Origin of the sequence: Derxia lacustris (assembly GCF_002105195.1) — a bacterium.
Classification (GTDB): domain Bacteria; phylum Pseudomonadota; class Gammaproteobacteria; order Burkholderiales; family Burkholderiaceae_E; genus Derxia; species Derxia lacustris.
The window spans coordinates 1-56,064 of the sequence record NZ_MUHU01000001.1 but is presented as its reverse complement, the minus strand read 5'-3'; the positions used below and the strand labels follow the sequence as shown (position 1 = coordinate 56,064).

Here is a 56,064-nt window from a genome sequence, read left to right as displayed (position 1 = left end):
CAGCACCGACAACCGCAACTGGGAGCTGCTGCCGCAGCGCACGCCCGAGCGCCGCTTCAGCCAGAGCCGCGCGGTCGCGCTCGACATGGAAAGCGCCACGATTGCCGCCAACGGCTTCCGCTTTCGCGTGCCCTACGGAACGCTGCTCTGCGTGAGCGACAAGCCGCTGCACGGCGAGCTCAAGCTGCCCGGCATGGCCAACCACTTCTACCGCGAGCGGGTCGAGCAGCATCTGCGCATCGGCATCCGCGCCATCGAGCGGCTGCGCCAGCAGGATCTCGATCATCTGCACAGCCGCAAGCTGCGCAGCTTTGCCGAGGTGGCGTTCCAGTAATCGGTCAGTCCACTTGACCGTCATCAAGGCGGGTGAGGGCGCGGCGGGCGGAGTCTGGCTCCTGGTTGCACAGCCATCAGGAGGCAAGCCATGAGCAAGTTCATGAAGGCCGCGGTCGTCCGCGCATTCGGTCAGCCGCTGGTCATCGACGAAGTGCCGGTGCCCGAGGTCGGCCCGGGCCAGATCCTCGTGAAGATCGCCGCCAGCGGTGTCTGCCATACCGATCTGCATGCCGCCGACGGCGACTGGCCGGTCAAGCCCAATCCGCCGTTCATCCCGGGCCATGAAGGCGTGGGCTGGGTCGCGGCGGTGGGCGCGGGCGTGACGCATGTGAAGGAGGGCGACCGCGTCGGCGTGCCCTGGCTCTACAGCGCCTGCGGCCATTGCGAGCATTGCCTGGCCGGCTGGGAAACCCTGTGCGGTGAGCAGAAGAACACCGGCTACTCGGTCAACGGCGGCTATGCCGACTTCGTGCTGGCCGATCCGGATTTCGTCGGCAAGCTGCCCGACAGGCTCGGCTTCGTCGAGGTGGCGCCGGTGCTCTGCGCTGGCGTCACGGTCTACAAGGGCCTCAAGGTGACCGAGGCCAAGCCCGGGCAGTGGGTCGCCATCTCGGGCATTGGCGGGCTCGGGCACATGGCGGTGCAGTACGCGCGCGCGATGGGCCTGCGCGTCGCGGCCATCGACATCGACGACAGCAAGCTGGCGCTGGCGCGCGAGCACGGCGCCGAGCTGACGGTGAACGCGCTGCGCGAAGACCCGGGCGCGACCATCCGCGCGGCGATCGGCGGCGCGCATGGCGTGCTCGTCACGGCGGTATCGCGCACGGCCTTTGCGCAGGCCATCGGCGCGGTGCGACGCGGCGGCACCGTGTCGCTGGTGGGGCTGCCGCCGGGCGATTTTCCGCTGTCGATCTTCGACATGGTGCTCAACGGCATCACGGTGCGCGGCTCGATCGTCGGCACCCGGCTCGACCTGCAGGAGGCGCTCGACTTCGCGGCCCAGGGCAAGGTGCATTGCACCTCGACCACCGACCGGCTCGACAACATCAACACCATCTTCGACCACATGCGCGCCGGCACGATCAACGGCCGCGTGGTGCTCGACATGACTGCCTGAGCGCGGACGCCGGCCCGGCGGAACCGTCGGGCCGCGCGCAGATGTGACGAGTCGTCGGCGCGGCGGCGGCGCGCTAGCATCGGCGCCTTCTTCCTCCAACAAGCTCCGCCCATGCTGACGGCCCTCCGGTCTGCCGCCGCAAGCAAGCTGGCGTTCTTCGGCGGACTGGTGCTTGCCATCGGTCCGCTGCTGCGCGGCCGGCCGATCTTTCGCGGCAAGGACTTCGCCCGCGTACTGGCCGATTGCAGCGCGCGCGCGCTCGGCATCGTCAGCCTGGTCAATGTGCTGGTCGGCGCCATCCTCGCCTTCGTCGGCGCGGTGCAACTGGTCAAGTTCGGCGCCGGCATCTTCGTGGCCGATCTGGTCGCCATCGCCAGCTCGCGCGAGATGGCCGCCGTCATCACCGCCGTGGTGCTCAGCGGCCGCACCGGCGCCGCCTTTGCCGCCGAGCTGGCCACGATGCAGGCCAACGAGGAGATCGACGCGCTCGAAGTGCTCGGCCTGCCGGCGCTGGATTACCTGGTGCTGCCGCGCGTGCTGGCGCTGGTGGTCATGACGCCGCTGCTCTACCTCTACGGTTGCGTGACGAGCCTGTTCGGCGGCTTTGTCGTCGGCGCGGGCATGTTGCGGCTCACGCCGTCGGCCTACTTCGACCGCACTTTCGAGGCGCTCGACTTCAGCTTCTTCGGGCTCGGGCTGGCCAAGTCGCTGACCTTCGGCGGGCTGATCGCGCTGACCGCCTGCTACAGCGGCCTCAATTCGGCGCGCAACGCGGCCGGCGTGGGCGATGCGACGACCGGCGCGGTGGTGTCGGGCATCGTCGGCGTCATCGCGCTCGACGCGGCGTTTGCCGTGGCCGCCAACGCGATGGGCATCTGACGATGGCGCTCGTCTCGGTCCGCAATCTCGAGATGCGCTTCGGCGAGCGGCTGATCCAGCGCGACATCAGCTTCGACGTGGAACCCGGCCGCATCTTCGTGGTGATGGGCGGCAGCGGCTGCGGCAAGAGCACGCTGCTCAAGCACATGATCGGGCTCATCGAGCCGGCCGCAGGCAGCGTGAGCTATGACGGCCGCGACTACTGGCAGGCCGACGGCGCCGGCCGCATGCAGCTGCGCGAGAACTTCGGCGTGCTGTTCCAGGGCGCGGCGCTGTGGTCGTCGATGACGCTGCTCGAGAACGTCTGCGTGCCGCTCGAACGCAAGGGCCGGCTCGACCGCGCGGCGCGCGAGGAAAAGGCGCGCGAGCTGCTCGATCTCGTCGGGCTCGGGCGCTTCGCCGACTTCTTTCCGGCCGACATCAGCGGCGGCATGAAGAAGCGCGCCGGTCTGGCGCGCGCCATTGCCGGCGAGCCGCGCCTGCTGTTCCTCGACGAGCCCTCGGCAGGCCTCGATCCGATCAGCTCGAAGCGGCTCGACGATCTCATCCTCGAGCTGCGCGACCGCACCGGCGCGGCCGTCGTCATGGTCACGCATGAGCTGCCGAGCATCTTCGCCATCGCAGACGACGGCATTTTTCTGGATGCCGACAGCAAGCATCCGATCGCCCACGGCAATCCGCGCACGCTGCGCGACCGCTGCCAGCATCCGACGGTGCGCGCGTTTCTGCGCCGCGAGGCGCTGGCCGATGCCGAGGCGTCCGAGGCGCGGATCGCGCCGCCCAACCGCAAGGATTCCGCATGAAACGCAATGCCCTGATGGTCGGCGTGTTCGTGGTCGTCGCCTTCGTGCTCGCCGGGCTCGGCGCGGTGCTGCTCGGCGGCACCGCGCTGTTCGAGAAATCGGCGCGCGCCGTCACCTATGTGGACGGCACCGTGAGCGGCCTGTATGTCGGCGCGCCGGTCACCTTTCGCGGCGTGAAGATCGGCCAGGTCGAGGACATCGGCATCGAGGTGAATGCCGCCACGCTCGATGCGCGCATTCCGGTCGTGCTGCGCATCTCGCCGCGCGCCATCCGCATCGGCAACGAGATGCGCAAGCCCCGGCTCGACATTCCCGAACTGGTGCAGCGCGGCCTGCGCGCCAAGCTGATGCTGCAAAGCTTCGTCACCGGCCAGGCCGCGATCGATCTCGACTTCCGCACCGACACCCAGCCCACGCTGCTCGGCAGCGCCGACGACGATCCGCCCGAGATTCCGATGATCAAGGACCGCTTCAGCGCCCTGATCGACCAGCTCGCCGACGTGCCGGTGCGCGACACCATCCAGCAGCTGCGCAGCACCATGCAGGCGCTGGAACTGACGATGAACGGCGCGCGCGATCTCATGGCCGTCAGTGCCGGCGAGGTCGGCAAGACCGGCGCCGAGCTGCGCCGCACGCTGGCCCAGGCCAACGGCGCGCTCAAGTCGGTGCAGGACAGCGCCAATGTCACGATGGGCAGCATCCGACAGCTGGCCGACAGCACGCGCGGCACGCTGGGCCAGGCCCAGCCCGAGCTGCAACGCACGCTGGTGGCCACGCGCGAGGCCTCGCAGGCGGCGCAGGCCGCGATGCTGCGGCTGTCCGATCTGGTGGCGCCGGGCGCCCAGGGCCGCGACGACCTCGAAAGCGCGCTGCGCGATCTGGCACAGTCGGCGCGCAGCCTGCGCGCGCTTTCCGAAACCCTCGATCAGCAGCCGAACGCCATCCTGTTCGGCAGGGAGGCGCAATGACGCGCGTGAATCTGAAGTGCTTGCCGACGCTGCTCGCGCTCGGTCTGCTGCTGGCCGGCTGCGCGGCCAAGGCGCCGGCGCTGCATCTGGTGACGCTGCCCGCCGCGCCGACGAGCACCAGCGCGCAGGCGCCCGACGGCCTCGCGCTGACGGTGCGGCGCGTGGCGCTGCCCGAGTACCTGCAATCGCGCGAGCTGAGGTTTCGCGATGGCGCGGCCGGCATCGTGAGCTGGCCGGGCGGCGTCTGGGCCGAGCGCGTGGAAGTGGGCGCGACGCGCGAGCTGGCGGTGGCGCTGCGGCGCACGCTGCCGTCGGCGCTGATCTGCGAGAGCGGTTGCGCCGAGGCGGCCGCGCTGCGCCGCGTGCTGGCGGTGGATGTGGTCAAGCTCGACATCGACCGCGCCGCGCGCCGGCTGGATGGCGAGGTGCGCTGGACGCTGATCGATCCGCGCTCGGTGCAGGCGCTGCCGCCGCACGGCGTGGTGACGCGCGGCGTGACGCTCGACGACGACAGCCCCGAGGGCGCGGCGCGGGCGCTGAGCGCGCTGCTCGGCGCCACGGCCGATGAAGCGGCGACCGCGATTGCAGCGACAGGCTTGCAGCGCTAGTGCCTCAGCGCGTGCGCACCGCCGTCTTGGGCCGGAAGGCCTTGCTCACCGCCGGATCGGTCTCGATCCAGGGCCCGCCGATCAGGTCGATGCAGTAGGGCACGGCGGCGAACACGCCGTCCACCGTCACCGAGCCGTCGGCGGCGCGCAGCCCGGCCAGCGTCTCGCGGATCGACTTGGGCTGGCCCGGCAGATTGATGACCAGCGCCGCGTGATCCGGCGTCTCGCGGATCACCGCCACCTGGCGCGACAGGATGGCGGTCGGCACGAATTTCAGGCTCACCTGGCGCATCTGCTCGCCGAAGCCGGGCAGCTGCTTGGTGCCGATGGCCAGCGTCGCCTCGGGCGTCACATCGCGCCGCGACGGGCCGGTGCCGCCGGTGGTCAGCACCAGATCGCAGCGCTCGGCGTCGACCAGCTCGATCAGCGTCGCCTCGATGCCGGCGCGCTCATCCGGGATCAGCCGCTCGACCCACTCGACCGGATTCTTCAGCGCCAGGCCGAGCCATTCGCGCAGCGCCGGCAGGCCGGCGTCGGCATAGGTGCCGGCGCTCGCGCGGTCGGAGATCGACACGAGGCCGATGCGCAGCGCTTGCAAGGGCAGGTCGGCGGCGCTCATGAGCGGTCCTCGTCGTCGGCGTTTTCGTCGGAGGCGGGCGGCTGAGCTGCGGCGTCGATGCGTTCGGCCTCGCCGAGCGCCGCCGCCTTCAGGCGCTGGAACAGCTCGCGGAAGGCCTTCGGCGGCCGGTTGTCGGCCTTCTCGCGGCGCGCCTGCCGGATCAGATTGCGCAGATCCTGCAAGCCGTCGATGCCGTACTCGGCGGTCCACACATCGAGCGTCCTGTCGTCCTCGATGAGCTTTTCGCGCCAGCGCTCCAGGCTGTGCATCAGCTTCACCTCGTCGCGCGATTGCTGCGTGACCGCGAGGTAGCCGCGCTTCATGCGCTCGACCGTCGGCTCGTCGAGCGCGCGCATCAGCTTGCCCAGGTACTGGCGCTGGCGCCGCAGCCCGCCGTGGGCGGTGATGCGCTGGGTGTCGCGGATGGCGACCGCCAGCGGCTCGGGCAGATCGATGCGCGCGAGCTGGTCGCGGCCCAGTTCCACCAGCTGCTCGGCGAACGCTTGCAGCGCTTCGCTGTCGCGCTTGAGCTGGCTGCGCGAAGGACCGTCGTACTCGTCGTCGGCGCCGGTTTCTTCCACATGCGATTTCATGCGAGACCTCGCCCAAAACCCGTGGGTAAATATGAATATTGATGGTTCATGACGTGCCTGTATGCGTTGCGCGGCGGAAATTTCCCTGTCACGCGCTTGCTATGATAGCCGCCGCTAAAAGCGACTCCCTCCCGCGCGCGTGCGCTCCTCCTGCCGACCGCCATGTCCAACCACTTCAGCTATCCGATCGACCATCTGCGTGAACTCGCCGAGAACGTGCTCCACATCGCCCGGGCGCGCGGCGCCACAGAATGCGCGGTGGAGGTCAGCGAGGGCAGCGGCCTGTCGGTGAATGTGCGCCGCGGCAAGGTCGAGACCATCGAGCAGAACCAGGACAAGGGCGTGGGCCTGACCTGCTATCTGGGCAAGAAGAAGGGCCACGCCAGCACGTCGGACTTCTCGCTCAAGGCGCTCGAAGACACGGTGCAGGCGGCGCTCGACATCGCGCGCTTCACCTCGCCCGACGAATTCTCCGGCCTGCCCGAGGACGAGTTCTTCGAGCGCCAGCCGCTCGATCTCAAGCTCTACAAGCCCTGGGACATCTCGGCCGACGATGCCATCGCCTTCGCCAAGCGCGCCGAGGACGCGGCCTTCGCGGTCGATCCGGCGATCCGCAACAGCGACGGCGCCAGCGTGTCGGTGCAGCACGCGCAGTTCATCTCGGCCAATTCGCGCGGCTTCATGGGCGGCTATCCGCATTCGCGCCACTACCTCACGGTCGCGCCGATCGCACGCGTGGGCCGCGAGATGGAGCGCGACGACTGGTACACCGCCAGCCGCGATCCCAAGAAGCTGGCGCTGCCCGAAGTGGTCGGCGAGTACGCCGCGCGGCGCGCGCTGTCGCGCATCGGCGCCCGCAAGATCAGCACGCGCAAATGCCCGGTGCTGTTCGAGGCGCCGCTGGCCGGCGGGCTGCTCGGCAGCTTCGTGCAGGCGATCTCGGGCGGCGCGCTCTACCGCCGCACCACCTTCCTGGCCGATTCGCTCGGCGCCCAGGTGTTCCCGTCGCACATCAACCTGTCGGAAGACCCGCACATCAAGGGCGCGATGGGCAGCGCCCCGTTCGACGAGGAAGGCGTGCGCACCCAGCGCCGCGACGTGGTCCGCGACGGCATCGTGCAGGGCTATTTCCTGTCGACCTACTCGGCGCGCAAGCTCGGCATGCGCACCACCGGCAATGCGGGCGGCTCGCACAACCTGGTGCTCAGCTCCACCCACACCAAACGCGGGGACGACTTCGAGCAGATGCTGCGCAAGCTCGGCACCGGCCTGCTCGTCACCGACCTGATGGGCCAGGGCGTCAACTACGTGACCGGCGACTACTCGCGCGGCGCGGCCGGCCACTGGGTCGAAAACGGCAAGATCGTGCATCCGGTCGGCGAGATCACCATCGCCGGCAATCTGCGCCAGATGTTCGAGAACATCGTGGCCATCGGTGCCGACCGCATCTCGCGCGGCACCAAGACCACCGGCTCGATCCTGATCGGCGAAATGGTCATCGCCGGCAGCTGACGCCGGTTCAACCCGGGGTGGTGAGCCGCTGGTTCGCCACCTGCAAGCGTTCGGCCAGCAGGCTGAGGAAGGCGCGGTTGAAGCGCAGCTGGCAGCCTTCGCTCGCGGCGGCCAGCGCAGTCGGCGACACGCGGATCAGCGTGCAGGGCATCACCGTGACCACGTCGGCGCTGCGTTGCGCGGCCGGATGGCTCGCATCCTCGGCATGGTCGAGGCCGGCCAGATAGCCCATCTCGCCAATGCATTCGCCGGGGCCCAGCGCGGTCAGCAGCTTGCCGTGCTTGGTCACGCGCACCTGACCTTCGGCCAGGATGAAGAAGTCGGTACCCATGTCGCCCTCGGCATACAGGCGCTGGGCATGGCCGCGCCGCTGCCAGTCGGCAAAGCGCACCACTTCCCACAGCTGGGCCTCGTCGAAGCGGTCGAAGAAACGCAGGCTCTTGAGCAGGCTGAAGCGCTCGGTGTCGGCCACTTCGCGCGCGCGAATGGAACGCGGCTCGGCGCGCGCGGCGCGCGCCAGATCGGCGGCGAAGGCGTCCCAGCTCGGGTAGCGCTGGCTGCGGTCCTTGGCCATCGCCTTCACCGCGATGGCCTCGATGTGCTCGGCCACGCCGGGCCGCAGCTCCGACGGCGCGGGCGGCGTGGAATGCAGCACCTGATAAATCATGGCCGCGTTGTTCTGCGCCTCGAACGGCAGGCGGCCGGTGAGCAGCTGGTACATCACCACGCCGAGCGAATAGATGTCGGTCTGGTGCGACAGCGCGCCTTCGGAAATCTGCTCGGGCGACATGTAGGCCGGCGAGCCGATGCCTTCGACCAGCGTCGAGTCCTCGGCCAGATTCATGGCGGTGCCGAAGTCGGTGAGCTTCACGTCGCGCACCTCGTCGTTGTCGGAATTGACGAGGATGTTGGCCGGCTTGACGTCGCGGTGGGTGATGCCGATGCGGTGGGCGAACTCAAGCGCGCGCGCGCACTTGAACATGATTTCCACCACCTTCTCCTGCGGCAGCAGGCGCTCGGGCCGGCAGAACTGCTCCAGCGTGCCGCCCGGCACGTACTCGCTCACGATGTAGCGCAGGTCGCCCTCGTCCACCGCGTCGAGGATCATGGCGATGTGCGGGTGATGCAGCTTGCCCGCCAGATGCGCCTCGACCGCGAACAGCTTGCGATACACATGCGAATAGCGCTCGTCGCGCAGGGTCTCGGACTTGGCCACCTTCACGGCGACCAGCCGCTCGGTGAACGGATCGCGGCACAGCCAGACGTTGCTCGAACTCCCCTCGCCGATGCGACGGATGAGTTCGTACTTGCCGATGCGTTGATCCATTGAAGAAGACATGACGATGAGGCGCGCGACCTGGTTTGCAGTGGGGCTCAGCCGCCCAGACGGGCGCGCGCGGCGGCAATCTGCGCGCGAACCTGGTTGGGGGCAGTGCCGCCCACGTGATCGCGCGCGGCGACCGAGCCTTCGAGCGTGAGCACGGCCTTGGCGTCGTCGCCCACGAGCGCGCTGAAGGCACGCAGCTCTTCCACGCTCAGATCCGACAGGTCGCAGCCGCGATCCACGCATGCCTTGACGGCCCTCGCCACGGCTTCATGAGCGTCGCGGAAGGGAAGGCCGCGTTTCACCAGGTAATCCGCCAGATCGGTCGCGGTGGCAAAGCCCTGCAGCGCGGCGGCGCGCATTGCGTCGGGCTTGACGCGAATGCCGGCGGCCATGTCGGCAAAGATCGTGAGCGTGTCGACCAGCGTGTCGGCGGTGTCGAACAGCGGCTCCTTGTCTTCCTGGTTGTCCTTGTTGTAGGCGAGCGGCTGGCCCTTCATGAGCACGACCAGACCCATCAGATGGCCGACCACGCGGCCGGTCTTGCCGCGCGCCAGCTCGGGCACGTCGGGGTTCTTCTTCTGCGGCATGATCGACGAGCCGGTGCAGAAGCGGTCGGCCAGATCGATGAAGCCCACGCGCGGGCTCATCCAGATGACGAGTTCTTCCGACAGCCGCGAGATGTGCACCATCACCAGCGCGGCGGCGGCGCTGAATTCGATCGCGAAGTCGCGGTCGCTGACGGCGTCGAGCGAATTGCGCGCCACGGCGTCGAAGCCGAGCGTCGCGGCAACGCGCTCGCGGTCGATCGGGAAGCTGGTGCCGGCCAGCGCGGCGGCGCCGAGCGGCAGCCGGTTGACGCGCTTGCGCACGTCGAGCAGGCGTTCCGCATCGCGCGCAAACATTTCCACATAGGCCAGCAGGTGATGACCGAACACCACCGGCTGCGCCACTTGCAGATGGGTGAAGCCCGGCAGGATGGTGTCGGCGTTTTGCTCGGCCACTTCGACGAGGGCCAGTTGCAGCTTGCCGAGCAGGCCGACGATGCGGTCGATCTCGTCGCGCAGCCACAGGCGGATGTCGGTCGCGACCTGATCGTTGCGCGAGCGGCCGGTGTGCAGGCGCTTGCCCGCATCGCCTGCCAGCGCAGTCAGCCGCGCTTCGATATTGAGATGAACGTCCTCGAGAGCCAGTTGCCACTCGAATTGGCCCGACTCGATCTCGGCAACAATCGTATCCATTCCACTGCGGATGGCAGCCAGATCGGCGGCGCTGAGGATGCCGACGTGATTCAGCATCTCGGCATGCGCAAGCGAGCCCTGAATGTCGTGGCGCCAGAGGCGGCGGTCAAAATTCACGGAAGCGGTGTAACGCTGCACGAGTTCGGACACCGGTTCGTCGAAGCGGCCTGACCATGCTTCGTGCTTCTTGTAAAGCTGCTCTGTCATAATCTTTGAATACAAAAAAGGCTGTTGCGGCCATGCCAGATGAGTTCGACGGGGTTGTCCCCGTAGAGCCGGCGCTGCAGATGTCTGACGATCGGCGCGGCCAATCCGGTTGTCGGCGCCGAACAAGCGTGGCGAAGGCGCCGCGTGGCTGCCGCCGATCGGCAGCCGGCCCGGGCCGCATGCATGCTTTGGCGCGTTGACGCGGGCGTGCTGCATGTCGGGCCGCGATTATAGGTCGCAGCCTCAGGCGGGTTTGTCCCGATCCCATCGTGCATTTCCACCACGCGAGTTCATGCGCGCAGGACCCACAAAACCAGAAGCCGACGCCCTCGAGGTCTGCGCCCAGGCGCCCACGCCCGCTCCCGACTATTGCAACTTCGGGACCGTGCTGCGGGTGCTCGGGCTGGCCAATCTCGGATTGCTCGTCGCCGCACTGATGCGGGCCCAGAACGCCGGCGGCTTCGCGCTGGCGGTGCTGGAGCAGGGCGCGATGGTCGAGCCGCTCACGCTGGTCTGCATCACCACCATGTGCTCGCTGCGGCTGCGGCTGAACGGTTTTCGCTCGCGCGTGCGCTCGCTGATCGCGGGTGCCATCGGCGCTGGCTGGGCGCTGCTGCTCACCCTTGCGATGGGCGCCTTCATGCCGCCCGAGGCCTTGCCCGGAGTGTCGACGCTGCTGATGCGCATCTCCGGCTTTGGCCTGGCGGCGGTGATGATTGCCTGGACCATCGAGCTGCGCGCACGCGCGGTCTCGCCGGCGCTGGCCGATGCGCGCTTGCAGGCTCTGCAGGCGCGCATCCGGCCGCACTTCCTGTTCAACAGCCTCAATGCCGCGATGTCGCTGGTGCGCATCGATCCGCCGCTGGCAGAGCGCGTGCTTGGCGATCTGGCCGAGCTGTTTCGCGCCAGCATGGGCGATGCCCGCGCGCTGCTGCCGCTCGCCGACGAGGTGCGGCTGGCCCAGCAGTACGTCGACATCGAGCAGGTCCGCATCGGCGACCGGCTCACCGTCGAATGGGATTTGGCAAGAATGCCGGGTGATTACCCGGTTCCGGCTTTGCTGCTTCAACCTTTGCTTGAAAACGCCGTACACCACGGCATCGAGCCCGCCGAGCAACCCGGCCAGGTGCGCGTGCGCATCACCGGGGTCGGACGCGAACTGATCATCGTCGTCGAGAACACCTACGATCCCGTGATCCGTCGCCGACCCGGCAACCGGCTGGCGCTCGCCAACATCCGCGAACGGCTTTCGCTGCTGTACGACCTTGAGGCGCGCCTGCGCATCGGGGGCGACGGCAAGCTGTGGCGGGTGTCGATCACCTTGCCATTCAACCCGGAGGACGGGGACCAGGACCGAACATGAGACCACTGCGCTTATTGCTTGTAGACGACGAACCGCTGGCGCGGTCGCGGCTGCGCATCCTGCTCGAAGACCTGCGATCGCAAATCGAGACCCGCATCGTCGGCGAGGCCGCCAACGGCCGCGAAGCCATCACGCAAATCGAGGAGCTGCTGCCCGACGTGGTGCTGCTCGACGTGCAGATGCCCGGCATGAACGGGGTCGAGGTGGCGCGGCATGCGATGCACATCCGGCCGATGCCGGGCCGTCATGCGCCGCAGATCGTCTTCGTGACGGCCTTCGACGATTACGCCGTGCAGGCCTTCGACGTGCAGGCCATCGACTATCTGCTCAAACCGGTGCGCTCGACGCGCCTGTTCGATGCGCTCGACCGCGCCCGCAAGCGCTGCGAGGAACGCGAGGCGGCGCTGCGCGTGTCCGATCCGGCGTTCAGCGAGGAGGCGCTCGAACGCGCCGCCGCCGTGGCCGGGCTGTCGCGCCGCCACATCGCCGTGACCGAGCGCGGCAAGCTCACGCTGGTGCCGGTGCTCGACATCCTCTATTTCCGCGCCGAAATGAAGTACACGACGATCCGCACCCGCGACGCCGAGTACCTCACCGAGGAATCGCTGACCGCGCTCGAAGAGGAGTTCGGCGAGTACTTCGTGCGCGTGCATCGCTCGGCGCTGGTGGCGCGCAATGCCATCGCCGGCTGCCAGCGCGCCAGCCGCGAGGGCGCTGAATCCGAGGCGGGCGATCAGGGCTGGCAGATCCAGCTGCGCGGCCTCGACGAGACGCTGCCGGTCAGCCGCCGGCAATGGCCCAACGTCAAGACGCTGCTGCGCGCCTGACGCCGTTTCGGCGCGCATGAAAAAGCCGCCCGCCGCGCAATGCGCGAGCGGGCGGCTTTTTTGCTGGTGCGGCGTTCAGTCGAGCAGGGCAGCGATCACGGCTTCGAGCTTGATGGCGTCGGCGCCGAAAGTGCGGATGCCTTCGGCGAGCTTCTCGGTCGCCATCGCGTCCTCGTTCATGAGCCAGCGGAAGCGCTTCTCGTCGAGATCGATGCGCGGGATTGCGGCCGGCGTGCCCACGCCAAGCTTGCGCTCGACCGGCTGATCGGTCTGGCGCAGCGCTTCGAGCAGGTCGGGGCTGATCGTGAGCAGGTCGCAGCCGGCCAGCGCCAGCACTTCGCCCACCGAGCGGAAGCTCGCGCCCATCACTTCGGTGGCGATGCCGTGTGCCTTGTAGTACGCATGGATGCCGCGCACCGACAGCACGCCCGGATCGGCTTCGGGCTCGAAGGTCTTGCCGTCGCGCTTCACATACCAGTCGTAGATGCGGCCGACGAAGGGCGAGATGAGCTGGGCGCCGGCATCGGCGCAGGCCACGGCCTGGGCCAGCGAGAACAGCAGCGTCATGTTGCAGCGCGTGCCCTCGGCCTGAAGCACGCGCGCCGCCTGGATGCCTTCCCAGGTCGACGCGATCTTGATGAGCACGCGCTCGCGAGGAATGCCGGCGGCGTCGTAGCGCGCGACGATCTCGCGCGCCTTGGCGACGGTGGCATCGGCATCGAAGGACAGCCGCGCATCGACTTCGGTCGACACGCGCCCCGGGATGACGGCGAGGATTTCGCGCCCGAAGGCCACGAGCACGTCGTCGATCAGCTCGCTCGCCGACTTGCCGGCGCCGTCGCGCACGACCTGTTCGAGCACATGCCGGTATTCGGGCTTCTGCGCCGCCTTGAGCACCAGCGACGGATTGGTCGTCGCATCCTGCGGCGCGTACTGCGCCAGAAGCTGGAAGTCGCCGGTGTCGGCAACCACGGTGGTGAACTGCTTGAGTTGGTCGAGGCTGTTCATGGCGACAAGGGATTGCGGTGCGCCGACGGCACACATCGCAATCGATGGTAGCGGAAGGCAATGACGCTTCCGCCGCCCGCCGCGCGAGCTAGATCACGCGCAGCGAATCGACCGTCATGCTCTTGAACGCCTTGCTGAATTCGCCATTCTCGTAGGCCTCGTTGCGGCCCAGATGGCCCTGGTCGCGCAGCCGCTGGAGCGTGCGCGACAGGCCACGCGCCTTGTGCTCGAACTCTTCGGCGACATCGTTCTGGCCGGCCAGCCGCGCCTCGGCGGCGCGGCCAAGCGCGATGCGATGCAGATAGCGGGTCTCGACATACTCGCGGGTGCACCAGGTTTCGCCCCGCCCGTCGTCCCAGACAAACTTCGTATCGTGGATCATCGGGTTGAAGGTATTCATATTCCATTCCTGTGCGGACCGCCGGTGAATGGCCTAGGTGGGCATCACCGAATGTCCTAGTGTGCTGCATCACATGCATGGCCTTGCGTTGAAAAGCGGGGCAAGGTTGATACATTCCACAGTGATATACTCATGCGGTTTACCCATCCCCGCCTCCTGTAGCGCCAATCCCCCCAAATCCTCCGCACAGCCTCGGCTCGCGCCGTCGCAGCGCCCCAAGCACGGGCGCACGACACGCCTGCAAGAAGCCGGGCGGTGATCGCACGGCGCTCGGTGGCAGACACTCTTTCGGAGCCGCCCTCTTGCTGCCGTTGTCTTCTTTCGGTCCCTTTGCGGGAGCCGGCAAGCATGCGCCGTCCGCAGCCATTCTCGCGCTAGCGGACGGCACCGTGTTCAAAGGCATTTCCATCGGCGCCGCCGGCCATACGGTCGGCGAAGTCGTTTTCAATACCGCCATCACGGGCTACCAGGAAATCCTGACCGACCCGTCGTACTGCCGACAGATCGTCACGCTCACCTATCCGCATATCGGCAATGTCGGGTGCAATCTTCAGGACGAAGAGGCGCCCGGCGTGCAGGCCGCGGGTCTGGTGGTGCGCGATCTCGCCGCAGTCGCCTCCAACTTCCGCAGCACCGAGTCGCTGAGCGCCTATCTCGAGCGCAACGGCACGGTCGCCATCGCGGGCATCGACACGCGCAAGCTCACCCGCATCCTGCGCGACAAGGGCGCCCAGCCCGGCGCCATCCTGGTCGGTGACGACGCTGAACAGGCCGTCGCGCTGGCGCGCTCGTTCGCGGGCATGGCCGGGCTCGATCTGGCCAAGGTGGTCAGCACGCGCGAAGCCTACGAGTGGACCGAAGGCGAATGGCTGCTCAACGATGGCAGCGGCAAGCCCGGCTTTGGCCGCAGCGACAGCCGCTTTCACGTGGTGGCCTACGACTTCGGCGTGAAGCGCAACATCCTGCGCATGCTGGCCGCGCGTGGCGCCCGCGTCACCGTGGTGCCGGCGCAGACGCCCGCGAGCGAGGTCGTCAGGCTCAAGCCCGACGGCGTGTTCCTGAGCAACGGCCCGGGCGATCCCGAGCCCTGCGACTACGCCATCGCCGCCGCGCGCGAACTCATCGAGCTCGGCTATCCCACCTTCGGCATCTGCCTCGGCCACCAGATCATGGGTCTGGCGTCGGGCGCGACCACGCTGAAGATGAAGTTCGGCCATCACGGCGCGAACCATCCGGTGCAGGACCTCGAAACCGGCATGGTGCTCATCACCTCGCAGAACCACGGCTTCGCGGTCGATCCAGCCACGCTGCCCGACAACTGCAAGGTCACGCACACGAGCCTGTTCGACGGCTCGCTGCAAGGCTTTCGCCGCACCGACAAGCCGGCGTTCTGCTTCCAGGGTCACCCCGAGGCGAGCCCCGGTCCGCACGACATCGCCTACCTGTTCGACCGTTTCACCACGCTGATGGCGGAGAAGAAACATGCCTAAGCGCAGCGACATCAAGAGCGTTCTCATCATCGGCGCCGGCCCGATCATCATCGGCCAGGCCTGCGAATTCGATTACTCGGGCGCCCAGGCCTGCAAGGCGCTGAAGGCTGAGGGCTACAAGGTCATCCTCGTCAACAGCAATCCGGCGACGATCATGACCGACCCGGAAACGGCCGACGTCACCTACATCGAGCCGATCACCTGGCAGGTGGTGGAAAAGATCATCGAGAAGGAGCGCCCCGACGCGATCCTGCCGACGATGGGCGGCCAGACCGCGCTCAACTGCGCGCTCGACCTGTGGCACAACGGCGTGCTCGACAAGTACAAGGTCGAGCTGATCGGCGCCAAGCCCGAAGCCATCGACAAGGCCGAGGACCGCAGCAAGTTCAAGGCGGCGATGACCAAGATCGGCCTCGAATCGGCGCGCTCGGGCATTGCGCACTCGATGGAGGAAGCCTGGGAAGTGCAGCGCCGCATCGGCCTCGAAGTGGGCACCAGCGGCTTCCCGGCGATCATCCGGCCGAGCTTCACGCTGGGTGGCACGGGCGGCGGCATCGCCTACAACGCCGAGGAATTCGAGACCATCTGCAAGCGCGGTCTCGAAGCCTCGCCGACGAAGGAACTGCTGATCGAGGAATCGCTGATCGGCTGGAAGGAATACGAGATGGAAGTCGTCCGCGACCGCGCGGACAACTGCATCATCGTGTGCTCGATCGAGAACCTCGATCCGATGGGCGTGCATACCGGTGACTCGATCACCGTGGCGCCAGCCCAGACGCTGACCGACCGCGAATATCAGCTGATGCGCAACGCGAGCATCGCGATCCTGCGCGAGATCGGCGTCGATACCGGCGGCTCGAACGTGCAGTTCTCGGTCAATCCCGCCAACGGCCGGATCATCGTCATCGAGATGAATCCGCGCGTGTCACGGTCGTCGGCGCTGGCGTCCAAGGCCACGGGTTTCCCGATCGCCAAGATCGCGGCCAAGCTGGCCATCGGCTACACGCTCGACGAGCTGCGCAACGAGATCACCGGTGGCGCGACGCCGGCAAGCTTCGAGCCGACCATCGATTACGTGGTCACCAAGATTCCGCGCTTCGCGTTCGAGAAGTTCCCGACCGCCGACGCGCATCTGACCACGCAGATGAAGTCGGTCGGTGAAGTGATGGCCATCGGCCGCACCTTCCAGGAGTCGTTCCAGAAGGCGCTGCGCGGGCTTGAAGTCGGCGTCGACGGGCTGAACCAGAAGACGACCGACCGCGAAGTGATCGAGGAAGAGCTCGGCGAGCCGGGCCCGGAACGCATCTGGTACGTGGGCGATGCCTTTGCCCAGGGCTTCACGCTCGACGAGGTGCACAACCTCACCCACATCGATCCGTGGTTCCTGGTCCAGATCAAGGAGATCGTGGACATCGAGCTGGAGATCGAGAAGCGCACGCTGGCCGACATCGACCGCGACGTGCTCTGGCAGCTCAAGCGCAAGGGCTTCTCCGACCGGCGCCTGGCCTATCTGCTCGATGTGAGCGAGGCCGAGATCCGCAAGCTGCGCCATGGCTTCGGCATTCGCCCGGTGTTCAAGCGCGTCGATACCTGCGCGGCCGAGTTTTCGACGACGACGGCCTATCTGTACTCGACCTACGAGGAAGAGTGCGAAGCCGAGCCGACTGGCGCCAAGAAGATCATGGTGCTGGGCGGCGGTCCCAACCGCATCGGCCAGGGCATCGAGTTCGACTACTGCTGCGTGCATGCGGCGCTGGCACTGCACGAGGACGGGTACGAGACCATCATGGTCAACTGCAACCCGGAAACCGTCTCGACCGACTACGACACGAGCGACCGGCTCTACTTCGAGCCGCTGACGCTCGAAGACGTGCTCGAAATCGTCGAGAAGGAAAAGCCGGCCGGCGTGATCGTGCAGTACGGTGGCCAGACGCCGCTCAAGCTGGCCAAGGCGCTCGAAGCCAACGGCGTGCCGATCATCGGCACCTCGCCCGAGAGCATCGACATCGCCGAAGACCGCGAGCGCTTCCAGAAGCTGCTGGTCAAGCTGCAACTGCGCCAGCCGCCCAATCGCACCGCGCGCACCGAAGCCGATGCGCTCGCGCTGGCCAACGAGATCGGCTATCCGCTGGTCGTTCGCCCGAGCTATGTGCTCGGCGGCCGCGCGATGGAAATCGTCCACGAGCAGCGCGATCTCGAGCGCTACATGCGCGAGGCAGTGAAGGTGAGCAACGACTCGCCGGTGCTGCTCGACCGTTTCCTCAACGACGCGATCGAAGTCGATGTGGATTGCATCGCCGACGGTCAGCGCGTGTTCATCGGCGGCGTGATGGAGCACATCGAGCAGGCCGGCGTGCATTCGGGCGATTCGGCCTGCTGCCTGCCGCCCTACTCGCTGAGCGAGGCGACCATCGCCGAGCTCAAGCGCCAGACCGTGCAGATGGCCAAGGCGCTCAACGTCATCGGCCTGATGAACGTGCAGTTCGCGATCCAGCAGGTGCCGGACGAAGCCGGCGTGGTGCAGGACGTGGTCTATGTGCTCGAAGTGAATCCGCGCGCCTCGCGTACCGTGCCCTACGTGAGCAAGGCCACCGGCCTGCCGCTTGCCAAGATCGCGGCGCGCGCGATGGCCGGCCAGACGCTCGATGCCCAGGGCCCGGCCTATCTGCACAACCTTCAGGTCGAGATCACGCCGCCCTACTTCTCGGTCAAGGAAGCGGTGTTCCCGTTCGTCAAGTTCCCGGGCGTGGACACGATCCTCGGCCCCGAGATGAAGTCGACCGGCGAGGTGATGGGCGTGGGCCGCAGCTTCGGTGAAGCCTTCGTCAAGTCGCAGATCGCGGCCAGCACCAAGCTGCCCGATGTCGCCAAGGGCGGCACGGTGTTCCTGAGCGTCAAGCATCAGGACCGCGCCAAGTGCTATGCGGTCGCCAAGGGTCTGGCCGATCTCGGCTTCAAGCTGGCGGCGACCAAGGGCACGGCGGGCTATCTGAATGAGCGCGGCCTGAGCGTCGCGCCGGTCAACAAGGTTGCCGAGGGCCGCCCGCATGTGGTGGACATGATCAAGAACAACGAGATGGTGCTGATCGTGAACACGGTCGAGGAAAAGCGCTCGGCGATCGCCGATTCGCGCTCGATCCGCACCACCGCGCTGCAAGCCCGCGTGACCGTCTTCACGACGATCGCCGGCGCGGCGGCCGCGGTGGAAGGCATGCGCTTCATGAACCAGCTCGAGGTCTATCCGCTGCAGGATCTGCACGCCGGTCTGGCCGCCTGAGACGGCGCGACCGGCGGGTCTTTCCGCTATCATCGGTCGCGCTGAAAACACATTGCCCCGGGCTCCACCCGGGGCGATTTTTTTGTGCCGACGAATTTCGCAAACCCGATTTCATAAGAGTCCGCCATGGCAACTGTCCCGATGACCCGGCAAGGCGCGGAGCAGCTCAAGGCCGAGCTGCATCGCCTCAAGACCATCGAACGTCCGTCCGTGATCCAGGCCATCAAGGAAGCCCGCGAGAAGGGCGACCTGTCGGAAAACGCCGAGTACGACGCCGCCAAGGAGCGCCAGGGCTTCATCGAGGGCCGCATCATGGAAGTCGAGGGCAAGCTGTCCTCGGCCCAGGTGATCGATCCCTCGGCGGTCGACGCCGATGGCCGCGTGGTGTTCGCCTCCACGGTCGAGATCGAAGATCTGCAATCCGGCGACAAGAAGGTCTATCAGATCGTCGGCGACGACGAGGCCGACCTGAAGCTCGGCAAGATTTCGGTGTCGAGCCCGATCGCGCGCGCGCTGATCGGCAAGTACGCCGGCGACACCGCGCATGTGCTGGCCCCGGGCGGCGAGCGCGAGGTCGAGATCATCGACGTGCGCTACGTGTAACGCGCGATGGAACCGACCGGCATGGGCGCCAATCTGCGTGCAGTCCGGCTGCTGCTGATTGCCGCCTGGTGCGGGCTGACCTGGACTGCCGGCTATGTGGTGGCGCCGCTGCTGTTCCGCATGCTCGACGACCGGCTGCTGGCCGGCAGCATCGCCGGCGAACTGTTCCGCATCCAGGCCTGGGTGAGCGTGGTGGTGGCGCTGCTGCTGCTGTGGTCAGCGCTGGCCGTCAGGCGCGGCGCGCTGTGGCGCGATGCCGAGGTGCGCATCGTGTTCGGGATGCTGCTCTGCACGCTGGTGGGTTACTTCGCCTTGCAACCGCTGATGCACGGACTGCGTGAACTGATGGCAGCGCATGGCAGCGAGGTGCCGGACAGCATCCGCAGCCGCTTTGCGGTCGTGCATGGCGTCTCGGCGGTGTTCTATCTGGCGCACAGCCTGCTGGGCGTGTGGCTGGTGCTGCGGCAGGCGAGGAGCCTCGCGCCACGTTGACCGTGGGCGGGAGCGCTCCCGCCCGGTGGATGCTCAGCCGCGCTGCTTCTTCAGCGACTTCTGACGTTCCTTCACCCGCTTGACCAGACCGCCGGCCGTGACGCGTTCATTGCCCAGCACGGTGATGCGGGTGCGCGACGGGGCACGGGTGGCGCTGCGCGACGGCTTGACCACCAGCACTTCCTGCGGTGCCTTGCCGCGCAGCCCGGCGCCGCGCGCGATGCCATGCGGAAATGCCGATGCAGTTTCGACTTCGACCACCTCGGGGCGCGGCCGATAGAGCACCAGCAGCTTGCCGATGTGCTGGACCGGCGCGGCGCCGAGTTCCTCGCAGATGCTGTCGTAGATGGCGACCCGCGCCATGCGGTCGTCGCCCAGCACGCGCACCTTGATGAGCTCATGCGAATTGAGCGCGAGGTCGATTTCCTTGAGGACGGCGGGAGTGAGTCCGTCGCCACCGATCATCACGACCGGATTGAGCGCATGGGCCTGGGAACGCAGGCCGGCGCGTTCAGCTGGGGTAAGAGCAAGTTTCATTCAAGTATTGTCGCATCGATGGCCAAAAAGAAACTCAACCGCAACTGGCTCCACGATCACCTCAACGATCCCTACGTAAAGCTGGCCCAGCGCGAGGGTTATCGCGCGCGCGCCGCCTACAAGCTCAAGGAGATCGACGAGGCCGAACGACTGGTACGCCCGGGCATGACCGTGGTCGACCTGGGCGCCGCACCTGGCAGCTGGAGCCAGTATCTGCGCGCCCGCATGGCTGGCAAGGAGAACCCGCTGGCGGGCGGTGGTGCATCGGCCGGCACGCTCAAGGGCCGCATCTTCGCGCTCGATCTGCTGCCTTTCGAGCCGATTGCCGACGTGACCTGTTTCCAGGGCGATTTCCGCGAAGAAGCGGTGTTGCGCGAACTCGAATCTTTGCTCGGCGGTGAGAAAGTCGATCTGGTGGTCTCGGACATGGCGCCCAATCTTTCCGGAATCGAGGCCGCCGACATGGCGCGAATTCAGCATGTGTGCGAACTCGCGCTCGAATTTTCGGCCGAATGGCTAAAGCCGGAAGGCGCATTGCTGGTGAAGGCCTTCCACGGAAGCGGGTATTCCCAGATCGTCAAGGCGTTCAAGAACCAATTTGCCGTCGTGAAACCGCTCAAGCCGAAGGCGTCGCGCGATAAATCGTCCGAAACTTTCATTCTTGGCCGTGGCCTGAAATAGGGTTTTTGCGGGCCCAGATACGATTTGAAGCAAGCCGGCCAAAACTTCTTTATCCGGCGGATTGAAATTGCCGAATTCCGACCAAGATCGGATCGGTAGAATGAGGTCAGGAAACGCGCGACCCTGCGTGCGGGACTGAGTCAGTCAGGAGCTCGAGTTGGACAAGAACATGCTCTCGAAGGCGGCGATCTGGATGGTCATCGCCCTCGTGTTGTTCACGGTTTTCAAGCAGTTCGACAATCGGCAGCGGCCGGCCGTCGATTCGGTGTCGTACACCCAGTTCATGGACGATGCCAAAGCGGGCCGTGTGCGGCGCGTCGATGTCCAGGGGCGCCAGCTCATGGTCACCAGCGCCGACGACAAGCGTTATCAGATCACCTCGCCCGGCGACAGCTGGATGGTCGGCGACCTGATGAAGTTCGGTGTGCAGGTCTACGGCAAGGCCGAGGAAGAGCCGAGCCTGCTGATGAGCATCTTCGTCAGCTGGTTCCCGATGCTGCTGCTGATCGGCGTGTGGATCTTCTTCATGCGGCAGATGCAGGGCGGCGGGCGTGGCGGCGCGTTCAGCTTCGGCAAGAGCCGCGCGAAGATGCTCGACGAGAGCAACAACAGCATCACCTTCGCCGATGTCGCCGGTTGCGACGAGGCCAAGGAAGACGTGCATGAGCTGGTCGAATTCCTGCGCGATCCGAGCAAGTTCCAGAAGCTCGGTGGTCGCATCCCGCGCGGCGTGCTGATGGTCGGCCCTCCTGGCACCGGCAAGACGCTGCTGGCCAAGGCCATCGCCGGCGAAGCCAAGGTGCCGTTCTTCTCGATCTCGGGTTCCGACTTCGTCGAGATGTTCGTCGGCGTGGGCGCGGCCCGCGTGCGCGACATGTTCGAGACGGCCAAGAAGAACGCGCCCTGCATCATCTTCATCGATGAAATCGACGCGGTCGGCCGCCAGCGCGGTGCCGGCCTGGGCGGTGGCAACGACGAGCGCGAACAGACGCTGAACCAGATGCTGGTCGAGATGGACGGCTTCGAAACCGGTCAGGGCATCATCGTGATCGCGGCCACCAACCGCCCCGATGTGCTCGATCCCGCGCTGCTGCGTCCGGGCCGTTTCGACCGTCAGGTGGTGGTGAACCTGCCCGACATCCGTGGCCGCGAGCAGATTCTCAAGGTGCACATGCGCAAGGTGCCGCTGGCGCCGGACGTGGAGCCGAGCGTGCTGTCGCGCGGCACGCCGGGCTTCTCGGGCGCCGACCTCGCCAATCTCGTGAACGAAGCCGCGCTGTTCGCGGCGCGCCGCAACGGCCGCGTCGTCGACATGAACGACTTCGAGAAGGCGAAGGACAAGATCATCATGGGCGCCGAACGCAAGAGCGTCGTGATGCCCGAGGACGAGCGCCGCGCCACGGCCTATCACGAGTCCGGCCATGCGGTGATCGGCAAGCTGCTGCCCAAGTGCGATCCGGTGCACAAGGTGACGATCATCCCGCGCGGTCGGGCGCTGGGCGTGACGATGTCGCTGCCGGAGCGGGACCGCTACGGCTACGACAAGGAATTCATGCTGGAGCAGATCAGCATGCTGTTCGGCGGTCGTGCGGCGGAGGAAGTCTTCCTCAACCAGATGACGACCGGCGCCAGCAACGACTTCGAGCGTGCCACGCATCTGGCCCGCGACATGGTCACGCGCTACGGCATGACCGAAGCGCTCGGGCCGATGGTCTATGCGGAGAACGAGGGCGAGGTCTTCCTCGGCCGCTCGATCACCAAGACGACCAACACGTCCGAAGCGACGATGCAGAAGATCGACGCCGAGATTCGCCGCATCCTCGACACGCAATACGCGCTCACCACGCGACTGCTGAACGAGAACCGCGAAAAGATCGAGGCGATGGTGGCGGCGTTGATGGAGTTCGAGACCATCGATGCCGACCAGATCGAGGACATCATGGCCGGCCGTCCGGTGCGGCCGCCCAAGTCGAGCGGTGGCACGCCGCCGACCCAGGGCAAGGCGGGTGGCACGCCGCCGGCCGAGCCCAAGGCCAGTCCCGATCCTTCGGCCGCCAATCCGGCCTGACCGGATCGATCGGCAGCCCGAAAGGCCGGCGCGAGCCGGCCTTTTTCGTTGCCGGCCGCCTGCAATCCCTTGCATCCGCCTGCACTCATGACTTCATCCCATCCGCTGCCGGCGCATTGGCGCTGCGGCAGTTTTCTGTTGCCGCTCGACCGCCCGCTGGTGATGGGCATCGTCAACATCACGCCCGATTCCTTCTCAGACGGCGGCCGCCATTTCGCGCCGAATGCCGCGCTCGAATGCGCGCAGCGGCTGGTGGAAGAGGGCGCCGACATCCTCGACATCGGCGCCGAAAGCACCCGCCCCGGCTCGGACAGCGTGCCCGAGGCCGAGGAGCTGGCGCGGCTCGAACCGGTGCTGGCCGACATCGTCGCGCTGGGCAAGCCGGTATCGGTCGACACGATGAAGCCCGCCGTCATGACGCTGGCCGCCGCCGCCGGCGCGGCGATCATCAACGACGTGGCGGCGCTGCGCTGGCCCGGCGCGCTCGAAGCGGCGGCCACGACCGACCTTGGCATCTGCGTGATGCACATGATCGGCATGCCCAAGACCATGCAGGACGATCCGCATTACGACGATGTGGTGGCCGAGGTGGAAGCCTTTCTCGCCGAGCGGGTGGCGGCCTGCGAGCAGGCCGGCATCGCCGCCGATCGCATTGCGATCGATCCGGGCTTCGGCTTCGGCAAGCGTTTCGAACACAATCTCGCGCTGCTGCGCGCCACGCCGCGCTTCGTGGCAAGCGGCTGGCCGGTGCTGATCGGCGTGTCGCGCAAGGGCATGGTGGCGCGGCTGGCTGGCCGGCCCGAGGCGCCGGCGCATCAGCGCGTGGGCGGCAGCGTCGCCGTCGCGCTCAATGCCGCCGCGCACGGCGCCCAGATCGTGCGCGTGCACGATGTGCGCGAGACCGTCGACGCGCTGCGGGCCTGGCAGCAGATCGAAGGCTGACGCGCAGGCCCGGCGTGTGCCGGCCGCCAGCCCGACCCGATTCATCCCGACCACAGGAAGACCCGATGGGACGCAAATATTTCGGCACCGACGGCGTGCGCGGCACGGTCGGCACGGCGCCGATCACGCCCGATTTCGTGCTGCATCTCGGCGCTGCCGCCGGTCGCGTGCTGGTGCACGCCATCGGCCGCTCGAACACCCGGCGCGACAAGCGGCCGCAGGTGCTCATCGGCAAGGACACGCGCGTGTCGGGCTACATGCTGGAGTCGGCGCTTGAAGCCGGTTTCGCGGCCGCCGGTGTCGACGTGATTTTGTGCGGCCCGCTGCCCACGCCCGGCGTCGCCTATCTCACGCGCGCGCTGCGGCTGTCGGCCGGCGTGGTGATCTCGGCCTCGCACAACGCCTATCCCGACAACGGCATCAAGTTCTTCGCGCGCGACGGCTTCAAGCTGCCCGACGACGCCGAATTCGCGATCGAGGAAGCCATCGAGACCCAGCTGCGCGAGGGCATGATCTGCGCGGGCGCCGAGGACATCGGCCGCGCGCGCCGGCTCGATGACGCCGCCGGCCGCTACATCGAATTCTGCAAGTCGACCTTCCCCAACGATCTCGACCTGCGCGGCCTGCGCATCGTCGTGGACTGCGCCAACGGCGCCGCGTATCACACCGCGCCGGCCGTCTTTCATGAGCTGGGCGCCAAGGTGATCGCCGTGGCCAACCAGCCCGACGGCTTCAACATCAACGACGGCTGCGGCGCCACCCATCCGGCCTATCTGCAAGCCATGGTGCGCGAGCACAAGGCCGACATCGGCATCGCGCTCGACGGCGATGCCGACCGCGTGTTGATGGCCGACGACGCCGGCCGGCTCTACGACGGCGACGAGCTGCTCTATGTGCTGGCGATGGAGCGCCGCGCGCTGCATGCCGCTTCCTGCGGCAACGACGCGCTCACCGGCGTGGTCGGCACGCTGATGACCAATCTGGGCGTGGAAAACGCGCTGCGCAGCGCCGGCTTCGAATTTGCGCGCGCCAAGGTCGGCGACCGCTATGTGCTCGAGGAATTGCAGCAGCGCGAATGGTTGGTCGGCGGCGAAGGCTCGGGTCATCTCATCTGCCTCGACAAGCACACGACCGGCGACGGCACGATCTCGGCGCTGCAAGTGTTGGCCGCGATGCGGCGCAGCCAGCGCACGCTGGCCGAGCTGACCGCCGAGCTGAGCCTGTATCCGCAGGTGCTGCTCAATGTGCGCGTGCAGCCGGGTTTCGACTGGAAGGCGCAGCCGCGCGTCACGCGGGTGGCGGCCGAGGTCGAGGCCCAGCTTGGCCGGCGCGGCCGGGTGCTGATCCGCCCGTCGGGCACCGAGCCGGTGGTGCGCGTGATGGTCGAGGCCGACGATGCCGAGCTGGCGCAATCGAGCGCCGAGACCATCGCGGCGGCGATGCGCGAGGCGGCCAGCGCCTGAGCCGCTGCGCGTCGGCGCCGGCCGACAGCCATGCCCAGGCCGCGCCGACAGCTGGCGCACGCGGTCTGGCGCACTCTTGAAGCGTCCCGGGCGGCAGTTCTTGCCGTCCACCGTTTTGGGAGCCCGCCATGCCATTCCATCCCCGCCGTCGCAAGCGCCTTGCCGCGCTGCTGATCTCCCTGCTGGCCAGCCTCGGACTGAGCGCCTGCGATCGTGGCGACTCGAAGACCGCCGGCCAGCATCTCGATGCCGCCGTGGCCGACTCGCGCGAGGCGCTGGACAAGGCCGGCAAATCGATCGACCACGCGGCCGAACGCGGCGGCGAAGCTGCCAGCGAGGCCTACGACAAGACCCGGGCCGCCGCGACCGATCTGCGCATTACCGCCGAGGTGAAGACCGCGCTGGCCCGCGCGCCCGAGGTGGCGGCGCACGAGATCAAGGTCGATACCGACAACGGCCGCGTGAAGCTGGAAGGCGAGGTCGACAGCATCGCCATCCGCACCAAGGCTGAACAGCTCGCCGCCGCGACACCGGGCGTGCGCTCGGTCGACAGCCAGCTGGTCGTGCGCCAGGGCAAGCCGAGCTGACCGGCTCAGCGCGACAGCTGCCGCACTGCGCGATCCAGCCCGTCGAGCGTCATCGGAAACATCCGGCCGCCCATGATGTGCTTCACGATGTCGATGCTCTGGCGGTACTGCCAGAGCTGCTCGGGCTCGGGATTGAGCCAGGCAAACTTGGGAAAGGCGTCGATCAGCCGGCGCAACCAGACCGCACCCGGCTCGACATTGCTGTACTCGACGCTGCCGTTGGGCTGAAGAATCTCGTAAGGCCCCATCGTCGCGTCGCCGACGAAGATCAGCTTGTAGTCGGGCGTGTAGCGGTGCAGCAGGTCGGCGGTGAGCGTGCGCTCGGCATAGCGGCGCCGGTTGTCCTTCCACACCCAGTCGTAGACGCAGTTGTGGAAGTAGAAGAACTCCATGTGCTTGAACTCGGCGCGCGCGGCCGAGAACAGCTCCTCGGTCTTGCGGACGTGGTCGTCCATCGTGCCGCCAACGTCGAGCAGCATCAGCACCTTGACCGCGTTGTGCCGCTCGGGCCGCATCTGCAAATCGAGCCAGCCGGCGTTGCGCGCGGTGCTGGCGATGGTGTGGTCGAGGTCAAGCTCATCGGCCGCGCCTTCGCGTGCAAAGCGCCGCAGCCGGCGCAGCGCCACCTTGATGTTGCGGGTGCCGATTTCCAGGCTCTCGTCGTAGTCGCGAAAGGCGCGTTCTTCCCACACCTTTACCGCGCTGCGCTGCTCGCTCTCGCCGCCGATGCGGATGCCCTCGGGGTTGTAGCCGCCGTGGCCGAAGGGGCTGGTGCCGCCGGTGCCGATCCACTTGTTGCCGCCGGCGTGCTTTTCCTTCTGCTCGTCGAGCAGCTCCTTGAAGCGCTTCATCAGCTCGTCGAGTCCGCCCATGCGCTGGGCGTTGGCCTTCTGCTCCTCGGACAGCTGGCGTTCCAGCTCCTTGACCAGCCAGTCGAGCGGCACTTCCTTCAGCGCCTCGGCAATGCTCTCGACGCCGGCGAAATAGCTACCGAAGGCGCGGTCGAACTTGTCGTACTGCGCCTCGTCCTTGATGAGCACGGTGCGCGCGAGCAGATAAAAGTCGTCGATCGACGGCCCGATGACCTCGGCCTTCAGCGCCTCGATCAGCGTGAGCAATTCCTTGATCGACACCTTCAGGCCGGCATCGCGCAGATGGAAGAAGAAGCGGATCAGCATCGCAGGCTCCCTGGGGAAGAGGGCGCGGCGGCCGCGCCCGGTCGGTGCCGCCTCAGCGGCCGCGGCTCGCCATCGCCACCAGCTTCTCGAACAGGCCCAGGTCCTGCTCGTTCTTGAGCAGCGCGCCCACCAGCGGCGGCAGTACCGCGCGGTTGTTGTCGCCGCGCAGCGCGTCGGCCGGGATGTCCTCGGCGATCAGCAGCCGCAGCCAGTCGACCAGCTCCGACGTGGACGGCTTCTTCTTCAGTCCCGGCATCTCACGCAGCTCATAGAAGGCTGTCAGCGCGCGCGTGAGCAGCTCGCGCTTCACGTCGGGGTGATGCACCTCGACGATCTTCTCCATCGTCTCGCGGTCCGGGAAGCGGATGTAGTGGAAGAAGCAGCGCCGCAGAAAGGCGTCGGGCAGCTCCTTCTCGTTGTTGCTGGTGATGATGACCACCGGCCGATGCACCGCGCGGATCAGTTCGCGCGTCTCGTACACATGGAATTCCATGCGGTCGAGCTCGCGCAGCAGATCGTTGGGGAACTCAATGTCGGCCTTGTCGATCTCGTCGATCAGCAGCACCACCGGCGCGTCGGCCGTGAAGGCCTGCCACAGCACGCCTGGCACGATGTAGTTGGCGATGTCCTTCACCCGCGCGTCGCCCAGCTGCGAATCGCGCAGCCGCGAAACCGCGTCGTACTCGTACAGCCCCTGCTGGGCCTTGGTGGTGCTCTTGATGTGCCATTGCAGCAGCGGCATGCCGAGCGCGGCGGCCACTTCCTCGGCCAGCAGCGTCTTGCCGGTACCGGGCTCGCCCTTGATGAGCAGCGGACGTTGCAGCCGGATGGCGGCATTGATGGCCAGCTTGAGATCGGGCGTGGCGACGTAGTTCTGCGAGCCTTCGAAGCGCGGCGTGGCGGGCGTGGTCATGGCGGCGTGATGAGGAAAGGGAAAGCGGTTCGCGCGGAAACGGTGACTGCCGCCAGGCCCGACACGCAGGCGTATGGCAGCCCGCGCATTGTGCATTGCGACGCGGCGGTGACTCCGTGTTTCACCGGGTTGGGTTTTGCGCCCCGCGCCCGGACAGTGCGCCTGACGCCCTGTTCGCCCGGATCTCCGGCCCCGCCACCGTTTCGACAGGATGACGATGCGCCCGCTCTCCTTCACCGCGCGGCCGGTAGCCGCTCTCGCTCTCATGCTTGCCTGCGCGCTGCCCGGCCCGGCGCGCGCGGCCGACACCCCTCAAGGCAGCGCCGACGCCGGCCGCCAGAAGAACGCTGCCTGCATCGGCTGCCACGGCATCGTCGATTACAAGGCGTCCTTCCCAGAGGTCTACCGGGTGCCGCGCATCGGTGGCCAGTCGGCCGGCTACATCGCTGCGGCGCTGCATGCCTACAAGAAGGGCGATCGGCGTCATCCCACCATGCGCGGCGTGGCCCAGTCGCTCAGCGATCAGGACATCCTCGATCTCGCCGCGCTCTACTCGGAGCAGAAATGAACCCGCGCTTCGGCTTCACGCTCATTGCCCTGCCCGCCAGTGGCTGCGGACGCCGGCATCCGGCGCGATTGGCGGCACCGCTGCTGGCGCTGGCCGCCTTGATGGCGACCGGGCCGGCGCAGGCCGGCGGCAGCGTCGAGCGCGGCAAGGAGGCGGTGCAGAAATACGCCTGCGCCAGCTGCCACGGCGCCGATTTCAACTCGCCGATCGACGCCAGCTATCCGCGTCTCGCCGGCCAGCATCCCGACTATCTGGCCCAGGCGCTGCGTGCCTACCGGCGGCCCGGCGGCCGGCTCGAAGGGCGCAGCAATCCGGTGATGCAGGGCATGGCGGCCCAGCTTTCGCCGCGCGAGGTCGACGATGTGGCGGCCTATCTTGGCGCGCTGCCGGGCACGCTGGTCACGCGGCGCTGACTGCCGCCGGCGCCCTCAGCCGGCCTTGCGCCGCACGCAATCCACATAGGCCTCGCCATCGGGCGGCTGGCCGTTGCGCTGCGCCGTCCACAGCATCTCGCCGAGGCAGTCCATCGCTTCGTGATGCGCCGCATGCAGCGAGCCATGGCGCAGCGCCAGCGCCTGCACCGCCGCCTTGATGCCGCGCGGCTGGTCGATCGACACCTGTTCGGCCAGGCTCAGATGCATCGACAGATGCAGGAAGGGATTGGTCCGGCCGCCGTCGATCGAGTAGTCGGCACTGGCGCTGGCCGCCAGTTCGTCGTGGTACTCGGGATGCTCGGCGATCCATTCGGCCGCAGCCAGTTCCAGCGGCTCCATCGGCAGCCGCTCCACCTGCTTGCGCCAGGCGCCACGGAAAAACTCGCGGACCTGGTCGCGCGTCGGATTGAACATTCGGGGCCTCCGGAGGCAGGCTCGCGCCACAGTTGGCGCGTAACACTTGGACAAATTTTGATGCGATTGGGTATAAACACAGTCCTCTCGGCGGACTTTTTTATCCATGACCTCTCAGATCGCCTTCCCGGATGTTGCATCAGGCCCGCGTCGGCCCTGCTGACCCGTCGATGCCGGGCGTCAGCGATCCGCTTGCCGCCCTGCGTGCGGCCGTTGCGCTGGCGCCCTGCCCAGGTCTGGTGCTCGACGAGGAGGGGCATGTCGTCACGGTAAATGCCGCCGCGACTGCTGCATGGCACAACGACGGCGCGCGCCTTCAGGCCGCGTTTCTGCGGCTCGATCCGGCCTGTCCGCCGACCGCAAGGACCGCGCTGAGCGTCGGCGAGCCGCTGGCCTTCCAGGTATGCGGGCCGCTGCCGGCGGTGGTCTGGCTGCATCTGGCGCCGACCGCCTGCGAGCCCTGCGCCGCCTTTGCCGGCGTGGTCCTGCCCGAACCCGCCAGCGTGCTGGCGCGCGACGTGGCGCGTCGGCTGGCGCTGGCCGCCGAAGGGCTCGGCTTCGGGCTCTGGGAGCGCGATCTGACCGACGGCAGCAGCCGCTGGGATGCCGGCGTCTATCGCCTGCTGGGCACCGACAGCACCGATCCGCGGCCGCTGGCCGACATCCGCGCCGCCGCCCTCGGTGCCGCCGAGCAGGCCCGGCTCGACGCGCTGTACGAGCGCGCCGTGCACACCGGCCGCAGCGTCAGCCATGAAATGCGCATCCGCCTGCCCGACGGCGGCGAACGCTGGCTGGCACTGCGCGCCACCGCCCAGGCCGACGTCGTCGGCCGGCCGCAGCGCGTGCTGGGCGTGTGCTGGGACATCACCGAGCGCCAAGCCGCCAACCGCGCGCTCGCCGGGCTGGCGGCGCGGCTGCAACTGGCTACCGAAGCGGCCGGCGTCGGCGTGTGGGAATGGGACATCGCCGGCGCGCGCTACTGCTGGGATCAGGAGTGGTGCCGCATCCACGGGCTGGACCAGGCGGCGCGCAGCGGCGCGATGGACGAATGGCTGGCGCTGCTGCATCCCGACGACCGGGCGCGTGCCGCCAACCGCATGCAGGCGGTCGTCGCGCGCGACGAGGACTACGACGACAGTTTCCGCATCGTGCGGCGCAGCGACGGCGTGGTGCGGCGCATCCATGCGCGTGGCCGCATCTTTCGCGACGCCGACGGCCGGCCGCTGCGCATGGTGGGTGCCGACTGGGACGTGACCGAACGCGCCGAGGCCGAGAGCGCGGCGCGCACCGCCGGCCTGCGGCTGAGCTTTGCCGCCGAGGTGGTCGGCCTGGGCGTGTGGGAATACCACCCGGCCACGCGGCGCGCGATCTGGGACGAGCGCATGTACGAGCTGGTGACCGGCCGGCGCAGCGGCGTCGAGCCGCGTCAGGCCTGGGAAGCCGCCGTCGATCCGGCCGATCTGGCCCGGCTGCGCCGCGAGATGCGGCGCGCCCTGCTCACCGGCGCCGCCTACGACGTGGATGTGCGGGTGCGCCATGCCGACGGCCAGCAGCGCTGGCTGGCCGGGCGCGGCTACAGCGTGGCCAGCGAGGACGGGCTGCGCATGATCGGCCTGCAATGGGACATCACCGACCGCAAGCTGGCCGAGAACGCACTGCGCGCCAAGGACACCGCCGAGCGCGCCAGCCGCGCCAAGAGCGAATTCCTGTCGCGCATGAGCCATGAGCTGCGCACGCCGCTCAATGCGGTGCTCGGCTTTGCCCAGCTCATCGAGCAGGACCGGCTCGATCCGCCGACGCCGGGCCAGCGCGCGCGGCTGGAGCACATCGTCAACGCCGGGCGCCATCTGCTCACGGTGATCGGCGATGTGCTGGAGATGGCGCGCGCCGAGGCGGCGGCCGAGCGGCTGGTGCTCGAAGCCGTGCCGCTGCGCGCACTGGTCGACGAGGCGCTCGACCTGCTGCGCCCGCCCGCCGACGCGGCCGGCGTGCGGCTGCTGGCCGAAGTGCCGGGCGGCTGCGTGGTGCAGGCCGACCGGCTGCGGCTCAAGCAGGTGCTCATCAATCTGCTGTCCAACGCGGTCAAGTACAACCGCGCCGGCGGCCAGGTGCGGGTCTGGATCGACCGGCCGACCGATTGCGCCGACTGCCTGGTGATCTGCGTGCGCGACACCGGCACCGGCCTGACCGCGCTCCAGCTCGATCAGCTGTTCCAGCCGTTCAACCGGCTCGGCCGCGAGGGTGCCGCGATCGAGGGCAGCGGCCTCGGGCTGGTGATCGTGCAGCGCATGGTCGGCGAGATGGGCGGCGCGCTCGACGTCGCCAGCGAGCCCGGCGTGGGCAGCGAATTCCGGGTCCGGCTCAACCGCGCCGGCAGCTGAGGCGGCTTCAGTCGTCGGCCTGGCGCCGGCGCAGGCGTTGCAGCCGGTCGCGCGCGGCCGTCACCTGTACCGCCATGTCCACCCGCTCGCTCCAGTGCAGCAGCGAGCGCTCGATGGCCTTGACCAGCGCCTCGTTGTGCTCGCGCTCCAGCTTGAGCAGGGCGTCGTCGATCTGCTCGAAGGTGAGCTGGAGCGGCGCCTCGGCCACCGGCTCGGGTGCCGGCAGCGTGTCGAACAGCGCCCGCGCGCGCTGGCGCGTGCTCGGGTCGGCATCGCTGCGGTCGAGCAGCGCGGCGAGTGCGCCGCGCGCCTGCGTCCGCAGCTCGCGGTCGAGGCAGATCTGCGCATGTTCCAGCACCAGTCCGGGGCTGAGCCGCGCGCCCTTTTCGCGGTGCAGCTGGTCGAGGATCTCGAAGGCGTCGTCGCTGGCCGGCCGGTCGTCGGCGGCGAAGGCGCGCCGATAGCCGAGCAGCGCGGCCATGAAGGCGGCGTCGGCCTGTTCGCCGATGCCGGCCGGCCGCCGCGCCACCACGCGCTCGGCCTCGTCGAACTTGCCCTGGGCCAGCAGCACGCGGGTGAAGGCGTTGTAGTCCTCGGCCTTTTCCAGCGCCGAATGCTCGACCCGCTCGACCAGCTGCGAATAGAGCTGCTCGGCGCGCTCGGGATTGCCGGTGGCCTCGCAGAGCCGGGCCGACTGGCGCAGCCGGCCGGCATTGCGCGCGCTGAGCGCGGTCGCGCTGTCGAGCACCGCCAGCGCCGCCTCGTGCTTGCCGAGGTCTTCCTTCACCGCCGCCAGCACGTCGTAGGCGGCGAGCAGCTGGGGATGCTCGATCACCAGCGGCTCCAGCAGCGATTCGGCCTCGACCGGGCGGTTTTCGCGCGCATGCACGCGCGCCAGCGCCAGCAGTGCCCAGGGCGCCGGCCGCGCGGCGATCAGCTGTTCGAGCAGGCGGCGCGCATCGGCCAGCCGCTGGCTGTCGATGAGCAGCCGCACGCCGAGCCGGTAGGCGGAGCTGGCAAAGCGCGGCGTCTCGGCCGCCAGCCGCAGGCATTCGTCGGCCGCGTCGGCGGTCTTGCCCAGGCCGAGCGCCTTGTACACCGGCAGAAAGCTGCGCTGCTTGTCGAGCACGCGGCGCAGCCGGGCCGCGAGCTGGGCGCCGGTGAAGGGCTTGACGATGAGATCGTCGGGCTCGAAGTCGGCGCAGGCGATCACGTCGCCGCTGATGCCGCTGTCGAAGGCCAGCACGAACATCGTCGACAGCGGCAGCACGCCGCTCGAGCGCAACTCCTCCAGCAGGCGCTGGCCGTCGCGGCGCGGCTCCAGCCGGTAGGCGCAGACGATCAGGTCGTGACGCCGCAGCTTGAGCCGCGCGATCACGTCGGCACCGTCGCTGGCGTCCGAGATGTGGGTGATGCCGAATTCGCCGAGCGTGTTGCGGATGGCCATGCGCGCGCCCGGATCGGGCTCGGCGATGATGGCGCGGCGCGATTCGCCGTGCGTGCGTTGCAGCGCGGCGGCAGTGCGGCTGAAGGTGGCGGCAGGACGGGCGAGGTCGGCGGCGTCGGGCATGAAGGCTCGCTGGCGGGTTCGGGCAGGCGGGCGTCGCGGGTGCGACGGGCGTGCCGGAGCGGGCGGGCAGCAGCCCGCAAGCGTCATGACGGCGAACCGAGGAGGAACTTGAGTCGGCCGGGCCGGCGGCCGACAGCCGGGCAGGGCGCCCGGCCGGTCTACTTCACCAGACCGTGCTTGAGCGCGTAGTGGGTGATCTCGGCATTCGAGCCGAGCTTCATCTTTTCGAGGATGCGCGCGCGATAGACCGACACGGTCTTGGGACTCAGCGACAACGCCTCGGCCACCTCGGACAACCGCTTGCCCGAGGCGATGAGCTTGAGCGTCTGGAACTCGCGGTCGGACAGCTTCTCGTGCGCCGGCGTGTTGTCGTCGTCATGGCCCAGGCTTTCGGCCAGCGCCTGCGCGATCTCGGGGCTGATGTACTTCTTGCCGCCGATCACGGTGCGCGCCGCCGCGACCATCACGTCGGGCGGACTGCCCTTGTTGAGGTAGCCGGCCGCGCCGGCCTTGAGCACGCGCACCGCGTACTGGTCCTCGGGATACATCGACAGCATCAGCACCGGCAGCTTCGGGTAATCCTTCTTCACCAGCTTGAGGATGTCGATGCCGTTGCGGCCCGGCAGGTCGATGTCGAGCAGCAGCAGGTCGCAGCCCTCGGCTTCCATCTGCCGCACCACGTCGTTGTAGCAATCGCCCTCGGCGATCATGCGCAGGTCGGAGGTGTCGTCGAACACATGCGCGATGCCCATGCGGATCAGGGCGTGGTCGTCGACGATCATGAGGCGGTACTGCATCACGCGGCTCCGGTGGCGGCGCCGGCATCGGCGGGCGTGGCGAGCGGCAGCGACAACATCACGCAGGTGCCGGTCGGGCTGGTCGACAGCTCGAACCAGCCGCCCAGATGGCGTGCCCGCTCGCGCATGCCGACGATGCCGAAATGCGCGCGGTGCGTGGCCGGCTGGTCGGGCTGGAAGCCGCAGCCGTTGTCGCCGATCTCCAGCGTGAGGTTGTCCGCGTCGATGAACAGCTCGACATGCGCGGTGCTGGCGCGGGAATGCTTCATCACGTTGGTCAATGCCTCCTGGCAGACGTGGTAGGCCGCGTTGGCCACTGCCGGTGGTAGCGCGATGTCCTCGTGGTTGCTGCGAAAGCTGGTGGCGATGCGGGTGCGGCGGGTGAATTCGCGCGCCTGCCATTCGAGCGCCGGCACCAGGCCATCGTCGAGGATGGTGGGATGCAGCTGCGACATCATGCGCTGCAACGAACCGATGGCACCGTCGATCTGGCTGACCATGTGCTCGACGATGATCGCGCTTTCAGGGTCGGCGCCGACCCGCGGCCGCAGCGCCGCGAGCTGGAAGTTGACCGCCGCCAGCGAGCCGCCGACCTCGTCGTGCAGGTCGCGCGCCATTGCCGCGCGCTCGCGCTCGGCCAGATGCGCCATGTGCGCCGTCATCGCCGACAGCTTGCGTTCCGACTCGGCCAGCGCGCGCGACGATTCGCTCGCCTCGCGCCGCGCCGCCGCCCGCGCCATCGCCGCCTCGATCGCCGGCACCAGCCGCGCGAGCCGGTCCTTCAGCAGATAGTCGTCGGCGCCGGCACGCATCGCCTCGACCGCGATGTCCTCGCCGATCTGGCCCGAGACGATCACGAACGGCAGCTCCAGCCCGCTCTCGCGCAACGTGTCGAGCGCGCCGAACGACGAGAACTGCGGCAGGTTGTGATCGGACACCACGATGTCCCAGGGCTCGGCGGCGAGCGCCGCCTGCATCTGCTCGCGGGTTTCCACCCGGCACGAAGTGTCGAGCAGTCCATGCCGGCGCAGGGTGGCGACGAGGAAGGTGTAGTCGATCTCCGAGTCCTCGACGACGAGGACGCGCAGTGCGCGATGAGACGTGTCTGTAGCCGAATCCATGGCCCCGATTGTGTCCGATGGAGGGGCGCGCAAGCGCGCGAGGAAGTGGCGAATTGGGTTTGGCGAACACCGCTTATCAGGACATCCGCAGCAAGGGTCGCTGCCGACAATTCCCTGACCAGAACCAAGGCCCCGCAAGGGCGCGGCACCCGGCCGCGCTGACGGGAATTTTATCAAGAGGACTCCGACCGTCCGCCCGTGCGGCGCGGTTGGCGAAGACCAGGACTCGTGCATGGAACCCACCACGCCAGCCAGCTTCGATGCTTCGTCGGTACATGACCTGGCAGCCCTGCAGGCGGTTTCAGACGATCTCGGGCGGCTCGACACCATTCTCGGCGACGCGATCGACCGACTGATGCAGAGCTTCGCGAACATCCAGACGCTGGCGGGCGCGCGCGGTGCGCCCGAAATCGGCGAGGCCGCGATGCAGGCCTGCATCGCGCTGCAATTCCAGGACATGGCCACCCAGCTCATCGCGCATTGCCGGCGCCGGCTGTCCGACGTGCATCACGCATCGACGGTGCCGTTCTCGGCCACGCATTTCACTTCCACCCAGATTCGCGGCGCGCATGCAGGCGGGCCGGTCGCGCAAAGCTCGGTCGGCGCCGGAAGCATCGACCTGTTCTAAGCCCACCTTACAAACGCCAGGAGCCACCATGCATTCGATTCTCGCCGTCGACGATTCCGCGTCGATTCGCCAGATGGTCGCCTTCACGCTCAAGAGCGCGGGCTACCAGGTCACGGAAGCCGTCGACGGGCAGGACGCCCTCGAAAAGGCTCAGACCAAGACGTTCGACCTGGTCCTCACCGACCAGAACATGCCGAAGATGGACGGCATCACGCTGGTCAAGAACCTGCGCGCCAGCAGCCAGTACCAGGGCAAGCCGATCCTCATCCTCACGACCGAGTCGTCGGACGCGATGAAGAGCGCGGGCAAGGCCGCAGGCGCGACCGGCTGGCTGGTCAAGCCCTTCGATCCGATGCGCCTCGCCGAGGTCGTCAAGCGCGTGCTCGGCTGAGCGACCCCGCCGCCGCGCCGCCACCAACGAATCAGAAGAGGAAGCCTCCATGGGAGACATGTCGCAATCATCGGGACTCGGCGGCGGATTCGACCTGTCGCAGTTCTACAGCGTGTTCTTCGAGGAAGCGGGCGAGAACCTCGCCAACTTCGAAGGGCTGCTGCTCAACGTCGACTGCGCCGAACCCGACGACGAAGACCTGAACGCCATCTTCCGCGCCGCGCACTCGATCAAGGGCGGCAGCGCGACCTTCGGCTTTTCGGATGTCACCGAGCTCACGCATGAGCTGGAAACCCTGCTCGACCGCGTGCGCAAGCATGAGCTGATGCTCGACTCGGTCATGGTCGACACGCTGCTCGAGGCCGGCGACGTGCTCAAGAGCCAGCTGGCGCGCCATCAGGCCGGCGCCGCCGGCGCGCCGATCGACGATGCCGATCTGAAGCGCCGGCTGCGCGTGCTGGCGGCCGGCGAGAAGCTCGATGCCAGCGATCTGCCGGCACCCGCGCCGGCCGGCCCGTCGGTGCGCGTGGTCGAGCTGATCGCCGGGCCGCTGGCCGACGTGAGCATCGCCGACAACCTGCTCGAACCCTTCGCCGAGATTCCCCAGCTCGGCACGATCAAGAAGGCCGACTTCGCCGCCGGCAGCGCGCCGGGCGAGGGCTATGTGCGCTTTCGCATCGAGACGCTGTCGCCCGACGACGAGCTGCTCGACCTGTGCAACTTCTACCTGAGCCGCGACCAGCTCAAGTTCGGCCCCTGGCCCGAGGCGGCGGCTGCCGCGCCGGCGCCGGCCGCGCTGGCCGACATTCCGGGCTTCGGCCTGTTCGACGACGAGCCGGCACCGGCCGCCGCCAGCCAGCCCGCCGTGACCGTGGCGCCGCCGGTGGTGTCGGGGCCGGCCATCGAGCCGGTGGCCGCGCCGCGCGCGCCGGCCGTGACCGATACCCAGCTGATCGCCAAGCCGCGCGAGAAGGTCGCGGCGCCGGCGGCCGGCCTCGATTCGCAGACGCTGCGGGTGTCGGTGGAAAAGGTCGACCAGCTCATCAACCTGGTCGGCGAACTGGTGATTACCCAGGCCATGCTGTCGCAGAAGGTGCGCGAGCTGGACCCGGTGCAGCACCAGAACGTGCTTGGCGGCGTCACCGACCTGGAGCGCAACACGCGCCATCTGCAGGACGCGGTGATGTCGATCCGCATGATCCCGATGGCCTTCGTGTTCAACCGCTTCCCGCGCATGATCCGCGACCTCGCGGCCAAGCTCGGCAAGAAGGTCGAGCTGGTGACGAGCGGTGAAGCCACCGAGCTGGACAAGGGCCTGATCGAGAAGATCATCGATCCGCTGACCCACCTGGTGCGCAACTCGGTCGACCACGGTCTGGAAATGCCCGAGGGCCGCAAGCTCGCCGGCAAGCCCGAGACCGGCGTGGTCACGCTGTCGGCCTTCCATCAGGGCGGCTCGATCGTGATCGAGGTGCGCGACGACGGCCAGGGCCTGCGGCGCGACAAGATCCTGAGCAAGGCGGCCGAACGCGGCCTGCCGGTGCATGACGGCATGACCGACCAGGAGGTGTGGCAGCTCATCTTCGCGCCGGGTTTCTCCACCGCCGACCAGATCACCGATGTGTCGGGTCGCGGCGTGGGCATGGACGTGGTCAAGAAGAACATCGCCGCGCTCAACGGCTCGGTCGAGCTCGACTCGACGCCGGGCAAGGGCTCGAAGGTGATCGTGCGGTTGCCGCTGACGCTGGCCATCATGGACGGCATGAGCGTGGCGGCCGGCGGCGAGATCTACATCTTCCCGCTCGCCAGCGTGGTCGAGTCGCTGCAACTCAGCCACGACCAGATCAAGAGCATCGCCAGCTCCGGCCGGGTGGTGGACGTGCGCAACGAATACCTGCCGGTGGTGTCGCTGCGCGAGCTGTTCGAGATCCCCGACGACGGCGCGCCGCCCGAATCGATCATGGTCGTCATCGAGAGCGACGGTGTGCGCACCGCCGTGCTCGTGGACGAACTCGTGGGCCAGCACCAGGTGGTCGTGAAGAACCTCGAAGCCAACTACCGCAAGGTGCGCGGCGTCTCGGGCGCCACCATCCTCGGCGACGGTCGCGTCGCTCTCATCCTCGATGTGACAGCGCTTGCAAAGCAGGCTCGCCACTAAGTCTTTCCACCGCAGCACCGACCTGAAGGAGCCGACCATGGGCGCCATCGAAAAGTTTTCCGCCGACAGCCAAGTCAACGACATCCACGAGTTCCTCACCTTCCGTCTGGGCCAGGAGGAATACGGCATCGACATCCTGAAGGTGCAGGAAATCCGCGGCTACGAGCAGCCGACGCGCATCGCCAATGCACCCGACTTCATCAAGGGCGTGATCAACCTGCGCGGCACCATCGTCCCGATCGTGGACATGCGCCTCAAGTTCAACGTGGGCGAAGCCAACTACGACGCCTTCACGGTGGTGATCATCCTCAACATCGCCAACCGCGTGGTCGGCATCGTGGTCGACAGCGTGAGCGACGTGCTGACGCTGGAGCAGAACCAGATCCGCCCGACGCCCGAGTTCTCGGGCGCGCTCGACGTGAGCTACGTGATGGGCCTCGGCTCGATCGGCGAACGCATGCTCATCCTCGTCGACATCGAACGCCTCATGACCTCGGCCGAGATGGCCCTCATCGACGGCTGAACGCCGCCCGCACGCGGGGCGGCAGTGCCGCTCCGCCGTTTCGATCAACGCAACACAGGAGACCCGGATGGAATTTCTCAGCCGTTTCAGCGTGCGCACCCGGCTGGTTGCCGGCTTTGCCTTCGCGCTGCTGGCCATCGGGCTGGGCGTCCTTGCGGGCGCACGAGGTTTGCACCGGATTGCCGACATCGTCGACACCACCACCACCACCGATTCCGAAAAGATCGTGCTGGCGCAGGAGTGGAAGGATGTGGTGCGGATCAATCTGGTGCGCACCGAAGCGCTGCTGGCACTGCGCGACACCGACCAGATCGCCCGGCTCCAGACCGACATGAAGGCCGAGTCGGCCCGCGCCACCGAATTGCAGGAACGCATGGCCCAGCTGGTGAGCACGGCCCGCGGCAAGGAGCTGCTCGACAGCATCGGCCGTGCCCGCGCCGACTACCGCGCGCTGCGCGAAGAAGTGATCCGCGCGCATCTGGCCGGCACGCCGACCGAGGCCGCGACCCGCGAGCGCCTGGTGCAGTCGGCGCGGCGCTACATGGGCGAGTTCGATGTGCTGGTGGCCTGGCAGCATCAGGTGTTCGAGCAGGCCCGGGCCGAGGTGCGCGATACCGCCGGCAGCGTGGGCTGGTTCATGGCGGCCTGCGTCGCGGTCGGCGCGGCGCTGAGCCTGTTCTTCACCTTCGCCATCGCCAACTCGATCGTGCTGCCGCTCAAGCGGGTGCGCGAGGGCGCCAACCGCATCGCCGCCGGCGATCTGTCGGTCGACCTGCATGTGACCGGCCATGACGAGGCGGCCGAGATGACCCGCGCCATCGCCGGCATGCAGAGCTCGCTGCGCAAGCTGGTGGGCGATGTGCGCAGTGGCCTGCAGGAGGTGACCACCGCCTCGGCCGAGATCGCCAACGGCAGCGCCGACCTGAGCCGGCGTACCGAGCAGCAGGCCGGCAGTCTCGAAGAGACGGCGGCCTCGATGGAGCAGTTCAACTCGGCGGTGCAGAGCAATGCCGAGGCGGCGCGCGAGGCCAGCACCCTGGTCGAGGCGGCCAACGAATCGGCCCGGCGCGGCGGCGAGGTGGCGGCCAAGGTGGTGTCGACCATGGCCGAGATCAGCGAGGCCAGCCGCAAGATCGCCGACATCATCGGCGTGATCGACGGCATCGCCTTCCAGACCAACATCCTGGCGCTGAATGCGGCGGTCGAAGCCGCCCGCGCCGGCGAACAGGGCCGCGGCTTCGCCGTGGTGGCCAGCGAGGTGCGCACGCTGGCCCAGCGCAGCGCCCAGGCGGCGCGCGAGATCAAGACGCTGATCGAGGATTCGGCCAGCAAGGTCGAGGTCGGTGGCCGGCTGGTCAACGACTCCGGCAGCGCCATGACCGAGATCGTGCGCGGCGTGAATTCGGTGTCGGCGATCATGGAACGCATCCTCGGCTCGACGATGGAGCAGGCCGCCGGCATCAAGCAGGTGAGCGCGGCCATCACCCAGCTCGACGACATGACGCAGCAGAACGCGGCGCTGGTCGAGCAGAGCACGGCGGCCGCCGACAGCCTGCGCGGCCAGGCGGTGGCGCTCGGCCGCGCGGTCGATGCCTTCCAGGGCGCCGGTGCCGGTGCGCGCATCGAGCCCCGGGTGGCGTCGATCCAGCCGGCCGAGAGCAAGCCGGCAGCGCATCACGCGCCGCACAAGGCGCACAAGCCCGCCCATGCGCCGGTGGCGCACAAGCCGGCCGAACACAAGCCCGCCGAACACAAGCCCGCCGAACACAAGCCGATCGAGCCCAAGGCCGCCGCGCCCAAGCCGGCCGAGCCGAAGGTCGAGTCCAAGCCGGTCGCCGCCCGGTCCGCCGAGCCGAAGGTCGAGGCGCCCGTCGTCGCGGCCAAGCCGGCCGAGCGCAAGCCCGCGCCCAAGGCCGCCGCGCCGAGCCGTCCGGCACCCGCCGCTGCGCCGGCAGCGGCCACGCCGGCACGCGGCGACTCGCGGATCACCACTTCCTCGGCCGCCGATTCGGACGACTGGGAAGAGTTCTGATCCGCCCTCCACCGTTCAACGCCGAATGCGCCGCCTCCATGTCCAATCGTGATTCAGCAGTCCTCGCCGATCCGCCCCGCGACATCGCCTTCGGCAACGACGATTTCGAACGCATCCGCCGGCTGATCCGCGAGCGCGCCGGCATCTCGCTCAACGACTCCAAGCGCCAGATGGCCTACAGCCGGCTGAGCCGGCGCGTGCGGGCCACCGGCACCGGCAGCTTCGCGGCCTATCTCGACCGGCTGGAGCGCGACGGCGGCGACGAGTGGCAGGAGTTCATCAATGCGCTCACCACCAACCTCACCTCGTTCTTCCGCGAGCAGCACCACTTTCCGGTGCTGCTCGAATTTGCCCGCAATCACCTCAAGACCACCGGCAAGCCGCCGCGTCTGTGGTGCTCGGCGGCATCGACCGGCGAGGAGCCGTATTCCATCGCCATGACGCTCGACGAGGCCGGCTGCGGCAATGCGCGCATGGTCGCGAGCGACATCGACACCAATGTGCTGGCCCAGGCCGCGCGCGGCGTCTACAAGGCCGAGTCGGCGCAGTCGCTCGATCCGGCGCGGCTCAAGCGCTACTTCATGCGCGGCACCTCGACCAACTCCGGGCTGGTGCGCGTGCGGCCCGAGATGCGCCGGATGATCGAGTTCCGGCAGGTGAATCTGCTCGACGCCACCTGGAACCTGGGCGACGCCTTCGACGTGATCTTCTGCCGCAACGTGATGATCTATTTCGACAAGCCGACCCAGCATTCCATCCTCGAGAAGTTCGCGCGCGTGCTGCGCCCGGGCGGCCTGCTGTTTGCCGGCCATTCCGAGAACTTCAGCGATTTCCACGGCCCGTTCGTGCTGCGCGGCAAGACCGTGTACGAGCGGCGCTGAACGGCGCCCGCGCCACCTCAAATCGAAAGGCTGCCCATGAACGCCGGCCATCACCACCACCCTGCGCCGTCTGGCGCGCACGGTGGCCACGTCGCCACGCGACCGCGCGGCTCCGGAACCGCCACCCATTTCTATTTCGAGCGCCAGTGGAATGCGCCGGCGGTCAAGATCCTGCCGGGCGAGTACTTCGTGTCGGAAGAGGAAGTGGTCATCACCACGGTGCTCGGCTCCTGCGTGTCGGCCTGCATCTGGGACCGCACCACCGGCATCGGCGGCATGAACCATTTCATGCTGCCCGAGACCGGCGAGGCCGATTTCACCGGCGCCGCCGGGCGCTTCGGCACCTATGCGATGGAACTGCTCATCAACGACCTCATGAAGAAGGGCGCGCGGCGCGAGAACCTCGACGCCAAGCTCTTCGGCGGCGGCAACGTGATGAAGAACTTCACCACCATCAACGTCGGCGAGCGCAACGCGGCCTTTGCCGAGAAGTTCCTGACCACCGAGCGCATCCGGTGCAGCGCGAAGGACCTGCTCGACATCTATCCGCGCAAGGTCGTGTTCTTCAGCCACAGCGGCAAGTGCATGGTGAAGAAGCTGAAGGAAGATCGCGGCGAGACCGTGGTCAAGCTGGAATCGCAATACAAGACCAAGCTCCAGGTCGCCAAGCCGGCGGTCTCGGGTGGCGACATCGAGCTGTTCTGAGCGGAAGCGACCATGGCCAAGACAACTGTCGTCGTCGTCGACGATTCGGCGCTGATTCGCGCGCTGCTCACCGAAATCATCAACGCCCAGCCCGATCTGCATGTGGTGGGTGCTGCAGCCGATCCGTTCCAGGCGCGCGAGATCATCCGCACGACCAATCCCAACGTGGTCACGCTCGACGTGGAAATGCCACGCATGGACGGGCTCGACTTTCTTGAAAAGATCATGCGGCTGCGGCCGATGCCGGTGGTGATGGTCAGCACGCTGACCGAGCGCGGCGCCGACGTGACGATGCGTGCGCTGGAGCTGGGCGCGGTCGACTTCGTGGCCAAGCCCAAGCTCGGCGTGGCCAACGGCATGCGCGAGATGGGCAGCGAGATCTGCGACAAGATCCGCATCGCGGCCAAGTCGCGGGTGTTTCGCAAGACCGCGCCGGCGCATGCGGCCAGCGCGCCGGCGCCGGTCAAGGGCACCGCCACCTTCTCGCGCCACAGCACCGAAAAGATGATCGTGATCGGCGCGTCCACCGGCGGCACCGAGGCGATCCGCGAAGTGCTGGAAACCTTTCCGGCCGATTGCCCGGCGGTGGTCATCACCCAGCACATGCCGCCCGGCTTTACCGCCAGCTTCGCCAAGCGGCTCGACGGCAGCTGCCGCATCCGCGTGGCCGAGGCGCGCCACGGCGAACGCATCCTGCCGGGCCATGCCTACATCGCGCCCGGCGGCCAGCACTTTGCCGTCGGCCGCAGCGGCGCCAACTATGTGGTCGAGCTGCACGACACCGAGCCGGTGAACCGCCACAAGCCGTCGGTGGAAGTGCTGTTCAAGTCGGTGGCGCGCAACGTGGGGCCCAATGCCATCGGCGTGATGCTGACCGGCATGGGCAAGGACGGCGCGCTGGCCATGATGGAAATGAAGCGCGCCGGCAGCCACAACATCGCCCAGGACGAGGCGACCTGCGTCGTCTACGGCATGCCGCGCGAGGCGGTGGCGGTCGGCGCGGTCGACCAGATCCTGCCGATCGGCCAGATCGGGCCGCAGGTGCTGGAGCGGCTGATGGCGGGCGGCAAGCTGCTGTCGCGGGTCTAGCCGGCAGTCAATACCGGCAGGTTTTTCGCTCCTAGGTCTTCCCCGACCTGTCATCGCCGGGCCGCCGGCATCGGCCTACTCTCTCGCCCGAACGGGTCAGGGAGAGACGCATGGCGGACGAGAACACGTCGACAGGTGAGCTGGCAGTCGTCACGGTCGCGGCCGGGCCGCCGGTCTGGTGGCAGGCGCTGGCCGGGCCGGCGCGGCTGCTGGCCTACGGGCTGGTCGTGCTGCTGCTGCTGGGGCTGCTCAACCATTTCGTGCTGGGCGGCATGGGCGGCGCGGGCGGCATCGGCGCGGCGCTCGGCGGCTCGGGCGGGCTGCGCACCTTTGCGGTGGCGGCGCTCATCTTTGGCGTGGGGCTCGCGTTTGCCGCGTATCTGTGGTGGCTGAGCGCGCGCTATTTCTCGGCCATCCGCGACATGCCGGCCGACAAGCTCGCGGCGCTCAAGGATTTGCCGATGGCCCTGCCCGAGGGCACGGTGCGCGCGGTGATCGCGCTCATCGTCGGCGTGGTCGGGCTGCCCATCCTGGTGTTCAGCCGCGCGCTCGATCTCAACGAGAGCATTGCCGGCTACATCAACGGCATCGTCACCGGCGTGTTCGCCTATTACTTCGGCACCCGCAGCGCCACTGCCGATGCCCAGACCGCGCGCGCCAGCGTCAAGCTGGCCGATGCCGCGCGCAGCGAGGCCGACCAGTTGCGCGCCCAGGCCGGCGCGCTGGGTCAGGTGGTGGCCCAGGCCACCAGCGCCGCCGATCAGGCCACCGCCGACAAGGAGGCACTGGCGCGCGGCGGCCGGTTCGCGCTCGAGCTGGACCGGCTGCAACGCCATGCCAAGGCCGCGAGCAGCCTGATCGGCCTGCTCGACGGCACGCTGCCCGGCCTGCTGCCGGCCGGCGCCAGGGACGCGCTCGACAAGGCCAACAGCGTGCTCGGCGCGGCCCAGGCCATTTCCGGCGGCGTGGACGAAAACACGCTGCACGAGGTGGCCGCCGCCGCGCGCGAGCTGCTCGGCAAGTCGCCGCTGCCCGGCCTGATCGAGAAGGCCGCCGGCGCGTTGCCGCTGGTCGGCACGCTCGGGCCGGCGGCGGGCGTGCTGATGGTGCTCGGGCTCGGCTGGCAGCTCGGTTCCGAGCAGTACCAGCGCTGGGTCGCGCGGGTGCTCGACGCGCCCTACAACCCGCAGCTGATCGATCCGGGCTATCTCACCGCCGCCAGCGCCGGGCTGTGCCTGGAGCGCGCGCCGATCTTTGCGCGCGCCTTCGCCGAGGAAATCCGCAGCCAGCCGCAGTTCGCCGGCGAGCTGCTCGATCTGGCGCTGCGCGAGGACGCGAGCGACCGGCTGTGGCAGCGCTGGGGCGGCGACGGCCGCTTTGCCAGTCGCGGCGAGGCCACCGACGGACTGATGGAATTTCGCGGCCTGCTGCTCGGCGAGCGCGGCCGCGCCGACATCGACACGAGCCAGATCGGCAGCGTCGCGGCGCGTCTGCCGGCCAGTCTGGCTGGCGCGGCCCAGCCCACGCCCGACGAAGTCAATGCCGTGTTCGACGCCCGGCTGGGCAATGCGCCGGGCAGTGCCGAGCAGCGCGGCGCCTTCGAGGCGCTGGTGCTGCTCACGGGCGAGCTGCGCGCCGCCCGCATCGATCCCCTTCCGCTGATTGGCGAGGTGCTGCCTTGATGAATGCCCGAAGTGTTTTCACGGCTGCGGCCGTGCTGCTGGCGCTGGCCGGCTGCAAGCCCGCCCTCAATCCGGTGGTGGCCCAGCTCGAGCAATGGGAGCGGCTGGCTAGTAGCGGTCGGCAGGACGCGATCGCCGGCGACGCCGTGACCGGTGCCTGCACCAGCGAGCCGGCCCGGCCCGGCTGCGGCCGGCTGCATGCGCTGCACGGCGAGGCGCTGCTGCACATGGCACTCGCGACGCGCGCGCCCGGCGCGGCCTGTCCGGCTGGCGGCGAGCAGGCCGCCGCGCTCGACGGCCGACTGGCCGCCGCCGCCGCCGATCTGGCCCAGGCCCGCGGCGGTGGCGACAGCGGCATCGACGCCGCCGGCCGCACCAAGCTGGCCGCGCTCGGCGCCCAGGCCCAGTACTGCCGCGCCGAGATCGCCACCAGCTTTCCGGCTGCTGCCAGCGCCGCCCGCGCCGCCCAGGCCGAGGCCGCGCAGGCCGGCCCGGCCGAGCGCGCGCTGTGGCAGGGCCGCGCCGCGCTGCTGCTGGCGCGCCCGGGCCAGGGTGACGACGTAGCGCGCTGCGCCGCCGCGCGCCAGGCCGAGCAGGCCGCGCTCGCCGGCCAGTCCGCCGGCAGCTACGGTGAACAGTTCGCGCGCCTGCTCGCCGATGCGCGTGCCCGCCGCGCCACCCTCGCCAACTGCGGAGGCTGAGATGAATCTCGACTCCGACCTGCGCTTCAGCCTGCCGCTCATGCGCGGCGAACAGGTGCGCGCGGCCCAGCAGGCGCTGATCCGGCGCGGCCTGCTGCGTTGCGGCGCCGACGGCGTCTACGGCCCCGCCACCCGCGATGCGGTGCGCGACTTTCAGCAGGCCGAGAAGCTCGAAGCCGACGGCGTGATCGGCCGCGACACCTGGAGCCGGCTCAATCCCGACAGCGCCGCCATCGTCGACGACGCGCCGGCTGCCGCCGCCGTCCGCGCGCTCGCCGATGTGCGCACGCCGGGCGCCGCAGATGCGCCGGCGCCGGCCGCCGCGCCGGCCGCCAGCGCCCCGGCGCCGGGCTGGATCGCCAATCTCGACGCCTATCTGCGCCGCATCGCCGACTGGCATGCCAGCCCGCTCGGCGGCGGCACGCTGCAATGGCGGCTGGCCGCCGATGGCGTGCGGGTGCGCGAAGCCGGCGCCGAGCGGCTGCCGCGCACCGGCGGCGCGCCGAACACCGCGCGCAAGGTCTGGACCGCCTACGGCGCCGCGCTGCAAAAGTGCGCCGCCGCCTACGGCGTGCCGGTCGAGATCATCGTCGCCACCATCTGCACCGAAAGCGGCGGCCGCGCCGACTGCTGCCGCGAGGAGCCCGGCTTCGTCAGCGACGCCACCACGCCCGACCGCGTCTCGCCCGGCCTGATGCAGACGCTCATCAGCACCGCGCGCGCCGCCGTCGGCGACCCCAGGCTCGACCGGCAGGCGCTGCTCGACCCCGAAACCTCGATCCGCGCCGGCACGCTCTATCTGCGCCAGCAGGCGCTGCGCCGCGCCGGCCCGACCAACTTCGATCCGCCGCTGGTGGCCTGTGCCTACAACGCCGGCTCGCTGCGGCCGGCCGGCAACCGCTGGGGCCTGGTGCAGACGCTGCGCGACAAGCAGCTCGGCACCCTGCATGCCGATGCCTGGATCGAATACTTCAACGACTGCTTCGCGGTGCTCGGCGAGGCGCCGCCGCTGGCCAACACGCCGAGCTACTGGCGGCTGCTGAATCCGCCCGCCTGAGCGCCGCCGGCCGCCGCCTCGACCGGCACGGCGGCCGACCGTTCGGGCACCGCGCGCCGACCGACCCTTCGGGCATCGCGCGCCGACCGCGCCGGTCCGCCTTCCGCTGCGGCGCGCCGTCTTGTCGGCGCCGTCCCGCAGGGCTTGCCGCCGCTTACGACTGAAGCCGTCCGCTTGCGTCGCTGCCATTTCGTGCCGTTCAGCCGGCGGGCTCGCGCTGCCTAGCATCGGCGCATGCCTGACGACCGTCCTTCCCACCCTGCGGCCGATGCCGCCCATCTGCTCCAGCCCGGCCGCAATTGCTGGCGCGTGGAGCAGGCCGCGCGCGTCGCCTTCCTGGTCGACGGCGCGGCGTATTTCTCGGCCTTGCGCGCGGCGCTCATCCAGGCCCGGCACAGCATCCAGATCGTCGGCTGGGACATCGACAGCCGCGTGCAGCTGCGCCGCGACGGCGGCGACGACGGCTGGCCGGCGCCGCTGGCCGAGCTGCTCGATGCGCTGGTGCGCGCCCGGCCGGGCCTGCGCGCCCAGGTGCTGAGCTGGGATTACGCGATGCTGTTCGCGCTCGAACGCGAATGGCTGTCGCCGCTGCGGCTGGGCTGGCGCACCCACCGGCGCATGCAGTTCCAGCTCGACGGCTGCCATCCGGTCGGCGCCTCGCAGCATCAGAAGGTGGTGGTGGTGGACGGCGCCATCGCCTTCGTCGGCGGGCTCGACCTGACGCGCTGCCGCTGGGACACGCCGGCCCATGCGGCGGCCGACCCGGGCCGCGTCGATCCCGACGGCAAGCCCTATGCGCCGTTCCACGACGTGCAGATGGCGGTCGACGGCGCCGCCGCCGCCGCGCTCGGCGAGCTGTGCGCCGAACGCTGGCTGCGCGCCAGCGGCCGGCCCGGCCTGCGCCCGCCCGCCGGGGCGCGTCCCGGCACAGCCCCATCAGCGGCAGCGGCGACAGCGGCGACCGGCGCCGACCCCTGGCCCGCCGGCCTGCGGCCCGACCTCACCGACGTGCCGGTCGGCATCGCGCGCACCGAGCCCGGCTTCGAGGGCTATGCGGCGGTCGGCGAAGTGCGCGCACTGCTGGCCGATGCCATCGGCGCCGCGCGCCACGCCATCTACATCGAGAACCAGTACCTCAGCTCCGCCGCCATGGCCGAGGCGCTGGCCGCGCGCCTGGCCGCACCGGCCGCGCCCGACATCGCGCTGGTGCTGCCGCGGCGCCAGAGCGGCTGGCTGGAGGAGACCACGCTCGGCGTGCTGCGCGGCCGCATCGATGCGCGGCTGCGCGGCGCCGACGGCGCCGACCGCTACCGCGCCTGGTGCCCGCAACTGCCCGGCGAAACGCCCGACGGCAGCCGCTGCCTGAATGTGCACAGCAAGCTGATGGTCGTCGACGACGACTTCGTCACCGTCGGCTCGGCCAACCTCAGCAACCGCTCGATGGGCTTCGACAGCGAATGCAATCTCGCCATCGCCTCGGGTGGCGAGCCGCGGGTGCGCGCGGCCATCGCCGCCCTGCGCGCGCGGCTGCTCGGCGAGCATCTGGGCCGGGCGCCGGCCGAGGTCGACGCGGCCCTGCGCGAGCACGGCCGGCTCAATGCCGCCATCGATGCGCTGCGCGCGCCGGCGGCGCCGGTCGAGAGCGTCGCCGGCGCGGCGGCCGACTGCGCCGGCGCGCCCGGCCAGCGCAGCCTGGTGCCGCTCGACCTGAGCGTCGCGCCCGAGATCGACCGGCTGCTGCCCGACGCCAACTTCGTCATCGACCCCGAGCGCCCGGCCGCGACCGAGCTGCTCATGACCGAGCTGCTGCCGCGCGCCGGCCAGCGCCGCCCGATGCGCGAGCGCATCGCCGCCTGGACGCTGATCGCCGTCGCGCTGGCGGCGCTGGCGATGGCCTGGCGCTATACGCCGTTGCGCGAGCTGCTCGACCTGGGCGAGCTGGTGCGCCTGGGCGAACGGCTCGATGCGCTGCCGCTGTCGCCACTGGCGGTGGTCGGCTGCTATGTGCTGGCCGGTCTGGTGGTCATGCCGGTGATGCTGCTGGTCGGCGTGACCGGCATCGTGTTCGGGCCCTGGCAGGGCGGGCTTTACGCGCTGGCCGGCGCGCTGGCCAGCGCCGCCGTCAGCTGGTGGATCGGCCGGCTCGCGGGCCGGCGCGCGCTGCGGCGCTGGGGCGGGCCGCGCATGCAGCGGCTGGCGCTGCGGCTGGCACGGCGCGGCCTGCCGGCGATGGTGCTGCTGCGCGTGCTGCCGGTCGCGCCGTTCTCCATCGTCAATCTGGTGGCCGGCGCGGCCCAGGTGCGGCTGCGCGATTTTCTGGCCGGCACCGCGCTCGGCATGGCGCCGGGCATCGCATTCACCACCGTGTTCGTCGACCGGGTGGCGGCCGCGATCCGCACGCCCGGCTGGGCCAGCTTTGCGCTGCTCGGCGGCCTGGTGGCGCTGTGCGTGCTGGCGGCGGTGCTGGTGCGCGGCTGGATCGGCCGGCGCCGCGACCGGGCTGGCGCGTGATCCGGGTGGCGACCTGGAATCTGCATGGCGGCGTCGGCGCCGACGGGCATTTCGTGCCCAACCGCATCGCCGACGTGCTGCGCGAACTGCGCGCCGACGTGATCGCGCTGCAGGAGGTGGAGTCGGACCGCACCGGCTTCGACATGCTGGCCTGGCTGGCCGAGCGCAGCGGCATGCATGCGGTAGCCGGGCCGACGCTGCTGCGCGGCCCGGGCGACTACGGCAACGGGCTGCTCAGCCGCTATCCGGTCACCAGCCGCCGGCTGATCGACCTGAGCGTGCCGGGCCGCGAGCCGCGCGGCGCCATCGTCGTCACGCTCGATGCGCCGGGCCGGCCGCTGCGGGTGATCGCGACGCATCTCGGCCTCGACCCGGCCGAGCGCCGGGCCCAGGTGCGCCGGCTGCTGGCCGAGCTGAGCCGCATTGACGCGGCCGGCGCCAGCGCATTCGACGTGGCCGCGCGCGAAACCACGGTGCTGCTCGGCGACCTGAACGAATGGTGGCTGTGGGGCCGGCCGCTGCGCTGGTTGCAGCGGGTGTTCGCGCCGGCGCCGGCGCCGCGCAGCTTTCCGGCGCGCTGGCCGCTGCTGGCGCTCGACCGCATCTGGGTGCGGCCGGCGCCGCTGCTGGTGCGGGTGGCGGCGCATCGCAGCCGGCTGGCGCGGATCGCGTCCGACCATCTGCCGGTGCTGGCGGTGATCGAGCCCGGCACCGCGACCGGCGCGGGCTGAACGCCGGCGCTCAGCGCGTGCCGGTGGACGGCTTGCCGCTGTCGCCGATGCGCAGCGTGCCCGGCGCCGGGCGCGGCGTGCCGCTGCCCACGCGCGGCGCGGCCGGATTGACCGGCAGCGCGGCGGCGGCCGGCTGATTGCGCGCCGCGCTCACCGCCGCTGCCAGATCGGCCACCGCCGCCGCATAGAAGAAGCTGCGGTTGTACTGGGTGATGGCGAAGAAGTTGCGCGTGCCGGCGCGCCATTCGGTCGGCGCGGCCGGCGCGGTCAGGTCGACCAGGCCGAACAGCAGATCGGGCGGCGCGCTGCCCTGCACCGTCACGCCGGCCTCGGCCAGCGCATCGGCGGTCCAGCGCGCTTCCAGGTCGTGGGCGATCCATTGCTCGGGGCTGTTGCCGGGGCGCGCCGGCAGCCAGATCGGCAGGCCGGCCTGCCAGCCGTGCGCCGACAGATAGCGCGCGATGCTGCCGATGGCGTCGGCCGGGCTGCCGCTCAGGTCGATGCGGCCGTCGGCGTCGTAGTCCACCGCAAAGTCGCGCAGGCTGCCCGGCATGAATTGCGGAATGCCGAGCGCGCCGGCATAGCTGCCGCGCCAGTCGAGCACCTGGCTGCCGTAGTCGCGCGCCAGCAGCAGAAGCTGTTCGAGCTGCTCGCGGAAATAGGCCGAGCGGTCGCGCGGCGCCTCGGCCGGCCAGTCGAAGGCGAGGGTGGCGAGCGTGTCGGCGGTGCGGAAGTCGCCCTGGTTGCGGCCGTAGACGGTCTCGACGCCGGCCACCGCCACGATGACCGCCGCCGGCACGCCGTAGTCGCGCTCGGCGCGCGCCAGGGCGTCGGCATTGGCGGCCCAGAAGTCGGCGCCGGCGCGTATCCGCACCGTGTCGAGGAAGCGGGCGCGGTAGGCGGTCCAGTTCTTCTGCTGCGGCGTGGCCGGCGGCAGGATCAGCCGGCGCACGCGCGGCTGCGGCTCGATGCGGTCGAGCGCCGATTGCACCAGCGCGCGGTCGATCGGCGCGCGCGCGGCGAATTCATCGGCCCAGGCGGCGATGTCGGCGCGCCGCGCATAGCTGCCGGGCACGGCCGGCGTGGCCAGATCGGCGCTGCCCATGGGCCCGACCACGATCGGCCGGGTGGTGACCGCCACGACGGGGGCTTCCGCGGGTGCCGGCGCGGGCGGTGCCGCGGCCGGGGCGGGCGCGGCCGGCGTGGCGGCGCTGCCGCTGCGGGCCGGCGCGGCGCCGTCTTCGGGATAGAGCGGGATGCGGCTCGCGCAGGCGGCGAGGGCGGTGGCGGCGGTCAGCGCGGCGAGCGCGGCTTGAATTCGGCGATCCATCGTTGCAGCACTTCCAGTTCGGCGGGGGACGGCGGCCGACGATAGCGCATGCCGATCAGCGCTTCGAAGATGCGGCGCGCCTGATCGGCGGCGTCCGGTACGCGCGCATCGGCCGGCGCGGCGGCGTCGGCGGCCAGCGCGGCGACGGCGCGGCGCGCGAAGGCGGCCGGCGGCTCGTGCGGTGCGCGCACGCAGCCGGCATGCGCCAGTCTGGCTTCGAAGCGCATCGCCAGCCGCGTCAGCCGGTCGGGGCGCGGCCGGCGCAGCGCCTGCCACAGCAGGCTGCCGCCGAGCGCCGCGCTGGCCAGCCCGAGCGCTGCCATGCAGCCGACGAGCAGCGTCTGCATGTCGGGCGCGCCCAGGCCCAGGCGCTCGAACAGGCTGCGCTGCTGCTCGCTGTCGTAGCGCAGCACCGCCAGATTCCAGGTGTTCTCGATCGCATTCCAGCGATGCCGCAGCGCGCGCCACAGCTGCGGGCCGTCGGTGCCGCGTGCGAGCCGGGCCAGCCGGTCGATGCCGAGCGCCGGCAGCGCCTGATTGAGGCCGCGCTCGATGCGCTCGGGCGCGACCGCCGCGGTCGGGTCGATGCGCACCCAGCCGGCGTCGCGGCCGAGCCAGACCTCGGTCCAGGCATGGGCATCGCTCTGGCGCACCTCGATCCAGCCGTCGACCGGATTGACTTCGCCGCCCTGGTAGCCGGCCACCACGCGCGCCGGAATGCCGGCCGCGCGCATCAGCACCGCGAACGCCGAGGCGTAGTGTTCGCAGAAGCCGGCGCGGGTATCGAACAGGAATTCATCGACCGAGTCGCGGCCGAGGCGTGGCGGTTGCAGCGTGTAGCGGTAGGCGTCGCGCCGGAACCGGCTGAGCACCGCGTCGATCAGGGCGCGGTCGTCCGTGTAATCGGCGCGCAGGCGGCGACCGTAGTCGAGCGTGCGCGGATTGAAGCCGGCCGGCAGTTGCAGCCAGCCGCGTCGCGCCACCGGGCCGTCGCCGGTGCCGGCGGCAGCGCCGAGCCGGTAGTCGAGCGCCGAACTGCCGTGCAGCACGGTGCGGTCGCGCAGCCCGCGCCGCGCCTGCCAGGTGGCGCCTTCGGTGGGCCGGGTGTCGGGGCCGAGCGCGAGCGGCCCGTCGAGCGCGAACAGCCAGCGGTCGCCGCTCGGCTCGGCGATCAGCTCGTATTGCAGCGGCGCCGACAGCGCCTGCACCGGCTCGGACGGGCCGTCGCCGGCCTCGGCGCCGGCCGGCATGTGCCACGGTCGCCAGCTGCGGCCGTCGAAGCCGCCCATGACCAGGGCGCGCCAGTACAGCTGGCCCTGCGCCGGCGCGCTGGCGGCAAAGCGGGCGCGGAATGCCATCGCGCCCGATTCGGCCAGATCGCTCAGATCGCCCGGCGCCATGCTGTCGCTCAGGCCGGTGTGGGCGCCGCCGGCATCGTTGGGCAGGTTCCACAGCGGCCCCGGAATGCGCGGAAACAGCAGGAAGAACAGCGCCGCCAGCGGCAGCGACCAGGCCATCAGCCTGAGCCCGGTGGCGCCGGCCAGCCGCAGGCCGGTGGCGCCGGCGCCGTCCTGCGGCTCGGCGGCGCCGGGGTCGGCGGCACCGAGCTGGCCGGCGACCATCGCCGCCAGCAGCAGCAGCAGCGCCAGCAGCACGCAGGCGGCGGCCGGAATGCTCTGCGAGAACAGGAAGCCGGTGGCGGCCAGGAAGAAGCCGAGATAGGCCACCACGAAGCTGTCGCGCCGCGCCTGCATTTCCAGCAGCTTGAGGCACATGAGCATGACCAGCAGGGTCACGCCGGCATCGCGGCCGAACAGGCTGCCGTAGCTGCGCCAGGTGCCGAGCGCGATGGCGCCGACGATCAGCGCCAGCAGCAGGCGCGGCGGCGCGGCACGGTGCAGCGCCAGCAGCCGGCATTTCCAGCCGAAGGCGCCGAGCGTGACCGCCAGCGCCCAGCCCGGCAGATGTTCGAAATGCGGCACGACCACGGCGGCGACCGCCAGCAGCAGGAGCAGCGTGGCGCGGCCGTCATGGCCGAGCGTGGCGAGCTGGCGCCGGACGAAGGGGACGAGGCGGGCGAGCGGCGACATGGACGGCGGATTACAGGGCGTGCAGCGCCAGCAGGCGCAGGCAGGCGTCGCGCTGGGCCGGGCCTGCGGCGGGCGGCACTTCCTCGGCGCCGAGGCGCAGGCCGTAGCTCAGGCCAAGCGCATCGGCTTCGAGCACCCAGGCGGCGAGGCGGGCGAGCCGGCCTTCGAGCCCGAGCGCGCCGGGCAGGCTGGCGGCGTCGAACCACAGCTCGCCGCCGTTGCTGCCCTCGAACTGGCGCGCCGACAGGGTCTGGCCGCCGCTGCGCGCATAGGCGCGCCAGGCGATGCGGCGCGGCGAGTCGCCGGGCTGGTAGGCGCGCAGATGGGCGAAGGACTCGTGGCCGGGACCGCCGACCGGCTGGTCGCCGTCGCGGCTTTCGGCGCCGGGCAGCGGCGCGGCGGGCCGCTCGGGCGCCGGATAGACCAGGCAGCGCGCGGCCGGCTGCCACAGGCTCCAGATGCGCCACAGGCCGAGCGGAAAGCCGGTTTCGAGCGTGGCGCGCGGCGCGTCGAGCCAGCCGCGCTGCTCCGCGCGCCGCTGCACGATGGCGCGTGCGCTGGCGCCGGCCGCCAGTTGCAGCCGCATCCTGCCGTCGGCACTGCTCACGGCGAGCGCGTGGCGGGCGCGTCGGCGCGTGTCGGCGACGGTGAATTCGAACGCGGCCAGCTCGCCGGCGAACACCGGCTCGGCGCGCGCGTCGGCCAGCTTCAGTCCGGACAGGTTGGCAAAGCCGAGATGCAGCGAGGCCCAGGCCGCCGACGCCAGGATGAACACCAGCGCATAGCCCAGATTCAGCTCGTAGTTGATGGCCAGCAGCAGCAGCGCCGCGAGCAGCGCGCCGAAGGCCCAGCCCGGGCGCGTCGGCAGGGTGTAGATGCGGCGATGGCCGAGCAGCAGCTCGGCCTCGGCCGGGCGCTGGAGCAGGCGCTGCATGCGGTCGCGCAGGCCATGGCCGGCGGCGGCGCGGCGCAGCGCGGCGCCGACGCTGTCGTGATCGACGGGCGGCGCCGACATCAGCCCTCGACCGGCACCGAGCGCATCCAGCCGGCGATGGCTTCGGCCAGTTGCAGCGGCCGGGCATTGCCGGCGGCGGCCGGCAGCAGCCGATGGCCGGCCACCGACGGCAGCACCGCCTGCACGTCGTCGGGCAGCACGAAGTCGCGGCCGTCGATCAGCGCCCAGGCGCGCGCGGCCTGCAACAGCGCGAGGCCGGCGCGCGGGCTCAGGCCCTCGGCGAAGCGGCGCGGATCGCGCGAGGCCTCGATCAGGCGCTGCACGTAATCGATGAGCATCGGCGCCACATGCAGCGCGGCGCGGGTGCCGGCGAGCGCGCGCAGCTCGGCCGGCGTGACGACCGGATCGAGCCGGCGCAGCAGTTCGCGGCGGTCCTCGCCCATGAGCAGCGCGCGCTCGGCGTCGCGCGACGGATAGCCGAGCGACAGCCGCATCAGAAAGCGGTCGAGCTGCGACTCGGGCAGCGGAAAGGTGCCGAGCTGGCGCGACGGGTTCTGCGTGGCGATCACGAAGAAGGGCTCGGGCAGCGGCCGGGTCTCGCCCTCGGCGCTGACCTGGCGCTCCTCCATCGCTTCGAGCAGCGCGCTCTGGGTCTTGGGGCTGGCGCGGTTGATTTCGTCGGCCAGCAGCACCTGGGTGAAGACCGGGCCCGGGTGGAACACGAAGCGCTGTTCCTCGCGGTCGAAGATGGCGCCGCCGATCACGTCGGTCGGCAGCAGGTCGCTGGTGAACTGCACCCGCGCAAACGCCAGCCCGAGCGCGCGCGCATAGGCATGGGCCAGCGTGGTCTTGCCGACGCCGGGCACGTCCTCGATCAGCAGATGGCCGCCGGCGAGCAGGCAGGCGAGGCCGAGCTTCACCTGCACGTCCTTGCCGACGACGATGGCGCCGACCGTGGCGAGCACGCGGCCGGCAAGCGCGGCGGCCTGGGCGGCATCGAGCCGGGACGGGGCAAGGTCGGTGGGATTCATGGCGGTTGCAACGTGGATGAGGAGGGGAGGGCGCGGCCGGGGACCGGCGCGAGGCGGAGCGTGCCACATCGTCCGGCGGGCTCATTGGCCGGGATCGGCGTGGCCTGTGCGCTTTGTCTGCCAGAGAAGGCTTGCCGGGGCCTTTCGTATAATCCCGGCCCGTTTTCCTGAGCGCGGCGCATGGCGCCGGCGCCCGTAACAGCCCGAATTCCAAGGGGAAGGCATGAAGGTTCTGGTCCCGGTCAAGC

Annotated in this window: 51 protein-coding genes (1 of these 51 only partly in view); 34 read left to right on the top strand and 17 right to left on the bottom strand. The window is 69.5% G+C overall.

From position 1 onward, the window contains the following. The 6 genes from B9P64_RS00250 to B9P64_RS00225 form a co-directional block, all read left to right on the top strand. A protein-coding gene (locus tag B9P64_RS00250; protein ID WP_085314275.1) for an AMP nucleosidase crosses the window boundary here: on the top strand, nt 1-334 show its final stretch. 1,157 nt of this gene lie to the left of the window's left edge; the window shows 334 of its 1,491 coding nt (coding positions 1,158-1,491); its start codon lies off the left edge, out of view; it ends in the stop codon at nt 332-334. Between the two features lie 90 nt (nt 335-424). Then, complete coding sequence (gene adhP / locus B9P64_RS00245) at nt 425-1,453, top strand: alcohol dehydrogenase AdhP (RefSeq protein ID WP_085314274.1); 1,029 nt, start codon at nt 425-427, stop codon at nt 1,451-1,453. 111 nt (nt 1,454-1,564) lie between these two features. After that, a complete protein-coding gene (locus B9P64_RS00240; RefSeq protein WP_085314273.1) occupies nt 1,565-2,332 on the top strand; it encodes an MlaE family ABC transporter permease in 768 nt (255 codons plus the stop codon). Between the two features lie 2 nt (nt 2,333-2,334). Beyond that, nucleotides 2,335-3,135 (top strand): ABC transporter ATP-binding protein, encoded by an 801-nt coding sequence (locus B9P64_RS00235; RefSeq protein ID WP_085314272.1) that lies wholly within the window; start codon nt 2,335-2,337, stop codon nt 3,133-3,135. Next, the gene (locus B9P64_RS00230; RefSeq protein WP_085314271.1) at nt 3,132-4,103 is read left to right on the top strand and encodes an MlaD family protein; all 972 of its coding nucleotides are present in this window, start codon (nt 3,132-3,134) and stop codon (nt 4,101-4,103) included. Before B9P64_RS00235 ends, B9P64_RS00230 begins: the two co-directional genes overlap by 4 nt. After that, nucleotides 4,100-4,711 carry a PqiC family protein gene (locus B9P64_RS00225; RefSeq protein ID WP_085314270.1) on the top strand — a complete coding sequence of 204 codons (612 nt, stop codon included), beginning with the start codon at nt 4,100-4,102 and terminating at the stop codon, nt 4,709-4,711. Before B9P64_RS00230 ends, B9P64_RS00225 begins: the two co-directional genes overlap by 4 nt. Nucleotides 4,712-4,715: 4 nt before the next feature. On the opposite strand, the gene mog is transcribed toward B9P64_RS00225, so the two are convergent. Together mog and yjgA are read right to left on the bottom strand one after the other, a co-directional pair. Further along, the gene (mog, locus tag B9P64_RS00220) at nt 4,716-5,330 is read right to left on the bottom strand and encodes a molybdopterin adenylyltransferase (protein ID WP_085314269.1); all 615 of its coding nucleotides are present in this window, start codon (nt 5,328-5,330) and stop codon (nt 4,716-4,718) included. Then, nucleotides 5,327-5,923 (bottom strand): ribosome biogenesis factor YjgA, encoded by a 597-nt coding sequence (gene yjgA, locus B9P64_RS00215; RefSeq protein ID WP_085314268.1) that lies wholly within the window; start codon nt 5,921-5,923, stop codon nt 5,327-5,329. The genes mog and yjgA overlap by 4 nt, the downstream gene beginning before the upstream one ends. Before the next feature lie 162 nt (nt 5,924-6,085). Between yjgA and pmbA the strand changes: the two genes are divergently transcribed. Then, the gene (pmbA, locus tag B9P64_RS00210) at nt 6,086-7,435 is read left to right on the top strand and encodes a metalloprotease PmbA (RefSeq protein ID WP_085314267.1); all 1,350 of its coding nucleotides are present in this window, start codon (nt 6,086-6,088) and stop codon (nt 7,433-7,435) included. A gap of 7 nt (nt 7,436-7,442) precedes the next feature. On the opposite strand, the gene B9P64_RS00205 is transcribed toward pmbA, so the two are convergent. Then, nucleotides 7,443-8,762, bottom strand: a complete 1,320-nt coding sequence (locus tag B9P64_RS00205; protein ID WP_085314266.1) for a protein kinase domain-containing protein — start codon at nt 8,760-8,762, stop codon at nt 7,443-7,445. A gap of 47 nt (nt 8,763-8,809) precedes the next feature. Continuing rightward, the gene (gene argH / locus B9P64_RS00200) at nt 8,810-10,207 is read right to left on the bottom strand and encodes an argininosuccinate lyase (protein WP_085314265.1); all 1,398 of its coding nucleotides are present in this window, start codon (nt 10,205-10,207) and stop codon (nt 8,810-8,812) included. 385 nt (nt 10,208-10,592) lie between these two features. On the opposite strand from argH, the gene B9P64_RS00195 reads away from it, so the two are divergent. Further along, the gene (locus B9P64_RS00195) at nt 10,593-11,570 is read left to right on the top strand and encodes a sensor histidine kinase (protein ID WP_176256662.1); all 978 of its coding nucleotides are present in this window, start codon (nt 10,593-10,595) and stop codon (nt 11,568-11,570) included. Further along, on the top strand, nt 11,567-12,397 hold the full coding sequence (locus tag B9P64_RS00190) for a LytR/AlgR family response regulator transcription factor (protein ID WP_139826058.1): 831 nt from the start codon (nt 11,567-11,569) through the stop codon (nt 12,395-12,397). The genes B9P64_RS00195 and B9P64_RS00190 overlap by 4 nt, the downstream gene beginning before the upstream one ends. 75 nt (nt 12,398-12,472) lie before the next feature. On the opposite strand, the gene tal is transcribed toward B9P64_RS00190, so the two are convergent. Together tal and B9P64_RS00180 are read right to left on the bottom strand one after the other, a co-directional pair. Continuing rightward, on the bottom strand, nt 12,473-13,405 hold the full coding sequence (gene tal / locus B9P64_RS00185) for a transaldolase (protein WP_085314263.1): 933 nt from the start codon (nt 13,403-13,405) through the stop codon (nt 12,473-12,475). 88 nt (nt 13,406-13,493) lie between these two features. Then, the gene (locus B9P64_RS00180; RefSeq protein ID WP_085314262.1) at nt 13,494-13,805 is read right to left on the bottom strand and encodes a hypothetical protein; all 312 of its coding nucleotides are present in this window, start codon (nt 13,803-13,805) and stop codon (nt 13,494-13,496) included. Nucleotides 13,806-14,110: 305 nt separating this feature from the next. Here B9P64_RS00180 and carA point away from each other — a divergent pair, with 305 nt between their 5' ends. The 4 genes from carA to B9P64_RS00160 all read left to right on the top strand — a co-directional run bounded on the left by carA (nt 14,111) and on the right by B9P64_RS00160 (nt 19,667). Next, complete coding sequence (gene carA, locus B9P64_RS00175; RefSeq protein WP_407919673.1) at nt 14,111-15,295, top strand: glutamine-hydrolyzing carbamoyl-phosphate synthase small subunit; 1,185 nt, start codon at nt 14,111-14,113, stop codon at nt 15,293-15,295. After that, entirely contained in the window at nt 15,288-18,572 is a 3,285-nt protein-coding gene (gene carB, locus B9P64_RS00170; RefSeq protein ID WP_085314261.1) for a carbamoyl-phosphate synthase large subunit, read from the top strand. Before carA ends, carB begins: the two co-directional genes overlap by 8 nt. A gap of 126 nt (nt 18,573-18,698) precedes the next feature. Beyond that, nucleotides 18,699-19,175: a transcription elongation factor GreA gene (greA, locus tag B9P64_RS00165; RefSeq protein WP_085314260.1), complete on the top strand. Its 477-nt coding sequence runs from the start codon at nt 18,699-18,701 to the stop codon at nt 19,173-19,175. 6 nt (nt 19,176-19,181) lie between these two features. Then, the gene (locus B9P64_RS00160) at nt 19,182-19,667 is read left to right on the top strand and encodes a DUF4149 domain-containing protein (RefSeq protein WP_235839840.1); all 486 of its coding nucleotides are present in this window, start codon (nt 19,182-19,184) and stop codon (nt 19,665-19,667) included. A gap of 33 nt (nt 19,668-19,700) precedes the next feature. On the opposite strand, the gene B9P64_RS00155 is transcribed toward B9P64_RS00160, so the two are convergent. After that, a complete protein-coding gene (locus tag B9P64_RS00155) occupies nt 19,701-20,204 on the bottom strand; it encodes a YhbY family RNA-binding protein (RefSeq protein WP_085314259.1) in 504 nt (167 codons plus the stop codon). A gap of 18 nt (nt 20,205-20,222) precedes the next feature. Here B9P64_RS00155 and B9P64_RS00150 point away from each other — a divergent pair, with 18 nt between their 5' ends. The 5 genes from B9P64_RS00150 (at nt 20,223) to B9P64_RS00130 (ending at nt 25,945) form a co-directional block, all read left to right on the top strand. After that, nucleotides 20,223-20,885 (top strand): RlmE family RNA methyltransferase, encoded by a 663-nt coding sequence (locus B9P64_RS00150; RefSeq protein WP_085314258.1) that lies wholly within the window; start codon nt 20,223-20,225, stop codon nt 20,883-20,885. A 169-nt stretch (nt 20,886-21,054) separates the two neighbouring features. Beyond that, a complete protein-coding gene (gene ftsH, locus B9P64_RS00145) occupies nt 21,055-22,953 on the top strand; it encodes an ATP-dependent zinc metalloprotease FtsH (RefSeq protein WP_085314557.1) in 1,899 nt (632 codons plus the stop codon). Between the two features lie 87 nt (nt 22,954-23,040). Next, the gene (gene folP / locus B9P64_RS00140; protein WP_085314257.1) at nt 23,041-23,895 is read left to right on the top strand and encodes a dihydropteroate synthase; all 855 of its coding nucleotides are present in this window, start codon (nt 23,041-23,043) and stop codon (nt 23,893-23,895) included. A 65-nt stretch (nt 23,896-23,960) separates the two neighbouring features. After that, entirely contained in the window at nt 23,961-25,358 is a 1,398-nt protein-coding gene (gene glmM, locus B9P64_RS00135; RefSeq protein WP_085314256.1) for a phosphoglucosamine mutase, read from the top strand. A 128-nt stretch (nt 25,359-25,486) separates the two neighbouring features. Further along, on the top strand, nt 25,487-25,945 hold the full coding sequence (locus tag B9P64_RS00130; RefSeq protein WP_085314255.1) for a BON domain-containing protein: 459 nt from the start codon (nt 25,487-25,489) through the stop codon (nt 25,943-25,945). A 5-nt stretch (nt 25,946-25,950) separates the two neighbouring features. Here B9P64_RS00130 and B9P64_RS00125 read toward each other — a convergent pair whose 3' ends face one another. Both B9P64_RS00125 and B9P64_RS00120 read right to left on the bottom strand, forming a co-directional pair. After that, nucleotides 25,951-27,123: a vWA domain-containing protein gene (locus B9P64_RS00125; RefSeq protein ID WP_085314254.1), complete on the bottom strand. Its 1,173-nt coding sequence runs from the start codon at nt 27,121-27,123 to the stop codon at nt 25,951-25,953. Between the two features lie 52 nt (nt 27,124-27,175). Then, nucleotides 27,176-28,036, bottom strand: coding sequence for an AAA family ATPase (locus B9P64_RS00120; protein ID WP_085314253.1), 861 nt, complete (start codon nt 28,034-28,036; stop codon nt 27,176-27,178). A gap of 217 nt (nt 28,037-28,253) precedes the next feature. On the opposite strand from B9P64_RS00120, the gene B9P64_RS00115 reads away from it, so the two are divergent. Both B9P64_RS00115 and B9P64_RS00110 read left to right on the top strand, forming a co-directional pair. After that, a complete protein-coding gene (locus B9P64_RS00115) occupies nt 28,254-28,604 on the top strand; it encodes a c-type cytochrome (RefSeq protein WP_407919672.1) in 351 nt (116 codons plus the stop codon). Further along, the gene (locus tag B9P64_RS00110) at nt 28,601-29,017 is read left to right on the top strand and encodes a c-type cytochrome (RefSeq protein WP_235839839.1); all 417 of its coding nucleotides are present in this window, start codon (nt 28,601-28,603) and stop codon (nt 29,015-29,017) included. Before B9P64_RS00115 ends, B9P64_RS00110 begins: the two co-directional genes overlap by 4 nt. A gap of 15 nt (nt 29,018-29,032) precedes the next feature. Here B9P64_RS00110 and B9P64_RS00105 read toward each other — a convergent pair whose 3' ends face one another. After that, on the bottom strand, nt 29,033-29,452 hold the full coding sequence (locus B9P64_RS00105; RefSeq protein WP_085314251.1) for a DUF1841 family protein: 420 nt from the start codon (nt 29,450-29,452) through the stop codon (nt 29,033-29,035). Between the two features lie 170 nt (nt 29,453-29,622). On the opposite strand from B9P64_RS00105, the gene B9P64_RS00100 reads away from it, so the two are divergent. Then, a complete protein-coding gene (locus B9P64_RS00100) occupies nt 29,623-31,833 on the top strand; it encodes a sensor histidine kinase (protein ID WP_085314250.1) in 2,211 nt (736 codons plus the stop codon). A 7-nt stretch (nt 31,834-31,840) separates the two neighbouring features. On the opposite strand, the gene B9P64_RS00095 is transcribed toward B9P64_RS00100, so the two are convergent. From B9P64_RS00095 to B9P64_RS00085, 3 genes are all read right to left on the bottom strand, one after another. Then, nucleotides 31,841-33,403 carry a tetratricopeptide repeat protein gene (locus B9P64_RS00095; RefSeq protein WP_176256661.1) on the bottom strand — a complete coding sequence of 521 codons (1,563 nt, stop codon included), beginning with the start codon at nt 33,401-33,403 and terminating at the stop codon, nt 31,841-31,843. A 158-nt stretch (nt 33,404-33,561) separates the two neighbouring features. Next, a complete protein-coding gene (locus B9P64_RS00090; RefSeq protein WP_085314248.1) occupies nt 33,562-34,200 on the bottom strand; it encodes a response regulator in 639 nt (212 codons plus the stop codon). Next, nucleotides 34,200-35,321, bottom strand: a complete 1,122-nt coding sequence (locus tag B9P64_RS00085) for a hybrid sensor histidine kinase/response regulator (protein WP_176256660.1) — start codon at nt 35,319-35,321, stop codon at nt 34,200-34,202. The genes B9P64_RS00090 and B9P64_RS00085 overlap by 1 nt, the downstream gene beginning before the upstream one ends. Nucleotides 35,322-35,553: 232 nt before the next feature. Between B9P64_RS00085 and B9P64_RS24830 the strand changes: the two genes are divergently transcribed. From B9P64_RS24830 to B9P64_RS00025, 13 genes are all read left to right on the top strand, one after another. Continuing rightward, nucleotides 35,554-35,949 (top strand): hypothetical protein, encoded by a 396-nt coding sequence (locus B9P64_RS24830; RefSeq protein WP_176256659.1) that lies wholly within the window; start codon nt 35,554-35,556, stop codon nt 35,947-35,949. A gap of 28 nt (nt 35,950-35,977) precedes the next feature. After that, complete coding sequence (locus B9P64_RS00080) at nt 35,978-36,340, top strand: response regulator (RefSeq protein ID WP_028310002.1); 363 nt, start codon at nt 35,978-35,980, stop codon at nt 36,338-36,340. 49 nt (nt 36,341-36,389) lie between these two features. After that, the gene (locus B9P64_RS00075) at nt 36,390-38,498 is read left to right on the top strand and encodes a chemotaxis protein CheW (protein WP_085314246.1); all 2,109 of its coding nucleotides are present in this window, start codon (nt 36,390-36,392) and stop codon (nt 38,496-38,498) included. A gap of 37 nt (nt 38,499-38,535) precedes the next feature. Beyond that, nucleotides 38,536-39,021, top strand: coding sequence for a chemotaxis protein CheW (locus tag B9P64_RS00070; protein ID WP_085314245.1), 486 nt, complete (start codon nt 38,536-38,538; stop codon nt 39,019-39,021). Nucleotides 39,022-39,088: 67 nt separating this feature from the next. Beyond that, on the top strand, nt 39,089-41,053 hold the full coding sequence (locus B9P64_RS00065; protein WP_085314244.1) for a methyl-accepting chemotaxis protein: 1,965 nt from the start codon (nt 39,089-39,091) through the stop codon (nt 41,051-41,053). 38 nt (nt 41,054-41,091) lie between these two features. Next, complete coding sequence (locus B9P64_RS00060; protein WP_085314243.1) at nt 41,092-41,934, top strand: CheR family methyltransferase; 843 nt, start codon at nt 41,092-41,094, stop codon at nt 41,932-41,934. A 36-nt stretch (nt 41,935-41,970) separates the two neighbouring features. Then, nucleotides 41,971-42,639, top strand: a complete 669-nt coding sequence (gene cheD / locus B9P64_RS00055) for a chemoreceptor glutamine deamidase CheD (RefSeq protein WP_085314242.1) — start codon at nt 41,971-41,973, stop codon at nt 42,637-42,639. A gap of 12 nt (nt 42,640-42,651) precedes the next feature. Continuing rightward, nucleotides 42,652-43,728 carry a protein-glutamate methylesterase/protein-glutamine glutaminase gene (locus tag B9P64_RS00050; RefSeq protein WP_085314241.1) on the top strand — a complete coding sequence of 359 codons (1,077 nt, stop codon included), beginning with the start codon at nt 42,652-42,654 and terminating at the stop codon, nt 43,726-43,728. A 110-nt stretch (nt 43,729-43,838) separates the two neighbouring features. Continuing rightward, the gene (locus B9P64_RS24825; RefSeq protein ID WP_085314240.1) at nt 43,839-45,410 is read left to right on the top strand and encodes a hypothetical protein; all 1,572 of its coding nucleotides are present in this window, start codon (nt 43,839-43,841) and stop codon (nt 45,408-45,410) included. Next, entirely contained in the window at nt 45,410-46,111 is a 702-nt protein-coding gene (locus B9P64_RS00040) for a hypothetical protein (RefSeq protein ID WP_085314239.1), read from the top strand. Before B9P64_RS24825 ends, B9P64_RS00040 begins: the two co-directional genes overlap by 1 nt. Before the next feature lies 1 nt (nt 46,112). Then, nucleotides 46,113-47,168: a peptidoglycan-binding protein gene (locus tag B9P64_RS00035; RefSeq protein ID WP_176256658.1), complete on the top strand. Its 1,056-nt coding sequence runs from the start codon at nt 46,113-46,115 to the stop codon at nt 47,166-47,168. Between the two features lie 234 nt (nt 47,169-47,402). Then, a complete protein-coding gene (locus B9P64_RS00030; RefSeq protein WP_085314237.1) occupies nt 47,403-49,679 on the top strand; it encodes a VTT domain-containing protein in 2,277 nt (758 codons plus the stop codon). Beyond that, the gene (locus tag B9P64_RS00025; protein ID WP_235839838.1) at nt 49,676-50,410 is read left to right on the top strand and encodes an endonuclease/exonuclease/phosphatase family protein; all 735 of its coding nucleotides are present in this window, start codon (nt 49,676-49,678) and stop codon (nt 50,408-50,410) included. Before B9P64_RS00030 ends, B9P64_RS00025 begins: the two co-directional genes overlap by 4 nt. Before the next feature lie 10 nt (nt 50,411-50,420). Here the strand turns inward: B9P64_RS00025 and mltB are convergent, their stop codons facing one another. Genes mltB through B9P64_RS00005 form a run of 4 tightly spaced genes read right to left on the bottom strand, consistent with a single transcriptional unit; the run spans nt 50,421 to nt 55,816 of the window. Beyond that, complete coding sequence (gene mltB / locus B9P64_RS00020) at nt 50,421-51,740, bottom strand: lytic murein transglycosylase B (protein ID WP_085314235.1); 1,320 nt, start codon at nt 51,738-51,740, stop codon at nt 50,421-50,423. Continuing rightward, on the bottom strand, nt 51,704-53,830 hold the full coding sequence (locus tag B9P64_RS00015) for a transglutaminase family protein (RefSeq protein ID WP_085314234.1): 2,127 nt from the start codon (nt 53,828-53,830) through the stop codon (nt 51,704-51,706). The genes mltB and B9P64_RS00015 overlap by 37 nt, the downstream gene beginning before the upstream one ends. Before the next feature lie 10 nt (nt 53,831-53,840). Then, entirely contained in the window at nt 53,841-54,845 is a 1,005-nt protein-coding gene (locus B9P64_RS00010; RefSeq protein WP_085314233.1) for a DUF58 domain-containing protein, read from the bottom strand. Continuing rightward, the gene (locus B9P64_RS00005; protein WP_085314232.1) at nt 54,845-55,816 is read right to left on the bottom strand and encodes an AAA family ATPase; all 972 of its coding nucleotides are present in this window, start codon (nt 55,814-55,816) and stop codon (nt 54,845-54,847) included. Before B9P64_RS00005 ends, B9P64_RS00010 begins: the two co-directional genes overlap by 1 nt. Nucleotides 55,817-56,064 lie beyond the last annotated feature (248 nt).

Bases quoted from the DNA above. Each gene is read 5' to 3' on its own strand.
- carB (WP_085314261.1), top strand. From the start codon at position 15,288: ATGCCTAAGCGCAGCGACATCAAGAGCGTTCTCATCATCGGCGCCGGC.
- cheD (WP_085314242.1), top strand. From the start codon at position 41,971: ATGAACGCCGGCCATCACCACCACCCTGCGCCGTCTGGCGCGCACGGT.
- B9P64_RS00205 (WP_085314266.1), bottom strand. From the start codon at position 8,762: ATGGATCAACGCATCGGCAAGTACGAACTCATCCGTCGCATCGGCGAG.
- B9P64_RS00010 (WP_085314233.1), bottom strand. From the start codon at position 54,845: ATGTCGGCGCCGCCCGTCGATCACGACAGCGTCGGCGCCGCGCTGCGC.
- B9P64_RS00180 (WP_085314262.1), bottom strand. From the start codon at position 13,805: ATGAATACCTTCAACCCGATGATCCACGATACGAAGTTTGTCTGGGAC.
- B9P64_RS00150 (WP_085314258.1), top strand. From the start codon at position 20,223: ATGGCCAAAAAGAAACTCAACCGCAACTGGCTCCACGATCACCTCAAC.
- B9P64_RS00190 (WP_139826058.1), top strand. From the start codon at position 11,567: ATGAGACCACTGCGCTTATTGCTTGTAGACGACGAACCGCTGGCGCGG.
- B9P64_RS00120 (WP_085314253.1), bottom strand. From the start codon at position 28,036: ATGACCACGCCCGCCACGCCGCGCTTCGAAGGCTCGCAGAACTACGTC.
- B9P64_RS00100 (WP_085314250.1), top strand. From the start codon at position 29,623: ATGCCGGGCGTCAGCGATCCGCTTGCCGCCCTGCGTGCGGCCGTTGCG.
- B9P64_RS00090 (WP_085314248.1), bottom strand. From the start codon at position 34,200: ATGCAGTACCGCCTCATGATCGTCGACGACCACGCCCTGATCCGCATG.
- B9P64_RS00095 (WP_176256661.1), bottom strand. From the start codon at position 33,403: ATGCCCGACGCCGCCGACCTCGCCCGTCCTGCCGCCACCTTCAGCCGC.
- B9P64_RS00125 (WP_085314254.1), bottom strand. From the start codon at position 27,123: ATGCTGATCCGCTTCTTCTTCCATCTGCGCGATGCCGGCCTGAAGGTG.
- B9P64_RS00050 (WP_085314241.1), top strand. From the start codon at position 42,652: ATGGCCAAGACAACTGTCGTCGTCGTCGACGATTCGGCGCTGATTCGC.
- B9P64_RS00040 (WP_085314239.1), top strand. From the start codon at position 45,410: ATGAATGCCCGAAGTGTTTTCACGGCTGCGGCCGTGCTGCTGGCGCTG.
- B9P64_RS00080 (WP_028310002.1), top strand. From the start codon at position 35,978: ATGCATTCGATTCTCGCCGTCGACGATTCCGCGTCGATTCGCCAGATG.
- ftsH (WP_085314557.1), top strand. From the start codon at position 21,055: ATGCTCTCGAAGGCGGCGATCTGGATGGTCATCGCCCTCGTGTTGTTC.
- B9P64_RS00225 (WP_085314270.1), top strand. From the start codon at position 4,100: ATGACGCGCGTGAATCTGAAGTGCTTGCCGACGCTGCTCGCGCTCGGT.
- greA (WP_085314260.1), top strand. From the start codon at position 18,699: ATGGCAACTGTCCCGATGACCCGGCAAGGCGCGGAGCAGCTCAAGGCC.
- B9P64_RS00160 (WP_235839840.1), top strand. From the start codon at position 19,182: ATGGAACCGACCGGCATGGGCGCCAATCTGCGTGCAGTCCGGCTGCTG.
- yjgA (WP_085314268.1), bottom strand. From the start codon at position 5,923: ATGAAATCGCATGTGGAAGAAACCGGCGCCGACGACGAGTACGACGGT.
- B9P64_RS24830 (WP_176256659.1), top strand. From the start codon at position 35,554: ATGGAACCCACCACGCCAGCCAGCTTCGATGCTTCGTCGGTACATGAC.
- mog (WP_085314269.1), bottom strand. From the start codon at position 5,330: ATGAGCGCCGCCGACCTGCCCTTGCAAGCGCTGCGCATCGGCCTCGTG.
- B9P64_RS00005 (WP_085314232.1), bottom strand. From the start codon at position 55,816: ATGAATCCCACCGACCTTGCCCCGTCCCGGCTCGATGCCGCCCAGGCC.
- B9P64_RS00235 (WP_085314272.1), top strand. From the start codon at position 2,335: ATGGCGCTCGTCTCGGTCCGCAATCTCGAGATGCGCTTCGGCGAGCGG.
- B9P64_RS00110 (WP_235839839.1), top strand. From the start codon at position 28,601: ATGAACCCGCGCTTCGGCTTCACGCTCATTGCCCTGCCCGCCAGTGGC.
- B9P64_RS00240 (WP_085314273.1), top strand. From the start codon at position 1,565: ATGCTGACGGCCCTCCGGTCTGCCGCCGCAAGCAAGCTGGCGTTCTTC.
- B9P64_RS00130 (WP_085314255.1), top strand. From the start codon at position 25,487: ATGCCATTCCATCCCCGCCGTCGCAAGCGCCTTGCCGCGCTGCTGATC.
- B9P64_RS00035 (WP_176256658.1), top strand. From the start codon at position 46,113: ATGAATCTCGACTCCGACCTGCGCTTCAGCCTGCCGCTCATGCGCGGC.
- B9P64_RS00230 (WP_085314271.1), top strand. From the start codon at position 3,132: ATGAAACGCAATGCCCTGATGGTCGGCGTGTTCGTGGTCGTCGCCTTC.
- B9P64_RS00155 (WP_085314259.1), bottom strand. From the start codon at position 20,204: ATGAAACTTGCTCTTACCCCAGCTGAACGCGCCGGCCTGCGTTCCCAG.
- mltB (WP_085314235.1), bottom strand. From the start codon at position 51,740: ATGGATCGCCGAATTCAAGCCGCGCTCGCCGCGCTGACCGCCGCCACC.
- pmbA (WP_085314267.1), top strand. From the start codon at position 6,086: ATGTCCAACCACTTCAGCTATCCGATCGACCATCTGCGTGAACTCGCC.
- B9P64_RS00030 (WP_085314237.1), top strand. From the start codon at position 47,403: ATGCCTGACGACCGTCCTTCCCACCCTGCGGCCGATGCCGCCCATCTG.
- B9P64_RS00060 (WP_085314243.1), top strand. From the start codon at position 41,092: ATGTCCAATCGTGATTCAGCAGTCCTCGCCGATCCGCCCCGCGACATC.
- B9P64_RS00085 (WP_176256660.1), bottom strand. From the start codon at position 35,321: ATGGATTCGGCTACAGACACGTCTCATCGCGCACTGCGCGTCCTCGTC.
- B9P64_RS00070 (WP_085314245.1), top strand. From the start codon at position 38,536: ATGGGCGCCATCGAAAAGTTTTCCGCCGACAGCCAAGTCAACGACATC.
- B9P64_RS00105 (WP_085314251.1), bottom strand. From the start codon at position 29,452: ATGTTCAATCCGACGCGCGACCAGGTCCGCGAGTTTTTCCGTGGCGCC.
- B9P64_RS00065 (WP_085314244.1), top strand. From the start codon at position 39,089: ATGGAATTTCTCAGCCGTTTCAGCGTGCGCACCCGGCTGGTTGCCGGC.
- glmM (WP_085314256.1), top strand. From the start codon at position 23,961: ATGGGACGCAAATATTTCGGCACCGACGGCGTGCGCGGCACGGTCGGC.
- B9P64_RS00115 (WP_407919672.1), top strand. From the start codon at position 28,254: ATGCGCCCGCTCTCCTTCACCGCGCGGCCGGTAGCCGCTCTCGCTCTC.
- tal (WP_085314263.1), bottom strand. From the start codon at position 13,405: ATGAACAGCCTCGACCAACTCAAGCAGTTCACCACCGTGGTTGCCGAC.
- B9P64_RS00015 (WP_085314234.1), bottom strand. From the start codon at position 53,830: ATGTCGCCGCTCGCCCGCCTCGTCCCCTTCGTCCGGCGCCAGCTCGCC.
- argH (WP_085314265.1), bottom strand. From the start codon at position 10,207: ATGACAGAGCAGCTTTACAAGAAGCACGAAGCATGGTCAGGCCGCTTC.
- folP (WP_085314257.1), top strand. From the start codon at position 23,041: ATGACTTCATCCCATCCGCTGCCGGCGCATTGGCGCTGCGGCAGTTTT.
- B9P64_RS24825 (WP_085314240.1), top strand. From the start codon at position 43,839: ATGGCGGACGAGAACACGTCGACAGGTGAGCTGGCAGTCGTCACGGTC.
- B9P64_RS00075 (WP_085314246.1), top strand. From the start codon at position 36,390: ATGGGAGACATGTCGCAATCATCGGGACTCGGCGGCGGATTCGACCTG.
- adhP (WP_085314274.1), top strand. From the start codon at position 425: ATGAGCAAGTTCATGAAGGCCGCGGTCGTCCGCGCATTCGGTCAGCCG.